The organism is Roseateles sp. GW821-FHT03B02, from assembly GCF_059421025.1.
Genome location: NZ_JBWKUV010000015.1, coordinates 1 through 54,411, shown reverse-complemented (window position 1 = coordinate 54,411; position 54,411 = coordinate 1). Strand labels below are relative to the sequence as shown.

49 protein-coding genes and 1 pseudogene are annotated in these 54,411 nt (G+C 71.7%); 24 read left to right on the top strand and 26 right to left on the bottom strand.

Annotation, left to right across the window (positions count from 1 at the left end; all coding sequences use genetic code 11):
• Positions 1–96: 96 nt before the first annotated feature.
• Positions 97–1,788 (top strand): ATP-binding protein, encoded by a 1,692-nt coding sequence (locus AC07VX_RS26105; RefSeq protein WP_493167686.1) that lies wholly within the window; start codon positions 97–99, stop codon positions 1,786–1,788.
• Between the two features lie 85 nt (positions 1,789–1,873).
• Positions 1,874–2,491, top strand: a complete 618-nt coding sequence (locus tag AC07VX_RS26100) for a hypothetical protein (RefSeq protein WP_493167687.1) — start codon at positions 1,874–1,876, stop codon at positions 2,489–2,491.
• A gap of 6 nt (positions 2,492–2,497) precedes the next feature.
• Here the strand turns inward: AC07VX_RS26100 and AC07VX_RS26095 are convergent, their stop codons facing one another.
• The 3 genes from AC07VX_RS26095 to AC07VX_RS26085 all read right to left on the bottom strand — a co-directional run bounded on the left by AC07VX_RS26095 (position 2,498) and on the right by AC07VX_RS26085 (position 5,722).
• Positions 2,498–3,964, bottom strand: a complete 1,467-nt coding sequence (locus tag AC07VX_RS26095; RefSeq protein WP_493167688.1) for a hypothetical protein — start codon at positions 3,962–3,964, stop codon at positions 2,498–2,500.
• A 3-nt stretch (positions 3,965–3,967) separates the two neighbouring features.
• Positions 3,968–5,200 (bottom strand): SPFH domain-containing protein, encoded by a 1,233-nt coding sequence (locus tag AC07VX_RS26090; RefSeq protein ID WP_493167689.1) that lies wholly within the window; start codon positions 5,198–5,200, stop codon positions 3,968–3,970.
• A 141-nt stretch (positions 5,201–5,341) separates the two neighbouring features.
• Complete coding sequence (locus tag AC07VX_RS26085) at positions 5,342–5,722, bottom strand: VOC family protein (protein ID WP_493167690.1); 381 nt, start codon at positions 5,720–5,722, stop codon at positions 5,342–5,344.
• 153 nt (positions 5,723–5,875) lie between these two features.
• On the opposite strand from AC07VX_RS26085, the gene AC07VX_RS26080 reads away from it, so the two are divergent.
• Together AC07VX_RS26080 and AC07VX_RS26075 are read left to right on the top strand one after the other, a co-directional pair.
• Positions 5,876–6,574: a response regulator transcription factor gene (locus AC07VX_RS26080; protein WP_493167691.1), complete on the top strand. Its 699-nt coding sequence runs from the start codon at positions 5,876–5,878 to the stop codon at positions 6,572–6,574.
• Positions 6,571–8,631, top strand: a complete 2,061-nt coding sequence (locus AC07VX_RS26075) for a sensor histidine kinase (protein WP_493167692.1) — start codon at positions 6,571–6,573, stop codon at positions 8,629–8,631. The genes AC07VX_RS26080 and AC07VX_RS26075 overlap by 4 nt, the downstream gene beginning before the upstream one ends.
• Here the strand turns inward: AC07VX_RS26075 and AC07VX_RS26070 are convergent.
• Positions 8,628–8,945 (bottom strand): hypothetical protein, encoded by a 318-nt coding sequence (locus tag AC07VX_RS26070; RefSeq protein ID WP_493167693.1) that lies wholly within the window; start codon positions 8,943–8,945, stop codon positions 8,628–8,630. The genes AC07VX_RS26075 and AC07VX_RS26070 overlap by 4 nt on opposite strands.
• A gap of 101 nt (positions 8,946–9,046) precedes the next feature.
• Here AC07VX_RS26070 and AC07VX_RS26065 point away from each other — a divergent pair, with 101 nt between their 5' ends.
• The 3 genes from AC07VX_RS26065 to AC07VX_RS26055 all read left to right on the top strand — a co-directional run bounded on the left by AC07VX_RS26065 (position 9,047) and on the right by AC07VX_RS26055 (position 12,326).
• Complete coding sequence (locus AC07VX_RS26065) at positions 9,047–9,409, top strand: YkgJ family cysteine cluster protein (protein WP_493167694.1); 363 nt, start codon at positions 9,047–9,049, stop codon at positions 9,407–9,409.
• Positions 9,406–10,554, top strand: coding sequence for an MBL fold metallo-hydrolase (locus AC07VX_RS26060; protein WP_493167695.1), 1,149 nt, complete (start codon positions 9,406–9,408; stop codon positions 10,552–10,554). Before AC07VX_RS26065 ends, AC07VX_RS26060 begins: the two co-directional genes overlap by 4 nt.
• A 230-nt stretch (positions 10,555–10,784) precedes the next feature.
• Entirely contained in the window at positions 10,785–12,326 is a 1,542-nt protein-coding gene (locus AC07VX_RS26055) for a methyl-accepting chemotaxis protein (RefSeq protein ID WP_493167696.1), read from the top strand.
• Between the two features lie 3 nt (positions 12,327–12,329).
• On the opposite strand, the gene AC07VX_RS26050 is transcribed toward AC07VX_RS26055, so the two are convergent.
• Positions 12,330–15,071 carry a winged helix-turn-helix domain-containing protein gene (locus AC07VX_RS26050; protein ID WP_493183975.1) on the bottom strand — a complete coding sequence of 914 codons (2,742 nt, stop codon included), beginning with the start codon at positions 15,069–15,071 and terminating at the stop codon, positions 12,330–12,332.
• A gap of 5 nt (positions 15,072–15,076) precedes the next feature.
• Positions 15,077–15,766 (bottom strand): hemerythrin domain-containing protein, encoded by a 690-nt coding sequence (locus AC07VX_RS26045; RefSeq protein WP_493167698.1) that lies wholly within the window; start codon positions 15,764–15,766, stop codon positions 15,077–15,079.
• A 189-nt stretch (positions 15,767–15,955) separates the two neighbouring features.
• Here AC07VX_RS26045 and AC07VX_RS26040 point away from each other — a divergent pair, with 189 nt between their 5' ends.
• Positions 15,956–16,741 carry a PEP-CTERM sorting domain-containing protein gene (locus tag AC07VX_RS26040; RefSeq protein ID WP_493167699.1) on the top strand — a complete coding sequence of 262 codons (786 nt, stop codon included), beginning with the start codon at positions 15,956–15,958 and terminating at the stop codon, positions 16,739–16,741.
• Between the two features lie 46 nt (positions 16,742–16,787).
• Here the strand turns inward: AC07VX_RS26040 and AC07VX_RS26035 are convergent, their stop codons facing one another.
• On the bottom strand, positions 16,788–17,594 hold the full coding sequence (locus AC07VX_RS26035; RefSeq protein ID WP_493167700.1) for a PEP-CTERM sorting domain-containing protein: 807 nt from the start codon (positions 17,592–17,594) through the stop codon (positions 16,788–16,790).
• Positions 17,595–17,733: 139 nt separating this feature from the next.
• Here AC07VX_RS26035 and AC07VX_RS26030 point away from each other — a divergent pair, with 139 nt between their 5' ends.
• Positions 17,734–20,469: a polysaccharide deacetylase family protein gene (locus tag AC07VX_RS26030; RefSeq protein WP_493167701.1), complete on the top strand. Its 2,736-nt coding sequence runs from the start codon at positions 17,734–17,736 to the stop codon at positions 20,467–20,469.
• A 31-nt stretch (positions 20,470–20,500) separates the two neighbouring features.
• Here AC07VX_RS26030 and AC07VX_RS26025 read toward each other — a convergent pair whose 3' ends face one another.
• Positions 20,501–20,908 carry a hypothetical protein gene (locus AC07VX_RS26025; RefSeq protein ID WP_493167702.1) on the bottom strand — a complete coding sequence of 136 codons (408 nt, stop codon included), beginning with the start codon at positions 20,906–20,908 and terminating at the stop codon, positions 20,501–20,503.
• A gap of 446 nt (positions 20,909–21,354) precedes the next feature.
• Here AC07VX_RS26025 and AC07VX_RS26020 point away from each other — a divergent pair, with 446 nt between their 5' ends.
• Genes AC07VX_RS26020 through AC07VX_RS26010 form a run of 3 tightly spaced genes read left to right on the top strand, consistent with a single transcriptional unit; the run spans position 21,355 to position 23,144 of the window.
• Positions 21,355–21,627: a hypothetical protein gene (locus tag AC07VX_RS26020; protein ID WP_493167703.1), complete on the top strand. Its 273-nt coding sequence runs from the start codon at positions 21,355–21,357 to the stop codon at positions 21,625–21,627.
• A 5-nt stretch (positions 21,628–21,632) separates the two neighbouring features.
• A complete protein-coding gene (locus AC07VX_RS26015) occupies positions 21,633–22,406 on the top strand; it encodes a trypsin-like peptidase domain-containing protein (protein WP_493167704.1) in 774 nt (257 codons plus the stop codon).
• Positions 22,407–22,424: 18 nt separating this feature from the next.
• Positions 22,425–23,144 (top strand): diguanylate cyclase domain-containing protein, encoded by a 720-nt coding sequence (locus AC07VX_RS26010; RefSeq protein WP_493167705.1) that lies wholly within the window; start codon positions 22,425–22,427, stop codon positions 23,142–23,144.
• 12 nt (positions 23,145–23,156) lie between these two features.
• Here AC07VX_RS26010 and AC07VX_RS26005 read toward each other — a convergent pair whose 3' ends face one another.
• Positions 23,157–23,798, bottom strand: coding sequence for a PEP-CTERM sorting domain-containing protein (locus AC07VX_RS26005; protein WP_493167706.1), 642 nt, complete (start codon positions 23,796–23,798; stop codon positions 23,157–23,159).
• Positions 23,799–24,030: 232 nt separating this feature from the next.
• On the opposite strand from AC07VX_RS26005, the gene AC07VX_RS26000 reads away from it, so the two are divergent.
• Positions 24,031–26,253: a helicase-related protein gene (locus AC07VX_RS26000; RefSeq protein WP_493167707.1), complete on the top strand. Its 2,223-nt coding sequence runs from the start codon at positions 24,031–24,033 to the stop codon at positions 26,251–26,253.
• Positions 26,254–26,259: 6 nt separating this feature from the next.
• On the opposite strand, the gene AC07VX_RS25995 is transcribed toward AC07VX_RS26000, so the two are convergent.
• Entirely contained in the window at positions 26,260–27,129 is an 870-nt protein-coding gene (locus tag AC07VX_RS25995; protein WP_493167708.1) for an SDR family oxidoreductase, read from the bottom strand.
• A gap of 104 nt (positions 27,130–27,233) precedes the next feature.
• On the opposite strand from AC07VX_RS25995, the gene AC07VX_RS25990 reads away from it, so the two are divergent.
• Positions 27,234–28,109 (top strand): LysR family transcriptional regulator, encoded by an 876-nt coding sequence (locus AC07VX_RS25990; protein ID WP_493167733.1) that lies wholly within the window; start codon positions 27,234–27,236, stop codon positions 28,107–28,109.
• Here the strand turns inward: AC07VX_RS25990 and AC07VX_RS25985 are convergent.
• The 3 genes from AC07VX_RS25985 to AC07VX_RS25975 form a co-directional block, all read right to left on the bottom strand.
• A complete protein-coding gene (locus tag AC07VX_RS25985; protein ID WP_493167734.1) occupies positions 28,106–29,941 on the bottom strand; it encodes an ABC transporter ATP-binding protein in 1,836 nt (611 codons plus the stop codon). The genes AC07VX_RS25990 and AC07VX_RS25985 overlap by 4 nt on opposite strands.
• A gap of 57 nt (positions 29,942–29,998) precedes the next feature.
• Complete coding sequence (locus AC07VX_RS25980) at positions 29,999–30,916, bottom strand: PEP-CTERM sorting domain-containing protein (protein WP_493167709.1); 918 nt, start codon at positions 30,914–30,916, stop codon at positions 29,999–30,001.
• A gap of 84 nt (positions 30,917–31,000) precedes the next feature.
• Complete coding sequence (locus AC07VX_RS25975) at positions 31,001–31,417, bottom strand: hypothetical protein (protein WP_493167710.1); 417 nt, start codon at positions 31,415–31,417, stop codon at positions 31,001–31,003.
• A 112-nt stretch (positions 31,418–31,529) separates the two neighbouring features.
• Between AC07VX_RS25975 and AC07VX_RS25970 the strand changes: the two genes are divergently transcribed.
• Genes AC07VX_RS25970 through AC07VX_RS25960 form a run of 3 tightly spaced genes read left to right on the top strand, consistent with a single transcriptional unit; the run spans position 31,530 to position 35,244 of the window.
• Positions 31,530–33,893, top strand: a complete 2,364-nt coding sequence (locus AC07VX_RS25970; RefSeq protein WP_493167711.1) for a PAS domain S-box protein — start codon at positions 31,530–31,532, stop codon at positions 33,891–33,893.
• 2 nt (positions 33,894–33,895) lie between these two features.
• The gene (locus tag AC07VX_RS25965) at positions 33,896–34,321 is read left to right on the top strand and encodes a response regulator (RefSeq protein WP_493167712.1); all 426 of its coding nucleotides are present in this window, start codon (positions 33,896–33,898) and stop codon (positions 34,319–34,321) included.
• 5 nt (positions 34,322–34,326) lie between these two features.
• Entirely contained in the window at positions 34,327–35,244 is a 918-nt protein-coding gene (locus AC07VX_RS25960) for a diguanylate cyclase (RefSeq protein WP_493167713.1), read from the top strand.
• 2 nt (positions 35,245–35,246) lie between these two features.
• Here AC07VX_RS25960 and AC07VX_RS25955 read toward each other — a convergent pair whose 3' ends face one another.
• From AC07VX_RS25955 to AC07VX_RS25940, 4 genes are all read right to left on the bottom strand, one after another.
• Complete coding sequence (locus tag AC07VX_RS25955) at positions 35,247–35,525, bottom strand: DUF2277 domain-containing protein (RefSeq protein ID WP_493167714.1); 279 nt, start codon at positions 35,523–35,525, stop codon at positions 35,247–35,249.
• A gap of 13 nt (positions 35,526–35,538) precedes the next feature.
• Positions 35,539–35,727 (bottom strand): oxidoreductase-like domain-containing protein, encoded by a 189-nt coding sequence (locus AC07VX_RS25950; RefSeq protein WP_493167715.1) that lies wholly within the window; start codon positions 35,725–35,727, stop codon positions 35,539–35,541.
• 509 nt (positions 35,728–36,236) lie between these two features.
• Positions 36,237–36,611, bottom strand: coding sequence for a hypothetical protein (locus AC07VX_RS25945; RefSeq protein ID WP_493167716.1), 375 nt, complete (start codon positions 36,609–36,611; stop codon positions 36,237–36,239).
• A gap of 51 nt (positions 36,612–36,662) precedes the next feature.
• Complete coding sequence (locus AC07VX_RS25940; protein ID WP_493167717.1) at positions 36,663–40,220, bottom strand: L-glutamate gamma-semialdehyde dehydrogenase; 3,558 nt, start codon at positions 40,218–40,220, stop codon at positions 36,663–36,665.
• Positions 40,221–40,307: 87 nt separating this feature from the next.
• Here AC07VX_RS25940 and AC07VX_RS25935 point away from each other — a divergent pair, with 87 nt between their 5' ends.
• The gene (locus tag AC07VX_RS25935; RefSeq protein WP_493167718.1) at positions 40,308–40,772 is read left to right on the top strand and encodes an Lrp/AsnC ligand binding domain-containing protein; all 465 of its coding nucleotides are present in this window, start codon (positions 40,308–40,310) and stop codon (positions 40,770–40,772) included.
• A gap of 131 nt (positions 40,773–40,903) precedes the next feature.
• Here the strand turns inward: AC07VX_RS25935 and AC07VX_RS25930 are convergent, their stop codons facing one another.
• A complete protein-coding gene (locus AC07VX_RS25930) occupies positions 40,904–41,599 on the bottom strand; it encodes a dienelactone hydrolase family protein (protein ID WP_493167719.1) in 696 nt (231 codons plus the stop codon).
• Positions 41,600–41,683: 84 nt separating this feature from the next.
• Here AC07VX_RS25930 and ribA point away from each other — a divergent pair, with 84 nt between their 5' ends.
• The 4 genes from ribA (at position 41,684) to AC07VX_RS25910 (ending at position 47,394) form a co-directional block, all read left to right on the top strand.
• The gene (ribA, locus tag AC07VX_RS25925) at positions 41,684–42,289 is read left to right on the top strand and encodes a GTP cyclohydrolase II (protein ID WP_493167720.1); all 606 of its coding nucleotides are present in this window, start codon (positions 41,684–41,686) and stop codon (positions 42,287–42,289) included.
• Positions 42,290–42,380: 91 nt separating this feature from the next.
• Entirely contained in the window at positions 42,381–44,108 is a 1,728-nt protein-coding gene (locus AC07VX_RS25920; RefSeq protein WP_493167721.1) for an ABC transporter permease, read from the top strand.
• On the top strand, positions 44,108–45,403 hold the full coding sequence (locus tag AC07VX_RS25915; RefSeq protein WP_493167722.1) for an ABC transporter ATP-binding protein: 1,296 nt from the start codon (positions 44,108–44,110) through the stop codon (positions 45,401–45,403). The genes AC07VX_RS25920 and AC07VX_RS25915 overlap by 1 nt, the downstream gene beginning before the upstream one ends.
• Before the next feature lie 74 nt (positions 45,404–45,477).
• Positions 45,478–47,394: an acetyl-CoA hydrolase/transferase C-terminal domain-containing protein gene (locus tag AC07VX_RS25910; protein WP_493167723.1), complete on the top strand. Its 1,917-nt coding sequence runs from the start codon at positions 45,478–45,480 to the stop codon at positions 47,392–47,394.
• Between the two features lie 3 nt (positions 47,395–47,397).
• On the opposite strand, the gene AC07VX_RS25905 is transcribed toward AC07VX_RS25910, so the two are convergent.
• Positions 47,398–47,679: a hypothetical protein gene (locus AC07VX_RS25905; RefSeq protein WP_493167724.1), complete on the bottom strand. Its 282-nt coding sequence runs from the start codon at positions 47,677–47,679 to the stop codon at positions 47,398–47,400.
• Between the two features lie 307 nt (positions 47,680–47,986).
• Here AC07VX_RS25905 and AC07VX_RS25900 point away from each other — a divergent pair, with 307 nt between their 5' ends.
• Positions 47,987–48,373, top strand: a complete 387-nt coding sequence (locus tag AC07VX_RS25900; protein ID WP_493167725.1) for a c-type cytochrome — start codon at positions 47,987–47,989, stop codon at positions 48,371–48,373.
• On the opposite strand, the gene AC07VX_RS25895 is transcribed toward AC07VX_RS25900, so the two are convergent.
• Positions 48,351–49,145 (bottom strand): helix-turn-helix domain-containing protein, encoded by a 795-nt coding sequence (locus AC07VX_RS25895; protein ID WP_493167726.1) that lies wholly within the window; start codon positions 49,143–49,145, stop codon positions 48,351–48,353. The two genes, AC07VX_RS25900 and AC07VX_RS25895, sit on opposite strands and share 23 nt — an antisense overlap.
• Before the next feature lie 111 nt (positions 49,146–49,256).
• Here AC07VX_RS25895 and AC07VX_RS25890 point away from each other — a divergent pair, with 111 nt between their 5' ends.
• Complete coding sequence (locus AC07VX_RS25890; RefSeq protein ID WP_493167727.1) at positions 49,257–49,562, top strand: DUF2834 domain-containing protein; 306 nt, start codon at positions 49,257–49,259, stop codon at positions 49,560–49,562.
• On the opposite strand, the gene AC07VX_RS25885 is transcribed toward AC07VX_RS25890, so the two are convergent.
• From AC07VX_RS25885 to AC07VX_RS25860, 6 genes and pseudogenes are all read right to left on the bottom strand, one after another.
• Positions 49,519–51,183, bottom strand: a complete 1,665-nt coding sequence (locus tag AC07VX_RS25885; RefSeq protein WP_493167728.1) for a long-chain-fatty-acid--CoA ligase — start codon at positions 51,181–51,183, stop codon at positions 49,519–49,521. The two genes, AC07VX_RS25890 and AC07VX_RS25885, sit on opposite strands and share 44 nt — an antisense overlap.
• Positions 51,184–51,336: 153 nt before the next feature.
• A complete protein-coding gene (locus tag AC07VX_RS25880; RefSeq protein WP_493167729.1) occupies positions 51,337–51,912 on the bottom strand; it encodes a PEP-CTERM sorting domain-containing protein in 576 nt (191 codons plus the stop codon).
• A 147-nt stretch (positions 51,913–52,059) separates the two neighbouring features.
• The gene (locus tag AC07VX_RS25875; RefSeq protein WP_493167730.1) at positions 52,060–52,923 is read right to left on the bottom strand and encodes a DMT family transporter; all 864 of its coding nucleotides are present in this window, start codon (positions 52,921–52,923) and stop codon (positions 52,060–52,062) included.
• A gap of 39 nt (positions 52,924–52,962) precedes the next feature.
• Positions 52,963–53,184, bottom strand: a complete 222-nt coding sequence (locus tag AC07VX_RS25870) for a cysteine-rich CWC family protein (RefSeq protein ID WP_493167731.1) — start codon at positions 53,182–53,184, stop codon at positions 52,963–52,965.
• A 13-nt stretch (positions 53,185–53,197) separates the two neighbouring features.
• Positions 53,198–53,920 carry a hypothetical protein gene (locus tag AC07VX_RS25865; protein WP_493183976.1) on the bottom strand — a complete coding sequence of 241 codons (723 nt, stop codon included), beginning with the start codon at positions 53,918–53,920 and terminating at the stop codon, positions 53,198–53,200.
• A 303-nt stretch (positions 53,921–54,223) separates the two neighbouring features.
• Positions 54,224–54,411 (bottom strand): annotated as a pseudogene (locus AC07VX_RS25860) (IS110 family transposase); the annotation flags it as partial.

Below are 54,411 nucleotides of genomic sequence, written 5' to 3'. Positions count from 1 at the left end.
CCTGAGGCAAGAGAGGATGCGATTCTGAACCGGCGCCGCCCTGTTTTGTGCACAGTCGGCCAGCGCCGGTATAACGCCAAGACTGTGGAGGATGACATGGACGACCTGGCCCACGTTGCGATGCTGTCGGTCCGGCTGGTGCCAGGGCTGCCCATCGTGCAGGCAAGCTCGGGCCGCGCCGAGGTGCTGGGCCATGCGCCGGCCGCGCTCGATGGCCAGCCGCTGGCGGCCCTGTGCGCCCCGCATGCGTCCGGCGGCCTCGACGCGGCAGCGCTGCAGGCGCACGTCCAGGCCATCGCTCCCGGCGGCTGCAGCCGGCTGCTGTGGCCGCTGATGCACCGCGACGGCCGCGTGCGCCAGCACGAGGTGCTGCTGACGCGCGGGGCCGCGGGCAGCGACCAGGTCACGCTGTGCCTCGTCGACCTCGGCGCCCTCGCCTTCGCCAAGGCCTTGAGCGCCGGCGAGAACGAGCTGCTGCAGATGGTGGCCGCCGGCCAGCCGCTCAAACTGGTGCTGGAGCGGCTGACGGCGCTGATCGAGGCGCAGTTCGACGGCCTGTACTGCAGCGTCATGCTGCTGGACGCCGACGGCCTGCACATGCACCCCGGCGCAGGGCCACGCATGCCCGCGAGCTATCTGCAGGGGCTGGACGGCCTGGCCATCGGCCCGGCTGTGGGCTCCTGCGGCACGGCCATGCACGACGACCGCACCGTCGTCGTCGTCGACATCGACACCGACCCGCTGTGGGCTCCGTTCAAGCATCTCGTGCCGCTGGGCTTCAAGGCCTGCTGGTCCGAGCCTATCCACGCGGCCGGCCAGGGCGTCATCGGCAGCTTCGCGATGTACTACCGCGAGCAGCGCCGCCCGGGCCACGACGAGCTGACCGCGCTGCGCGTGGCCAGCAACCTGGCCGGCATCGCCATCGACCAGGCCCGCCGCGAGGACGAGCGCCGCCGCGCCGCGCAGTGGCTGGAGGAGCAGGTGCAGGCGCGCACGCGGGAACTGCTGCAGGCCCAGGAGGAGCTCATCAGCAGCCGCAAGCTGGCCGCCCTCGGTCAGTTGCTGGCCGGCATCGCCCACGAGATGAACACGCCGCTGGGCAACGCGCTGCTGTCGGCCGACGTGATGCACGAGCGCAGCCGTGTGGTGGCCGACAAGCTCGCCAGCCACGCGCCGCTGCGCCGCCAGGAGCTGGCCGACTGGATGACCCAGGCCAGCCATGCGGCCCAGCTCGTCGAGCAGAACGTGCGCCGGGCGCTGCAGCTCATCACGCGCTTTCGCCAGCTGACCGAGGACGGCGGCCGCGCCGTGCGCATGCGCTTCGGCCTGCGCGACGCCGCGCTGCAGGCCTGGGCCGGCGTGCAGACCCGACTGTCCGTGCGCCACGTGCAGTTCATCTGCGACCTGCCCGAGGACCTGGCGCTGGACGGCTACCGCGACGTGCTGCGCCAGGTGCTGGAACAGCTGTTCGAGAACGCTTGCCTGCACGCCTTCGGCGGCAGCGCCGGGCAGGTGCGCATCGGCACGGCGCCGGCACCGGCGGGGCACCTGCTGATCGAGGTGCGCGACAACGGCAGCGGCATGCCGCAGGCCGACCTGGACCGCGCCTTCGAGCCCTTCTTCACCACCCGCTTCGGCCAGGGCGGCAGCGGGCTGGGCCTGTTCGTCGTGCACAGCCTCGTCGAGAACCTGCTGGGTGGCGCCATCCGGCTGGAAAGCCAGCCGGGCAAGGGCACGGTGGCGCGGCTGGACCTGCCACTGCCGCAGGCGCTGCCGCTGGCGGCCTGAGCACCGCCGGCAGCCCTGGTTTTCCCGCTGCCGCGGCCGCCGCAGGCCTCCTAGGCTGTTGGCCCACCAACCAGGGAGAACAACCATGAAGAAGAGGCTCAGCATCGCACTGATGGGCCTGGCGGCGGCCCTGCCCGCCGCGGCTGCCGACACCGCCGGCATCGACAAGCCCGCGGCCGCCGTGGGCACCAGCTGGCGCATGCGCGTCATCGACGGCATGACCAAGGCCGTCATCTCCGACACCAGCTACCGCATCAGCGCGGCCAACGACAGCGAGGTCGAGATCAGCGACGAGTCCGGGCAGGTCGCCGTCGTGCTGGACGCCGCCCATTACGCGCTCAAGCGCCATGGCGAGCGGGTCTTCGAGCCGCCGCTGCAACGGCTGCGCTTTCCGCTCGCCGCGGGCAACCGCTGGGACAGCGCCTACGCCTACAACAACCCGCAGTGCGGTCCGACCCAGTCGAGGCAGAGCTTCAAGGCGGTCGCCTGGGACGACCTCACGCTGCCGGCCGGCAGGTTCCGTGCGCTGCGCATCGAATCGGACGGCCAATGGCGCAACGGCTGCGGCACGGGCACGCAGACGCACAAGCAATGGATCGCGCCCGAGCTCGGCGTGCCGGTGCGCCAGGAATCCACCATCTACGCCCAGGGCCGCATCTACAGCTTCGAGGTCCATGAACTGCAGAGCCTGACCCGGCCCTGAGCCCGCTCAGCGCCGCATCGGCGAGCCGCCGCGCCAGGCTGGGTCGGCCCAGCGCTGGAACGCGCCCATCAGCGCGGGCTCGCCGGCCTGGCGCTCGGTGGCCAGGCTGACGAGCGACACGACCTCGAAGCTGCGGCGGTACTTGCCCTCGGCGCGGAACTCGCGGGCCAGCAGCATCTGCGCGCCGCCCGGCACCCAGCCGGCGAACTCCGCCACGCCCAGCCCCGGCTGGGCCGGCGCGGGCGGCATGACTTCCACGCGCCAGCCCTCGCGGTCCCGGATGAACAGCCACAGCTCGCGCCAGCCGTCCAGCGGCTGCACGGCCAGGGCCAGCGCGCGGCCCTCGCGGTTCAGCGAGGCCGAGGCCAGCGCGATCTGGCCGAAGCTGCAGCGGCGCGCGGCGAGCCGGGCGCCCTCCTTCAGCTCGACGCAGCGCTCGCCGTCGGCGCCCGGCTGCAGCGCGAGCGAGAGGTGGCCGAAATCCCGCGCTGCCGCGCCCGTGCCCAGCCAGCGGGCCGCGTTCACGCGCATCGCGGCGTCGGCATAGGCAGCCTGGTCGTCCTCGGTCAGCTCGCTGGGCGCGATGCCGGCGAACTCGGCCAGCGCGGGCGCCGCCTCGCCGCCCGCCCCCCGGCGCGCCTGCGCGAAGGCCAGGCTGGCGGCGACCGAGGCGCGGCGCATCAGCAGGCGGTTCTTCCAATGCACGGGCAGCATGGCCGCGTCCACCTGGGCCAGCACCTGCTGGCGCCACTGGTCGCGCGCCTCGGCCTCGCGCACCGGGGCGCGGGGGTTCAGGCAGTCGAAGCGGGTCAGGGCCAGCGCCGCGCGCACGCGCTGCTCGGGCGTGGCCGCGGTGGCCAGCATGCGGCGGAAGGCCTCGCCGTCGTAGCAGACCTGCACCCGGCCGTCCTCCGTCGTCTCGAACTGCTCGAACTTCAGGCCGTAGCGCGCGGCCACGTCCATCTGCGCCGCCAGCTGGCCTTCGCCGAGCCTGGCGTCGCGGGTCGATGCGCGGTCGGCGATGCGCTCGGCGAACTGGCCCATCGCCTCCAGCGCCTCGGCGCCGCCGGGGCCGGCCAGCTCGGCCGGCGTCGCCGCCTGCACATAGGCAGCAGCCAGCCCGAGGCCCAGGCCCTCGGTGCCCCACTGCTGGCGCGCCAGGCGCAGCTGGGCCAGCAGCTCGGCCGTGGCGGCATCGCCGCGCGGCATCAGCAGCACCTGGCTCTTGCGCAGCCAGCCGCCGCGCTCGCGGCGGTAGTCCCAGACCTGCCAGTGGTCGCCGCGCTCGGCACGGATCTCCAACGCCTCGCCCCGGCCCATCTGGGCCTGCAGCGAAGCGGTGTCGCGCGGCGCACCGCGCAGCGGCGAGTCCTGCGACACCAGGCCCGCGCGGGGGAAGTCCGCGGCGCTGGCGCTGGTCATCACGGCGGCGGCGAGCAAGGCGCCGGCGGCGACGAAGGCGATGCGGCGCATGGCTTACTCCTTCTCCGCTTCGGTGGCTTGCGCCCCGGGCTGGGGCGACACGCCGGCCAGCAACGCGTTGCCGATGAAGCCGCCCGAGCCGGGCGGCGCGATGATGACCTGCACCTTGTCCGAGAGCTTGTCGGCCATGGCCTTCTGCACCAGCAGCGGATGCCGGGTCAGCAGCGCGCCCTCGGTGGCCATCTGGCCCGCATTGGCCTTGCCCACCTGGGCGACGCGGTAGGCCTCGGCGTCGGCCAGCTTCTGGCGCGCGGCGGCCTCGGCATCGATCTCGATGCGGCGCGCCTTGGCCTGCCCTTCGGCCTGCTGGATGCGCGCGGCGCTGTCGGCCTGGGCTTCCAGCGCGCGCTGCTCGATGAGCTTCTGCTTGAAGGGCAGCACATGCTTCATGGCCTCTTCCTGGGCCTTGGCCGCGATGATCTGCTCGCGCCCGGCGGCCTCGGCGGCCGTCTCGCGGCGCACCTTGTCGGCGGCGGCCTGCAGCTCGGTCTCCTTGACCTTCTTGTCGGCAATCTCCAGCGTGTAGCGCATGCGCTCGCTGGCCAGGCTGTCCGACAGCATCTGGTCCATGCCGCGGCGGTAGTCGGGCGGCAGGTCCACCGAGCCGATCTGCACGCCCTTGAGCTGGATGCCGTCGGCCGCCAGCCTGGTGCGCAGCTCGGCTTCGAGCGCCGCGGCGATCTCGGCGCGCTGGCTGGAGAAGATCTCGCGCACCGTGCGGCGGGCGATCTGCTTGTAGACGACGGCCTGCACGGCCGGCGCGATAACGTCGGCCTCGATGTCGTCCGGCAGCTTGCGCGACAGCTCGGGCAGGCGCGTGGCATCGACGCTCCAGCGCACCGTCATGTCCAGGCCCAGCGACAGGCCCTCGATCGACTGCAGCGGGGACGGGCCCGAGGCCTTGGCGATGCCGCCGGGATGGAAGCTCTGGTCGCGCAGCGGGAAGAGGCGCACCTCGTGCAGCCCGGGCAGGCGCAGGAAGCTGCCGGCGCGGAACTCGCTCACGCCGCCGCTGAACTGGTTGGTGCGCAGCGCCGCCTGACCATGGGGCACGGCTTGAATCGGCGGGTGGGCCACGAGGGCATAGCCGGCCGCGGCCACGGCCGTGAGGATGAGCAGCGGGGGCAGGACGCGGCGCAGCGAGGCCGCGCCGTCCAGGCTGCCGCCCTCCCCGCGGCGCCAGGCGTTGCGGATGGAGGCAGCGAGGGTCTGGAGGCGTTGCAGCATGGTGGGTTCCTTGGCGTTGGTGCATCGGTGCTCGATGCATGGCAGCCATGGTTCCCAACCCTGCGGGAAGAGACGAGAGCGGCGCGGGGCGCATGTCTTCCGCCAGCGCGGAAGGAATCTTCCGCGGCGCCTTGCCGGGCCCTAGGCCAGATCCTCGTGGATGCAGAGGTAGTTGCCCTCGGTGTCCTTGAACCACGCCGCCTTCTCCGCGCCCAGCACGCAGACATGGTCGACCGTCTTCAGGCCCGGGTAGTCGTAGTCCTCGAAGACGACGCCAGCGCCCTTCAGCTCGGCGATGCTGGCGGCGATGTCGTCCACCTTGAAGCTGATGGCGGTGTGGTCGGCCTTGGTGCCGCCGGGCTTGGGGAAGAGGGCCAGCGTGCTGCCGCCCACCTGGTAGACGAACTTGCCGTCCGGCTTCAGGCCGCCAGGCACCAGGCCCAGGCAACCCTCGTAGAAGGCCCGGGCGCGGGCCAGGTCGCTGACGGGCAGCATCGTCGTGACGAGAGCGGTGTTCAGCATTTGCAGTCCTTTCGCTCGTGCCGGTGCCGCCGGGGGCGGGACCGGGCAACGAGCATAGGACCGGGCCTGCGGCGGCGCCAGCCTCATCCACGTCGCGAGGAAGCTTTCTTCCGGACGCCCGGACTCGCCGCGCTTTGTCGCCAGAATCCCGCCATGCCCCGCATCGCCGTCATCGAGGACGACCCCACCACCAGCGCCCAGCTCGCCGGCTGGATACGTGCCGCCCACCCCGAGCTGGTCGTCGACCAGCATTTCGACCGCGACGGCGCCGAGGCGGCGCTGCGGCGCGAGCGCTACGACCTGGTCGTGCTGGACATCGAGCTCGGCCGCGAGCGCAATGCCGGCGTGGCGCTGATCAACGAGATCAACAAGCAGGGCGCGGGCACGCCCGTCCTCGTCGTGTCGGCCATGCCGGCGGCCATCTACCGCAGCATCATGAAGGCGCTGGACGCCTGGGACTATCTGCAGAAGACGACCTTCGACGAGGCCGAGTTCGTCGAGACCTTTCTCGACATCCTGCGCACCGCCAGGCTGCGCGAGCCCAGGGCCGCGGCCAGGGCGGCCGACGACAGCCTGCTGCTGGACCCGCTCAAGCAGCGCTCGGCGATGTGGCGCGGCCAGCGCATCAACCTGCCGCTCACCGCCCAGCGCATCCTCGCCACGCTGCATGCGCGCGCGGGCGAGGTGGTCAGCTACGAGGAGCTGTTCGACGTGGTCAAGAGCGGCCGCAACCGCGACAACGTGCGCAAGCACGTGGCCACCATCCGCGACGCCTTCCGCGACGTGGATGCCAGCTTCGACGGCATCGAGAACATCCCGATGCGGGGCTTCCGCTGGACCGTGGGCGGATGAAGCTGGGCCGCGTCGCGCTGCCCGACATGCCGCGCCTGGGGCTGGCGGCTTTCCGCAGCCGCATCGTCTTCCACCTCGTCTTCGTCGCGCTGGCGGTGGCCACGCTGGCCCTGGCCGTCGCGCTGCTCAACGAGGAGCGTCAGCGCAACGCGCAGCGCTACGAACAGACCTTCGCCAAGTCGCTGGCCGAGATCGTGGCCCAGCTGCGCCATCCGTCGGGCCAGCTGGCGCTGATGAACCCGGAGCCTGCGCAGGTCGACGCCGGCTGGGTGGCGCCGCTCGTGCTGCCCTTCGGCGCCATCGACTTCGACGACGCGACCAAGGCCCGGCGCGCCGTCGAGATGGCCGGCTGTGCGCTGCAATACCCCGGCGGCGCCAGCCTATGCGCGGCGGTGGGCAGCAACGCCTACGCGGGCGGCTTCGTCTACCTCGTGGCCAGCATGGATGCACCGCCGCTGGTGAGCCGCGAACGTGGCGCGCTGGACCTGACTGACGTGCACCGCGTGCACATCGGCCTGCAGCAGGCCGGCACCGAGCAGCACTGGCTCGCCCCCGTCGAGATGCTGGACGCGCAGCGCGGCCAGCTGCCCGGTTTCACGGCGGACGGGGCCGGCAACACCGCCACGCTGCGCGCCAAGGCCCGCCCGCAGCGCGACTTCCGCGGCTGGGTCTGGCGCGAGGGACCTTGCCTGGGCACCGCCGACCCCTGCGCGCGCCGCACCACCCTCTCCATCCGGCTTCCCGTGGAGACCTTCCGCGAGGCGCTGTTCCGCCCCGGGGGCCCGCAATGGCCGCCGGCCGACCTGGCCCGCACGGGCCTGCGCCTGAGCCTGCTGGGCCCGGGCGGCACGGCGCTGTTCGACAGCGCCAGCGCAGGCGCCCAGCCGCCGCTGACGCTGCCGCGCCTGGCCGCCGCGCTGGCGCCGGGCGAAACGCTGCAGATCCGGCGCGGCGCCGCCGTCGTCGCGCTGCTGCAGGGCGCGGAGGAGGCCGGCGCACCGCCCTCGCCCTGGCTGACCGCGCTGATCCAGCACCTGCCCGCACCAACCATGGCGCGCACGCTGCAGGGCCGCGACAGCGTGACGACGCCGGCCGGCCGCTTCGACGTCACGCTGACCGGCGACCTGCAGGGGCTGGACCGCACGCTCAGCGCCAGCGCCGCCCGCCTGGCCTGGCCCGTGGCCGCGATGCTGGGATCCATAGCGCTGGCCTGGCTCATCATCGAGGTGGGCCTGATCCGCCGCGTGGCGGTGCTGACCAAGCGCGCCGCGGCGCTGTCGCACCAGCTGCAGTCGCCCGAGCGCTTCGAGCTGGGCCAGCTGGACGTGGCCGACCTGCGCGGGCGAGACGAGCTGGGCATCCTGGCCGGCAGCCTGTCCGACCTGCTGCAGCACGCCCGCGACAGCCTGCGCCGCGAGCAGCTGCGCGCCGAGCGCGAGCACGACCAGTGGCATGCGGTGGGCCACGAGATCATGTCGCCGCTGCAGTCGCTGATGCTGCTGCACGGCGCGGACACCGACCCCAGCCGGCGCTATGTGCAACGCATGCAGCAGGCCGTCAAGGTGCTGTACGGCCAGGCCTCGCCGAGCGAGGCACTGGCCGCCGCGACGCTGGCCGTGGGCCGGCTGGACCTGGACGCCTTCCTGCGCGGCGTGGCCGAGAACGCGGCCTATGCCGGCATTGCCGACGTGCGCTACACGCCGGCGCCCGAGCCCGTCTGGGTGCAGGCCGACGAGTACCCGCTGGAAGACGCCATCACCCATGTGCTGACGAATGCCGACCGCTACCGCCCCGCCGGCACGCCGGTCACGCTGACGCTGCGCGTCGAGGCCGGGCTGGCCAGCATCGACATCCACAACCAGGGTCCGCAGATCGCCGCCGACCAGCTCGCGCGCATCTTCGACTACGGCGTCAGCGATGCCGAGCCGGTGGACGGCCAGCGGCGCGGCCAGGGACTGTTCGTGGCCAAGACCTATCTGGCCAAGATGGGCGGCAGCATCGCGGCGCGCAACGCCGACGACGGCGTGGTGTTCGAGATCGGGCTGCGGCGGGGCTAGCCCTTGCGCACGCGGCCGAGCAGGTCGCGCGCCGCCAGTTCCGAGACGAGCGACGCCTCCAGCGGCGCCCGGCACAGCCCGGCGTGGGCGTATTGCAGGTTCTCGTAGACCTCGGCGGCAGCGGGGAAGTGGTCGAGCAGGCCCGACAGCGCCTCGTGGCCCTGGTGGGCGTGCAACTCGGCACCCAACTTCTCAGCGAGCAGGCGGTACTGGTGCGGGTCCACCGCGACGTGCTCGACGGACTCCAGCAGCTGCGCCAGTCGCACCAGCGACAGCAGTTCGGCGGGGACGGCGAGACGGACGACGGAAGACACGGCGGGCTCCTGGCAGGCAATGACATGCAGATGCCGCCGGGCCGGATGGATTCAAGGGGGCGCAATCGTGATGATCCGCACGCAGCGCCGAGAATCGCCCCATGAGCGCCGACCTCGATTGCCAGCGCTGCGGCGCCTGCTGCGCCGTGTTCCGCGTGTCCTTCTACTGGGCCGAGGCCGACGACGCCCCGGGCGGCAGCGTGCCGGCGGCGCTGACGCGGCCGGTCGGCCCGCTGCACCGCTGCATGGCCGGCACCGAGGCCCGGCCGGTGCGCTGCGTCGCGCTGCAGGGCGAGGTGGGCCGGGCCGTGGCCTGCGGCATCTACGAGCAGCGTTCCAGCACCTGCCGCAGCGTGCAGCCCGGCGACGCCCAATGCCTGAAGGCGCGCGCGGCCCACGGGCTTGAAACCGGTCCCGTCGGCACCATGTCGGCGAGTCCTGCTGCTTCCCCGCCTCCACGATGAAATCTCTCGGCAAGCGCGCCGCCGGCGAACGCCTCGAACGCATGCGGGCATCAAAGCGCTGGCGCGTCACCGACAGGGGCGAGGGCTTCCACAACGTCCACCCCATCCAGCCCGGGCTGCGCGACAGCAGCGAGCGCCCCACGCTGACCGAATTCCTGTGCTCCGAGGGCCGCCGCACGCCGGCCGGCCCGCTGCCCTCGCACAACCCGCTGAACGCCTGGCTGAAGCCCGCCGGCAGCGGCCTGCGCGCCACTTGGCTGGGCCACTCCACCGTGCTGATCGAGATCGACGGCCTGCGCGTGCTGACCGACCCCGTCTGGGGCCAGCGCGCATCCCCCTCGCAGTGGGCCGGGCCGAAGCGCTTCCAGCCCGTGCCGCTGGGCCTGAAGGCCCTGCCGCCGCTGGACGCCGTGGTCATCTCGCACGACCACTACGACCACCTGGACCACGGCACCATCCGCGAACTGGTGAAGCTGCAGACCGTGCCCTTCATCACCCCGCTGGGCGTGGGCGCCCATCTGCAGGCCTGGGGCGTGCCGCCGGAGCGCATCGTGGAGCTGGACTGGTGGGAGCACTGGCAGCACCCGGCGGCCGAGCTGCGCGTCCACGCCACGCCCTCCCAGCATTTCTCGGGCCGTTCGCTGACCGACCGCAACGCGACGCTGTGGTCGTCCCTCGTCATCGAGACGCCCCGGCACCGCGCCTTCTTCAGCGGCGACACGGGCCTGACGAGCGAGTACGCGGCCATCCGCGAGCGCTTCGGCGGCTTCGACCTCGTCATGCTGGAGGTGGGCGCCTTCCACCCGTCCTGGGGCGACATCCACCTCGGCCCCGAGAACGCGCTGAAGGCCCTGCAGCACCTGGGCGGCGGCGCCTTCCTGCCGGTGCACTGGGGCACGTTCAGCCTGGCCCTGCACGACTGGGACCAGCCGGCCGAAACGCTGCTGGAGCTGGGACCGCAGCAGGGCGCCCAGCTGCTGATGCCACGCCTGGGCGAGGCCCTGGAGCCCGATCACGGCGAGGCCGCCAGACCGTGGTGGCGCGCGGCGCAAGGGCCGGGCCACAAGACCGCCACGCCGCCCAAGCCCGCAGCACCGGCCACCCCCGACAAGCCGCCCCAGGCCATGCCCTGGCCGCTCGACTGAGTGCGCAGCAAGTTGAAAACGATGTCATTTATGTCACACGCGCCATCAGAAAACACGGCGCAACCACTTGTAAGCGCCCCACGGCGCTGACAGCATCGCGCCCCTGGAAACGGCAGGCCGGATCAGGACCGGCCGCCGTTGCCCACGGCCTCGGGCCGTGGCAGCACAAGAACATTCACGTTTTGTTGGGGCGCGTCATGGGGAGTCAGGTATCGACTCGGGGGAAGCTGTTGGCCGTTTTCGGGGCCCTCGCCTTGCTGGTGCTGATCGTGTCGGGGCTGGCCCTGCACGCGCTGGGCGAATCGAATCGGCGCTTCGAGGACTATCTTCAGGGCGTCAATGCCCGGGCGATGGCCGCCAACGCGGTGCGCACGGCGGTGGACCGCCGCGCCGTCGCCATCCGCAACCTGCTGCTGGTGAGTGACCCGGCCGACGTGGCCGCCGAGCGCGACAAGGTGGCGCGCGCCCACCAGGACGTGGGCGAGCGCCTGACCCGGTTGCGTGAGATGGCCCAGGCCGCCGACGTCGACGCGGCCGCGCGCCAGCGCATCGACGCCATCGTGCGCATCGAGGGCGTCTACGGCCCGATCGCCACGCAGATCTTCCAGCTCGCCAGCGACGGCGACCGCGACGCCGCGCTGGCCCGGCTCATCAAGGACTGCCGGCCCAGCCTGGCGGCGCTGGTGTCGGCATCCGACGACTACATGGCCTTCACGCGTGAACACGAGGCCGCCCAGATCGCCGCGGCCGCGGCGTCCTACGGCAGCCAGCGCGCCTGGCTGATCGCGGCCTGCGCGCTGAGCCTGCTGTTCGCCGTGACGGCCGGCCTGTTCATCACGCGCCAGCTGACGCGAGCCCTGGGCGCCGAACCCGCCGCGCTGAGTGCGGCAGCCCGGCAGGTCGCGGCGGGCGACCTGCGCGCCGTGCCCGGCACCGAGGCCGCGCCCGCCGGCAGCGTCATGGCCAGCCTGGGCGCCATGCAGGCCGAACTGGCCGGCCTCGTGGCCCAGGTGCGCGACGCGTCGGACTCCATCGCCACCGGCTCGGCCCAGATCGCCACCGGCAACGCCGACCTGTCGCAGCGCACCGAGGAGCAGGCCGCCAACCTGCAGCAGACGGCCTCCTCCATGGAGCAGATGACGGCCACCGTGCAGCAGAACGCCGACACGGCCGTGCAGGCGCGCCAGCTCGCCACCTCGGCCAGCGACGCGGCCTCGCGCGGCGGCGAGGTGGTGGACCGCGTCGTCGCGACGATGGACGAGATCTCGGCCAGTTCGCGCCGCATCACCGACATCGTCGGCGTCATCGACGGCATCGCCTTCCAGACCAACATCCTGGCGCTGAACGCTGCCGTGGAAGCAGCACGGGCGGGCGAACAGGGCCGCGGCTTTGCCGTCGTCGCCGGCGAGGTGCGCACGCTAGCCCAGCGCAGCGCCGAGGCGGCGCGCGAGATCAAGGGCCTGATCTCGACCAGCACCGAACGCGTCGAGGCGGGCACCGCCCTCGTCGGCTCGGCCGGCGAGGCCATGCGCGACATCGTGACCCAGGTGAAGCGCGTGACCGACCTGATCGGCGAGATCAGCTCGGCCACGCTGGAGCAGACCAGCGGCATCGGCCAGGTCGGCACGGCCGTGGCCCAGCTCGACCGGATGACGCAGCAGAACGCCGCCCTCGTCGAGGAGAGCGCGGCCGCGGCCGACGCGCTGCGCCGCCAGGCCGAGCGGCTGAGCGGCACGGTGCAGGTCTTCCGGCTGGGCGATTCCGGCGGCTGAACCCTAGCCGTTGGCCCGGTGCCAGGCCGCCGCCTGGCCGCGCGAGGCCAGGCCGAGCTTGTCGAGGATGTTGGCGACGTGGCGCTTGACGGTGTGCGGGCTCAGTTCGAGCTGGCGCGCGATGAGCTTGTTGCTGTCGCCCTCGGCAATGCGCTGCAGCACCTCCTGCTCGCGCTCGCTCAGGCGCTGGCCGCCCGGCTGCGCCGCCGCCCGCGCGGCCTCGGCCGGTGCCTGCGCGTCGACGCGCAGGATGCGGCTCAAGGCCAGCCAGCGCTGCAGCACGACGCGGTCGTGCCCGGCCAGCGCGTCCTGCCAGTCGGCGCCCGCCAGCTCGGCCAGCACAGCCGGGCCGGACAGCAGCACGCCGCCGAGCTCGTCGCGGCCCTGGGCGCCCAGCAGCGGCGCCAGCGCCTGGGCGGCACGCAGCGCGTCACCAGCCTGCAGCTCGGCCTGGGCCAGCAGCAGGCGCGCCGTGGCGTGCACGCCGAAGCTGTCGACCTCGTGCGCGACGGCTGCTGCCGGGCGCAGGGCTTCGAGCGCCGCCGCCAGCCGGCCGGCGCGCAGCGCGAACTGGGCGCCCAGCGTGGCCCGGGCATGGGCCATGTAAGGCCACTCGGCCTCGGTGGGCGTGCGCAGCAGCTCGCCCTGGTAGCGCCCGGCCAGCGTCCAATCGTCCAGCGCCACGGCCATGCGGGCCAACATGTAGAGGTAGACGCCCCGCCAGGTGGCGCGGCGCTGCGGGTCGCCGTCAACGTCGGCCAGCAGGTCCTCGCCGACGCGGCGGAAGGCCTCCGTCTCGCCGCGCAGCGCATGCCAGACGCAGCGGAAGCCCAGGATGGGGATGCGCAGGTTGCGCGGCTGGCCGAGCCAGCGGTTGTCGCCGTCCACGTCGGCGAAGCGGCTGCCTGCCGCGTCCAGCTCGCCGCGCCACATCAGCAGCCAGGCGTCGAGGATGTTGGCGACGGCGCGCAGCGGCGCATGGCCGTCGCCGGCCACCGCGCGGGCCATGGACACGTACTGCGCCAGCGCCGCGTTCATGCCCGCGCGCCCGATCAGCATGAAATGCGGCGCGCAGCTGAACCACAGCGCCGGCGGCGCACCGGCCGAGAGTTCATCGACCAGCCGGCGCACGCAGGCGGCCGGCGCATCGGCCGGGCCGAGCGCGCCGCCGGACCAGTAGCTCGCCACCTGCACCTGGGCACGCAGCGCCAGCGAGGCCGGCAGCGGGCCCAGCGCATCGAGCTGGGCGCGGCCCTCGGCAACGCGGCCGGTGGCGGTCAGCGCCAGCGCGTCGAAGGCCCGCGCCTGGGCCAGCGGGCCAGCCTCGACCTCGCGCTCGAAGCCCGCCACGGCCTGCTGCATGGCCTGCTGCATGGTGCGCCATTCGAAGCTCGGCCAGGCGACCAGTCCGCGCACCAGCGCCAGCCGCGGCGACGTGGCCTGGCGATCGGCCGGGAACTGTTCCACCAGGCGCAGGGCCTGCGCGCCACCGCCCTGGGGCAGCAGGGCCGGCGCGGCGTCGACGAGCTGGCGCTCCGCCGTGGCCCAGTCCCCGGCCTTGAGCAGGTGGTCGATGCGGCGCAGCGGGTCGGCCTCGCTGGCGGCCGCGCGGCGCTGCAGCTCGGGCCAGGCCTCGGGCTGCTCGCGGCGCATGCGGTCCTGCAGGAAGTCGCGGAACAGGTCGTGCAGGCGTAGCGTCAGCTCGTCGCCCACGTCCAGCACCGTGGCGAACAGGCCGCGGCGCTCGATGTCCTCCAGCCACTGCAGGGCCTGCGCGTCCTGGGCGACGGCGGCGCAGCGGCTGGCGCGCAATTCGCGCAGCACCGAGACCCGCAGCAGGAACTGCTGCAGGCCCGGCGGCAGCGTCGCGAAAGCCTCCTCGGCCAGGTAGGCGAAGACCAGGCGCTGGGCCTCCCCGGTACCCCCTGCCGCACGCCGCGCCGACAGGCACAGCCGCAGGCCCGCCGGCCAGCCCTCGGTGCGGGCGAGCAGGTCCTCGCTGTCCAGCACCTCGGGCGTGCCGACCAGCGTGCGCAGCATGTGCACCTCGCTGCGCGAGAAGGCCAGCGCCGGCTGGCGGAACTCGGCCAGCTCGCCGCGCACGCGCAGCCGCGCCAGCGCCAGCGGCGGGTCCACGCGGGTGGCCAGCGCCAGGGTCCAGTGGCGGGGCAGCTGCCCCGCCAGCATGTCGAGCAGCTCGAAGACGCGGCGGTCCTGTACGCGGTGCAGGTCGTCCAGCACGAGCACGCCCAGCGCCACGTCGGCCGCCGCGAGGGCGTTCAGCAGCTCGTCGACGGCGCGGCGCAGGCTGCCGGGCTGGGTGGCGATGGCGGCCAGCGCCTCGGGGTCGATGCGCCAGGGCAGGTCGAAGGGGTCGAGGGCGGCCATCAGGCAGCCGAGCAGCCGTGGCACGTCGTCGTCCTCGTCGAGCGACAGCCAGGCCACCGCGGTGGCAGGCGGCAGGCGGCCGAGGGCACGTGCGAGCACGACGGTCTTGCCCCAACCGGCCGGCGCGGACAGCAGCACCACGCCCCCGGCGCCCAGCGCATCGGCCACGTCGGCCTCGATGCGCTCGCGGTCGACCAGTCCGACGCGCAGCAGCGGGCGGCGGATCTTGGTGACCGGGAAGCTGGGGCGGGCGGGCGCGTCGGCGGCAGCGGCCATGGTGGCGCGGATTATGGTGGGGCGGCGCCCGCGCCAGCTCCCGGTCGGGCCGGCCTGCGGCCCCGCGGATTCGGTGTGCATGGCGCTCAGCCTCCCGTGCCGGCAACGGCCCGCAGCAGCGCGGCCGAGCGGGCGGCCCCGAGGCGCTCGCGCGCCTGGGCAAGCAGGGCGTCGACATCGGCCGACGGCGCCAGCCGCCGCACCAGCGCGAGCAGCCCCGCCAGCTCGCGCGGCGCCAGCGCCACCATCATCCAGCCGACGAGGGCGCGCAGCAGGCCGGGGTCCGAGGCCGCCAGCAGGCCCTGGTGGATGGCGGCGATCTCGGCGTCGCCGTAGAGCGACCACAGCAGCGGGTTGAGCACCTCCTCCTCGCGCTGCATGTGCTGCAGCTGCTCGGCCACCAGCATGCCGAAGCGCTGGTAGAGCCAGTGCAGCTGGCGGCCGCGCGCCTCGGCGGGCGTGCGGCGCAGCAGGGCCACGTCCTCCTGCAGATCGGCCAGGGCCTCGCGCAGCTGCGCGTGCTCGTCGCCCACGGCCTGGGCGGCGCCGGGCTGGCGGGCCTCGATGGCGACGTGGAAGAAATGGTTCTCCAGCCGCATGTGCTCCAGCAGCAGGGCCAGCAGGGCGTCGGCGCCGTCGAGCGCGGCGGCCAGCGCGGCTTCGTCGGCGGGGTCGGCGCGGCCCAGCGCCAGCAGGGTGTCGAACAGCGCGGCGCGCAGGCCCTTGTGGATGAAGCGGTAGGGGTCGTGGCGCGACGGGCGGGGCACCGGGGTCATCGGAGGGAGAGGGTAGAAAGGCTGCGCGCAGTGTGACCGCGCGCGCGCGGCCGGGCCATCGGCCAAAGGAGCCATTGCGCGGGGCGCGCCGGCGGTGGCGTGAATGTGGTCATGGGCCGTGTAGGCGATGCGCGCCGGCCGGCGAATCGCGACAGTGCAGACCCCGACGACCCCCCTTCAGGAGCGCCCATGACCCCCACCCGACTGCCGGCCGCCACGGCCTTGATGCTGACCCTCGCCGCGCTGGTCCCCTCGGCCGCGCGCGCCGCCGACCCGGCCGCCTACAACGACTGGGGCAGCTACACCAAGGCCGGCATCAGCGGCAGCGGCGGCTACTTCACGCCCAGCGCCGTGGCCCGCGAGGCGAACGTCAACTACTCGGCCTACGCCGAGGCCTCGCTGGCGGACGGCAAGCTGCACGCCTCCGTCATCACGACGGACGACCCCACGCTGCCGGGCTACTGCACGGTGCTGACCTGCAGCTGGGGGTCCAGCGCCTACGCCAAGATCTGGGAAAAGATCACCGTCACCAATGCGACCTACAAGCCGGGCGACATGATCAGCTGGTCGCTCTCCATGGACGGCACCAAGACGCGCGGCCGCTGGGCCTGGGGCGACGGCGCCTATGCCCAGGCCTACTACTACTTCGGCTCCGACCCCTACGGCTGGAGCCGGCCGCACGACCTGGCGCTGGGCGCCCAGAACAGCGTCAGCAACACGGCGCTGATGCCGACGGACGGCAGCCCGCTGACGCTGTACTACTTTGCCGAGCTGTGGGTGTCGGCCAGCGACGGCTCGGTGGCCGACTACTCGAACACGATGGCCTTCCACTGGACCTTGCCCGAGGGCGCCACGGCGACGTCGATGTCGGGCCGGTTCATGACGGCCGCCGTGCCCGAGCCCGCCAGCGGCGCGCTGCTGCTGGCCGGCGGCGGGCTGGTGGCCTGGGTGGCGCGGCGGCGCGCGCCGCGCTGATCCCCACCGCCAGCGGCAGCGGTGGCGAGCCCACTGCCCGCGCTTGTCAGCAGGCCCTGCGCGCGGCCCCCGCCCGGCGCGCCAGGCCCAGGCCGCCCAGGCCCAGCAGCAGCAGCAACGCAGAAGCCGGCTCGGGCACGGCGGCGGGCGTGACGGCGCCGTCGTACAGGGCCAGCGACGCGATGCGGCCGCTGGCGAACTCCTGCTGGGCGCCGGCAGCGAGGTTGTCGGCAAAGAAGGTGAGCAGGTGGTCGGGGTTGTTGGTGTTGGCCAGCGTGAAGACGTCGCTCAGCACCGAGAACTCCAGATGGCCATCCAGGTAGGCCACCACGCGCTGGCGGCCCGCCTCGGGGGCGACGCTGACCAGCACGTCGTGAAAGCCAGGCGTCGTGAAGACGGTGCCGCCGTCGGCGATGGGGTTCACCTGCACGGCCTGCAGGTTCTGCCCGGGCGACACGTACAAGCCGTTGTCCGACTGGCGGCCCTCGGTGTCGACGATGCGGCGCCAGCCGCCGCCGAAGGGCGCCGTCGTCGCGAACTCGAAGCTCAGCGCGACCGAGTAGCTGGCGTTGTCGGCCAGCAGGCCGCGGGTGTCCAGCATCAGGCCGGCTTGCTGGGCCGAGACCTCGCCGTTGCCGCTCCAGCGGTAGACGGTCCGGCTCGCGCCATGCACGACGGCCGTCTCGAAGCCGTTGGCGGCCAGCGGGTCGATGGCCAGCAGCGCGGGCGCGCCGGCCTGGTCGGCGGCGAGGCTGTTGCTGAACTGGTAGCTGGCCACCAGGGAGGCGGCGGAGGCAGCGGTGGCGGCGCAGGCGAACAGGCCGGCGGCCAGCGCTCGGGTGAAGCGCGTCATGGGCGGGTTGCGGGAGTGGCAGGCGGGCGCAGTCTGGGCAGGCGGCGGCAGGGCGTCAATGCGCAAGTTTGGGGGGCGCGGCTGTGGTCCACTCCCGGCCACGTTCTGCTGCCGGCGCGGTTGCGCGCCCTGTCCTGCCGTGTCCCTGCCCCTTCGCGCCTGCCTGCTTCCCCTTGCCCTCGCACTGTCGCTCGCCGGCTGCCAGCGCGCGACCGACGTGCCCGCCGCCCTGCCCGCGGCGTCGGCCGTGCAGGACACCAGCGCCACCGGGCGCCTGCGTGAGGAGGGCGACGCCCTGCTGGCCCTGCACCGCCAGATCATCGTGCTGATGGACGGCGAGGCCGCGCTGCCGGCCGCCCAGCGCCGCGAGGTGCAGGCCCTGGGCCAGCAGCTCTTCCACGAACTGCTGCAGCGCCAGCAGCGCCTGGCCGACGCGGCGCTCAAGCCCGAGTCGCTGCAGGCCACCGCCGCGCTGCTGACGCGCATCGAGAGCGAGCCGGGCTGGTTCGACGCCGACCGCCTGGCCTTCAAGGAGCTGCTGGGCCAGCTCGCCACCGGGCTGAGGACGGCGCAGACCCTGGACGGCATCAAGCTGGCCCGCCGCGCCCAGGAGGACCTGGACACGCTGGCCGAGGTGGAGAAGGCCTACGAACAGGAGCTCAAGGAGGTCTTCGGCGGCTTTGCCAGGCGCGGCCTCGAGCTCAAGCGCGAGAAGTGGGCCGACTACATCGCCAAGCTCAAGGCCCTGCACACGCGCGAGTCCGTCTTGAAGCAGCATGGCGCCCGGCTGCCCGCTGCGGCCGACCTGGCGCCGGAGCCACCCGCGTCTGTGGCGTCGGGCGCCCTGCGCGGCGCGGCGCCCAGGGACCGCGAGGTCTTCGGCGATCGGTTGCCGCCCAAGACCGTGCTGCTGAGCTTCGACGACGGCCCGCATGCGCGCTACACCGACGAGATTCTCGAGATCCTGAAGCGCTACCAGGTGCCGGCCGTGTTCTTCCAGCTGGGCCAGAACCTCGGCAAGGTGGACGCCGCCGGCCAGGTGCAGCCGGGCAACGGCAGCGCGGTGGCCAAGCGTGTGCTGGCCGCCGGCCACCAGCTGGCCAACCACAGCTTCACGCACGGGCTGATGAGCAAGTTCGAGCTGGTGAAGGTCAAGGAAGAGGCATCCAACACGGAGGCGCTGCTGGATGCGGCGGGCCGCAACGGCGACGCGCTGTTCCGCTTTCCCTACGGCGCGCGCAACGACGCAGCGCTCTCCACCATCGAGGCGCTGAAGCTGCGCTCGATGATGTGGAACGTCGACTCGCTGGACTGGAGCGATCCCATTCCCAAGAGCATCGCGGCGCGCGTGATGGCCGAGCTGGACAGGCAGCAGCGCGGCATCGTGCTCTTTCACGACATCCACGCCCGCACCGTGCAGGCGCTGCCGCTGGTGCTGGACCAGCTCGCCGCCGAGGGCTGGCGGTTTGCGAGCTTCAAGGGCGGGCAGTTCGTCGTCTCGTCCGACCGCCCCGCGCCGCCGCCGCCCACCGCCGGCGAGCTCTACCGCGACAGCCACGCACTGGTCATCGGCATCAACGGCTACACGGCCTGGCCCAGGCTCTCGCACGCGGTGCGCGACGCGCAGGCCATGCGCGAGTCGCTCGTCACGCGCTTCGGCTTCAAGGCCGACAACGTGACGCTGCTGCTGGATGCCGACGCCACGCGGGCCAACATCCTGAAGGCGCTCAACGAGCGCTTCGGCGACGCCAGGCGCGTGAAGCGCGACGACCGCGTGTTCGTGTTCTTCGCCGGCCACGGCAGCACGCGCCGGCTGCCCAGCGGCCGCGAGGTGGGCTACATCGTGCCGGTGGACGCGGGCCTCACCGACCTGCAGGCCGACGCCATCGCCATGCCCCAGCTGCAGGAGGTGGCCGAGGCCATAACGGCCAAGCACGCCCTCTTCGTCATCGACGCCTGCTACTCGGGCCTGGGCCTGACCCGCGGCGGCTCGGCGGCGGCGGACAGCAACTTCGCCCGCACCAACGCGCGCCGCGTGGGCCGCCAGATGATGACGGCCGGCGGCGCCGACCAGCAGGTGGCCGACGACGGCCCCGGCGGCCATTCCGTCTTCACCTGGACGCTGCTGCAGGCGCTGGGCGGCAAGGCCGACCTGAACGGCGACGGCCTCATCACCGCCACCGAGCTGGCGGCCTACGTGGCGCCCGCGGTTTCGGCCATTGCCCACCAGACGCCCGCCTTCGGCAGCCTGCCGGGCAGCGAGGGCGGCGAGTTCGTCTTCGAGCTGCCAGCCGCGCAGGAGCCCGCACTCAGCGGCGCCGTGGCCCAGCTGGACGACAAGGCCAGCCAGTTCGCCGCCAGGCTCGACGAGGCCAGCAGCGCCGGCCGCCAGGCCTCGCCCGCGGCCAGCGGCGTGCAGGTCACCATCAAGGGGCTCGACGGCAAGGACCAGGCCCTGGCCGCGACGACCGCGCGCGTGGACCCCGGCGCCCGCGTGGCCGCCCAGCGCGCCAACGACCGCGGCCTGCAGCTCTACCGCGAGCGCCGCTACGACGACGCCGAGGCGGCGTTCAATGAGGCGCTGCAGCTGCAGCCGAAGTTCGCGCTGGCCGCCAACAACCTGGGCTTCGTGCTGTACCGCCGCGGCAGGTTCGCCGATGCGGCCGGCTGGTTCGAGAAGGCCGTCGAGATGGACGCCAGCCGGTCCCTCGCCTGGCTCAACCTCGGCGACGCACGCCTGCAGGCCGGCGACGACGGCAAGGCGATGGCGGCCTACAAGATCTTCGTGGAGCTGGCGCCCCGGCACGCAAGGGCGGCGGAGGTGCAGGCCTGGGTGGCGAACCCGTCGCCCGGGACAAGGCCGAAGCCTTTGTGAGCCGCTGCGGCAGAGCCGCCGCCAAGGCGCGCTAGCCGGAACGCCGGCGCAGGTGCGGCCAGGAGCGCACCACGGCCAGCAGGATCACGAAGGCCGGAACGGTGATCTCCAGCGTCATGGCGAGCCCGACACCGAAGTCGGTCAGCGTCGGGACGAGGTCCCTGAGGTAGACATCGCGGGTGCGGCCGTCGGGCTGCCTCAACAGGCACACCACCGTCGAGGCATGCCTGACGCCCACCAGCCTGAAGTCCGCATAGGCCATCTGATGGGCCGTCGCGTAGGCGCTGCAAGCCGGCACGATGACGGCGCGCTCCGCCGCCGACCACAGGCCCCATGCACAGGGCAGGGCCAGCGCACAGCACAGCACGGTGTTGAGCACGCCGCGCCGGCCTTTCCAGATCGGCAGGGCTTCGGTCGGATGACTTGAGGGCTGGGCCATGGGTTCGACGACGCCGGCTTGCCGGACGGCTGTGCGGGCCGATTCTGCGTGCGGGCGGTTCTCGCCAGGAACGTGTTTGCCCCTACGTGGGGCCAACGGAGGGGGCGGGGACGGACCGCGGCGGCGCCCTAGAATCACCGTTTCCGTCGCGTATCTGCTCAACGGCGCGACATCGGTGGCTGGACGCCGGCGCATTCCTCCCTCGCGCCCCCGCCTTGCCGGCTCCCGCCGGCAGGCAGCGGTCGTCAGCCTCCCTCAAGCGGCGAGCCCCAACCCGGACCCTCTCGAACAGCTTGTCGAGGCGGCCCACCCCACCTTGCCCCGGCTCGTCCGCCCTCCCGCCCTGCTGTGCGGCCCGCGGAAACCACCGAGACATCGACCCCGTCCAGGGCACGCATCTTGCACACACTGAGATGCCTGCCATCCCTGACCGTTTGGAGATCTCGATGAAGCGTTCCGCCTCCCCGTCCACCCGCTCAACCCAGCCCCCGGCCGCCCCGTCGCGCCGCGACACCCTGCGCGACGAACTGCTCGCCACCGTCACCCTGCTCAAGCAGCGGCGCGCGGCGGAAATCGACGCGGGCTTCATCGAAGACTACGTGGCTCTGCACTGGATGGAGTGGCACGGCGGCTCGCTGCGCCTGACGACGACGGGCGAGAACGTCTGCAAGCACCTGGCCTCGCTGCTCGCCCGCGCCACGCCGCAGCCCTCGTACTGAACGCCGTGACGGCGGCGCCTCCTCCTGCAGCCGGCGCGCCCGCGGCGCCCGCCATCGACCCCCTGCTGCTGGCCACCGTGCGCGTGGCCACCTTTGCCGGCGCCAAGGGGCTGACCAGCGCCAGCGGCTTCTTCTTCCGCCGCGAGGAGCGGCTCTACCTCGTCAGCAGCCGGCACGTCTTCTTCGACGAGCCCAGCGGCCACCACCCCGACCGCATCGAGATCGAGCTGCACCCGGACGCCGACAACCTCGCCGAGTCCATCGGCCTGTCCGTGCTGCTCTACCGCGACGGCCTGGCCAACTGGCGCCAGGGCCAGGACGACGGCGGCGAGATCGACGTGGCGGTGCTGGAGATCGAGCCCGCCGCACTGCCGCCGGCCGCCGCGCTGGCCGCCTTCACGCCCGGGCACCTGCCCGGCGAGGGCGACGTGATCGGCATCGGCGAGCCGGTGCTGATCGCAGGCTTCCCGCTGGGCTTTCACGACGGGCTGCACCACCTCCCGGTCGTGCGCCAGGGCGTGGTGGCCTCGCCCTACGGCTGGCGCTTCCAGGGCGCAGGCTGGTTCCTCACCGATGCGCGCACCCACCGCGGCATCAGCGGCGCGCCGGTGGTGGTGCGGGCACCGGGCCGGGGTGCCCTGCCCTGGCTGCTGGTGGGCATCCACTCGTCGCGCCTGGACATGGGCGACCGCGACCGGGTCGCGGACGAATCGCTGGGCCTGAACGCGGCCTGGTACCCGGACATCGTCATGACGCTGACCGAGCCCGCCGCGGACTGAGAGGATGAGGCAGGCCGCATGGACACGCTTCCCAGCATCGACGCCAACGAGCAGCGCCTCATCGCGCTGCGGCGCGAGATCGCCGCGGCCGAGGCAACGTTGCTGGCTCTGCACGCCGCCATCCAGGAGGCACGCAGCGAGACGGGTCTGGCCGCGGCGCAGGATGCCCGTGAGGAGAACGAGCGCCTGCTTGAACAGAACCAGCGTGTGACCCAGGAGTCCGAGACCGCCCACGCGGCGCTGGAGGTGGCCGTCAAGGCGGCGCAGACAGATGCGCTGACAGGCGTCGGCAACCGTGAGGTCCTGTGGGATCGCCTGGCCCACGACCTGGCGCTGGCGCGCCGGCACGGCAGCCGGCTGGCGATCTATTTCCTCGATGTGAACGGGTTCAAGCGGGTGAACGACGAGTTCGGGCATGCCGTGGGCGACCTGCTGCTCCAGCACGTGGCGCGCGCGCTGAAGGCCACCGTGCGCGCCAGCGATACGGTCTGCCGCATCGGTGGTGACGAGTTCGTCGTGCTGGCCTCGGCCATCCGCCGCGACGACGCTGAGCAGGTGGCCGCCAAGATCGGCCTGGCCCTGGCCGCGCCCTGCGTGCTGGCCGGCCATGCCATGGCCGTTTCGGCCAGCATCGGCTTCAGCCTCTTCCCGGACGACGGCGAGTCACCGGGCGTGCTGGTACATCAGGCCGACGGGGCGATGTACCGCGCCAAGCGCGCCCTTGCCAATCCGCGCTGAGGCCCCGGCGCTTCAGCGGCGGCGACGGCTCGCAGCCAGGCCGATCAGCGCCGAGCCGACCAGCAGCAGGCTGGCCGGCTCGGGCAGCTGCGTGCCCACCGGCACGTCGTTGACGATGAAGCGCAGCGTGGCCGGAGCGCCGAACACTTCGCCATAGGACATCGTGAAGTTGTAGACGCCGGCGTTCGGCGCATTGACCGTGAACGGCGTGTTGACGGGCGCCGTGGGGCCGGGTGCATCGACCTCGAACCCGGCGATGCCGTCGATGTCGAGCTGCAGCCCGTCATCGTGGGGCACCACGAAGGTGTTGGCACCCGCATTGAGGTACAGCGAGCCGGTGAACAGGAAGTAGGTGTTGTCCAGTGTGCCGTTGGCGCTGAAGCCCGCCGACGTGTTGTTGAACACCGTGGTCTTCAGGAAGCCGGCGATGGTGTAGGGGTTGGCCGCACTGCCGTCAGCAAAGAAGTCGATCGCCGCCGTCGTGAACTCGGCATCGGCCGCACCCAGCGTGGCGGCCTGGGCGATGGTCGCGTTCGAGCCTGCTGCGGGCTGGTTGATCCAGACCTTTCCAGTTACCGGTGCAGCCTCGGCTGACAAGGCCGCAACGCCAAGCAGCGCGACGGCTGCGAACTTGGAAAGATTCAGGGCGTTCATCGTGACCTCGTGTGGGAGAGTTGGCCGGTCAGGGCAGACTGCAGAGGACCCAGCAGCATCCATGCCATGGCTCCGATTTCCTTCGGAATCAAGCACTTGCCGCGGCGACAAATGAGCGGTCGCGCGGAAACGTCAAATTCGCCGTCACCCCAAATACTAGGGAGGCAGCGGCAATGGCACCAGGCGGCCGGGGCTCCGCTGCGCAGGCCGGCCACTGTGTTCCACTTCCGCCGTGAAGTCCCCGACCCCTGAAGCCAAGCCGCCCGTGCCGGCTTTCCCCCTGCCCCAGCCCCGCCACGCCGCGCGGCTGCCCGCCCATCTCGCGCCCGAAGACTGGGCCCGCATCCGCCAGGCCGCCCATGCCCTGCCCCAGGTGCTGGTGCCGGCCGACCTGGACGACGGCAGCGACGAATCGCTGGACCACCTCGGCTGCATCCAGATCTCCAAGGCCGCCGGCGGTGGCCGGCCCAGCCGCTGGATCCTGCCGGTCCACATCCCAGTCGCGCTGGCCCAGCTGGATGCAACGCCGCTGGCCAACACGCTGCGCGCGCAGATGCAGCAGCGCCTGCACCAGCTCGAAAGCCTGGGCCTGCGCCGCGAGGGCCTCGTCTTCACGCGGCTGTGCGTGCACCCCATCACCCTCGCGCATGAGAGCTGGCGCATCGACCTGTCGCACCGCGTGCCGGTGCCCGAGGCGCCCGTCTGGGCCTTCTTCCGCGACGGCGACACGGCCGCGCTGCGGCATGCGCTGGGCCAGGCGCCCGAGTATTCCTACACCGCCGAGCTGGCCCTGCACCTGAACCATCTGGTCGCGCGCAGCGAGGCCATGGGCGACTCCGCCCAGCTCGCCTCGCTGCTGCCGCGCCTGCAGGCCGAGTGCGGCGTGCCCATGCCGTATGAAGACCTGAAGGCCGCACTGACCCGTGCCCAGGACCGCTGGGAGCAGCAGGTGGAGGAGCAGAGCACGCTGGCCAGCCTGGGCCGCGAGCTGGCCTTCCAGGGCTACCCGGACAGCTTCGACGCCGCCCGCAAGCTGGGTCGCAAGGTCACGCTGTACCTGGGCCCGCCCAACAGCGGCAAGACGTACTCGGCCTTCGAGCGGCTGGCGCAGGCGCTGGACGGCGCCTACCTCGCCCCGCTGCGACTGCTGGCGCTGGAAGGCCGCGACCGCCTCGTGGGCCGCGGCGTGCCCTGCTCGCTGCTGACCGGCGAGGAGAACGTGCCGGCGGCCGATGCGCGCGTCGTGAGCAGCACCATCGAGATGGTCAACACGCGCGACACCATCGACGTGGCCGTCATCGACGAGGCGCAGATGATCTTCGACGACTCGCGCGGCTGGGCCTGGACCCAGGCCATCGTCGGCGTGCCGGCGCGCGAGGTCATCATCATCGCCTCGAGCTACGCGGCGCCGGCCATCGAGCGGCTTCTGCAGCTGTGCGGCGAGAAGCCCGAGCGCCGCATGTTCGAGCGCAAGCAGCAGGTGCAGCTGATGCCGGCACCCGTGCCGATGACGCATCTGCAGGCGGGCGACGCCGTGGTGGCCTTCAGCCGCCGCGACGTGCTGATGCTGCGCGACCAGATCGCCCAGGGCGGCCACAAGGTCAGCGTCATCTACGGCGCGCTGCCGCCCGAGGTGAGGCGCCGCGAGGCCGAGCGCTTCGCGGTCGGCGCGAGCGACGTGCTCGTGGCGACCGACGCCATCGGCATGGGCCTGAACCTGCCCATCCGCCGCGTGCTGTTCTCCACGCTGGAGAAGTTCGACGGCGTGGGCGACCGCGTGCTGTCGGTCAGCGAGGTGCACCAGATCGCCGGCCGTGCGGGCCGCTACGGCATGCACGACGAGGGCTTCGTCAGCGTGCTCAAGGAGGCCGAGGCTGACGCGATGAAGACGCTGCGCGAGCTGCTGCCCAAGGAGCCGCGCGCGCCGCGCGATTTCAAGGCGCCGGTGGCGCCGAACTGGCGCCATGTGCAGACGATTTCCCAGCGGCTGGGTGTGACCAGCCTGCACCAGGTCCTGACGGTCTTCATGCAGCAGCTGCGCCTGGACGACGCCCACTTCGAGGTGGCCGAGCTCGAACAGATGCTGGGCCTGGCCGAGATGCTGGACCGCAACGCCGGTTCGCTGCCGCTGCAGGAGCGCTTCCGCTACGCACAGGCCCCGGTGGACGACCGCCTGCCCCAGGTCGTCGAGCAGTTCCAGGCCTGGGCCGCCAGCCACGCCCGCACCGGCAAGGCCGGCACGCCGTGGTTCCTAGACGACGTCGACGAGCACAGCCGCCTGGACCGCATGGAGCAGGCGCTGCGCCAATGCACGCTGTGGCTGTGGCTGGACCTGCGCTTCCCCGAAGTGTTCGGGCATGTCGAGGCCGTCGTCGACCTGCGCTCGCGGTTGAACGACGGCATCGAGCGGCATTTGAAGGGCAAGAAGCCTTTGTGGCAGCGGCGCGGGCGCTAGGTCGGATCAGCCCGCCTTGACGCGCTCCGCCACGAAGGCGGCGTAGGTGCGCAGCGGCCGGCCCAGCCGCTGTGCCAGTTTCGCGGCGGCGCCCGGGGCGGCGAGCTGGCCCAGCTGCTGGATGCCGCTCATCATCAATCGCAGGTCGTAGGCCATCCAGCCCGGCAGCTGCTGCTGCAGCAGCTGCGCTTCAAACGCCTGCACGTCGTCGCCGCCGTAGTGGATGTCGCGGCCCAGCGCCCGCGCCCAGACGGCCGCGGCCGCCGGACCGTCGATGACTTCGGGGCCCACCACCTCCAGCGTCTCGCGCGGCAGCGGCTGGGGGGCGCGGTCGCGCCGCAGCAGCTCGGCGACGGCGAGGTCGGCGATGTCGCGCACGTCAACCATCGCGCAGCCCTTGGCGCCGATGGGCATGGGGAAGACGTCATAGCCCTCGATGACCGGCTGGATGCCGATGTCGTTCTGCATGAAGTAGGCCGGGCGCAGGATGGTGGCAGGCAGGTCCAGCGTCTCGATCATGCGTTCCACCGTGTGCTTGCCCGTGAAGTGGGGCACGTCGGTGTAGAGGTCGGCGTTGATGACGGACAGGTAGACGAAGCGCTGGATGCCGGCCTCGCGGGCGACGTTCAGCGCCTGCAGCGACTGCGTCACCTCGTCGGGCGCCAGCGCGTTCAGCAGGAACAGCGTGCGCACGCCGGCCATGGCCTGTCGCAGCGAGGCGACGTCGGTGAGGTCGCCGACGACGCTGCGCACGCCCGCAGGCAGCGCATGCCCGGCGTTGCGGACGAGGGCCGTGACGGCGGCACCTTCACGGGCCAGGCCCTGGACGACGAGGGAACCGACGGTGCCGGTGGCGCCGATGACAAGGATGCTCATGGGGAAACTCCTTCAGGGAGGGTTGCGGTGAGCGAAAGATAGGTCGTTGCACTTGTTAAACACAGTCGCCAAAATCAAGACCTACTGTCTTGCTTTTGAAACACATGGACCTGGATGCGCTGGCCGACTTCAACCTGGTGGCCACCCACGGCGGCTTCGGGCGTGCCAGCCGCGCCAGCCGGCGCTCCAAGGCGACGCTGTCCCGCCGCGTGGCGGACCTGGAGGAGCAGCTGGGCGTGCGCCTCATCGAACGCGGCGCCAAGGGGCTGGAACTGACCGAGGCCGGCAAGCGGCTGCAGAGCCGCACCGAGGGGCCGCTGCACGAGGTGGCCGAGGCCATCGCCGCCGCGCGTGAAGGCACGGACAAGGTGGCCGGGCAACTGCGCATCGCGGCGCCCATCCTGTTCGCGCAGCTGGCGATGGGGCGGCTCTCGGCCGAGTTCCGGGCGCTCTACCCGGACGTCACCGTCGAGGTGGTGGCCGAGGACCGGCTGGTGAGCCTGGTGGACGAGCAGTTCGACATCGCCATCCGCCCCAACCCGCGGCCGGACACGGCCCTCGTGGGGCGCTGCTTTGCCCGCGACCGGCAGGTGGTCGTGGCGGCGCCGTCCGTCGCGATGCCGCCACCCGGGCCGGCGGCGGTTCGCATGCCGGCCATCGTCAACGCGTTCCGGGACGGCGACACCTGGGCCCTCGACGGCGGCCTGACGATAGAGCCGGTGCCCGTGCTGCGGCTGTCGTCGATGCTGATGCTGCGCGATGCTGCCCTGGCCGGCGCTGGCATCGCGCTGTTGCCTCAGTCCATCGTGTGGCAGCAGCTCAAGGGTGGTTCGCTCGTCCAGTGGGGCGCGCTGAGCGGCAAGACCGTGGAGCTGTGGGTGCTGCACACCTCGCGGCGCCTGGCCAGCCCCAAGGTCCGGGCCTTCGTGGACTTCATGGGTTCACGCTACCCCGACGGCACGCTGGTTCTGGAAGGCTAGTCTTCCAGGCCCAGGAAGCCGCCGCTCTGGTGCGCCCAGAGCCTCGCGTAGATGCCGTTCATCGCCAGCAGCTCGGCATGCGTGCCCTGCTCGACGATGCGGCCGGCGTCCATGACGATGAGGCGGTCCAGCGCCGCGATGGTGGACAGGCGGTGCGCGATGGCGACCACGGTCTTGCCCTCCATCAGCGTGTAGAGCGACTGCTGGATGGCCGCCTCGACCTCGCTGTCGAGCGCGCTGGTGGCTTCGTCCAGCAGCAGGATGGGCGCGTCCTTCAGCATCACGCGGGCGATGGCGATGCGCTGGCGCTGGCCGCCGCTGAGCTTGACGCCGCGCTCGCCGACGAAAGCCTCGAAGCCGGTTCGCCCCTTGGGGTCGGACAGCGTGGCGATGAACTCGTCGGCGTGCGCGCGCACGGCGGCGCGCTGCATGTCCTCGGCACTGGCGTCGGGGCGGCCATAGAGGATGTTGTCGGCCACCGAGCGGTGCAGCAGCGAGGTGTCCTGCGTGACCATGCCGATGTGGCAGCGCAGGCTGTCCTGCGTCACGCCGGCGATGTCCTGGCCGTCGATGGTGATGCGGCCGCCGTGCTCCGGCAGGTCGTACAGGCGCAGCAACAGGTTCACCAGCGTGCTCTTGCCCGCGCCGCTGCGCCCGACGAGGCCGATCTTCTCGCCGGGCTTGATGACCAGGTCCAACCCGTCGACGACGACCCTGCCGTTGGGGTAGGCGAAGCGCAGGTTCTCGAAGTGCACCTCGCCGCGCGGCACGGTCAGCGTGGTGGCATCGTTCGCGTCGGTGATGGTCTGCGGCTTGGACAGCGTGGCCAGGCCGTCCTGCACGGTGCCGATGTGCTCGAACAGTGACGCCATCTCCCACATGACCCAGTGCGAGATGCCGTTCAGGCGCATCGCCATCGCGGTGGCTGCGGCCACGGCGCCGACACCGATGGCCGACACGCCCCACAGCCACAGCGCCAGCAGCGCGGTGCTGCCCACCAGCAGGGCCGACAGCAGTGTGTTGACGATCTCGAAGCCGGTGACGAGGCGCATCTGGCCGTAGGCCGTCAGCATGAAGTCCTGCATCGCCGACTTGGCGTAGGCGGCCTCGCGCCGGCCGTGGGCGAACAGCTTGACGGTGGCGATGTTGGTGTAGGCGTCGGTAATGCGGCCCGTCATCAGGCTGCGCGCATCGGCCTGGGCCTGGGCGATCCTGCCCAGCCGCGGCACGAAGTAGCGCAGCGCCACCAGGTACAGCGCCAGCCAGCCGGCGAAGGGCGCCATCAGCCAGGCGTCGAAGCTGGCGACGATGCCCACCAGCGTGCCGAAATAGACCGCCACGTAGACGAGGATGTCGACGACGATGAGCCAGGTGTCGCGCACCGCCAGCGCCGTCTGCATGACCTTGGTGGCGATGCGGCCGGCGAACTCGTCGCCGAAGAAGGCCAGGCTCTGGCCCAGCATGCGGCGGTGGAAGATCCAGCGCAGCCGCATCGGGAAGTTGCCGAACACGCCCTGGTACTTCAGCAGCGCCTGCACCGACGCGAGCAAGACGCTGGCGCCCAGCACGCCCAGCAGCAGCGTCACGACGGGCTGGGGCTGGCTCCACAGCGCGGCCGGCTTGATGCCGGCCAGCCAGTCCACCAGCGAGGCCATCAGGCTGAACAGCAGCGCCTCGGCCGCCGCAATCCCGGCCGTGAACAGCGTGACCGCGAACAGATGCGGCCGCACGCCGTCGGCGCAGCGCCACAGGAAGGCGAAGAAGCGCGTCGGCGGGGCGGCGCCGGTGGTCTCGGGATAGGGGTCGACGAGGCGCTCGAAGCGCGAGATCAGCGGTTGGAACAGGGACATGCGGCGAGTGTCGCCCGACAACGCTGCCAGCTCATGTCATCAGCGCCGCCGCCGCCAAGCCGCCAGGCCCAGCACGCCGCAGGCCAGCAGCAGCCAGCTCGACGGCTCGGGCACGCTGACGACGGCCGCGCCGCGGGCGATGGCCGACTGCGTGTTAGCCAGGATCCCGGCCTGTACGGCGCTGCCCAGGGCCGGATCCAGCTGGGTGGTGAAGGTGTGCGTGGCGTCGATGAAGCCGCCCCGGTTGACTGGCGCCTGCAGGCCGGCCACGACGAGCAGTTCCTGCCCGGGCGAGAAGGTCAGCGAGCCCGCAGAGCAGGCCGTGGTGCTGAGGCTGTAGGTCTGCTCGCCGCCGGGCAGGGCGGCGGAGATGAGGCCGACGCCCAGCACGCCGGGCGTGTCGCAGCCGGCGTAGAACAGGCCGTAGAAAAGGCTCTGCGGGTCGCTGCCGTAGCCGGACAGGATGCCCACGTCCCAGATGCCGACATAGGCCGTCAGGTTGGCACCGCCGGGCAGGCTGACGTCGGTCGCGTTGGTGGAGGAATCGACAATGTGCACGCTGCCGGCGATGGAGAACGGCGTGGGGGCCGTGCCGCCGATCAGGTAGGACTGGAAGCCGAACACGTTGATGTTCATGCGCACATCGCCACTGGCCTGCGTGGCCGCGCGGATGACCGGCAGGTCGAAGCCGCCGAAGCTGACGTCCGAGCGCGCCGAGTCGCCGCCGCCGACATCCAGCAGATTGGTGCCGGCCACGCCGATGCCGCCGCCGAAGCGGTAGTCCGCCAGCGCCTGGCCCGGCCCGCCGCCGTCGCAGAGCTCGCCAGCGCCGACGCTGCTGCAGCTGCGCAGGGTGGCCAGCGAGGCCGAGCCCACCGTCTGGGCCTGGACGGCGGGGCCTGCCCCCAGCACGGCGAGCAGGAGTGTGCGGGCGAGCAGATGGGCGCTGGGCGTCATGGCAGTCCTCTGAGACAGGAGGGCCTTGACTCTAGGCGCCGGGCACCGCGGCCCGCTTCCCCAGAACTACGGAGGGTGCGCGGCTCAGCGGCTGGCCGCTGAGGCCGGCGGCACCGGCACCACGACGCCGGGCGACAGCGAGATCTCGTCCACCGGCGTGACGCCGGTGACGAAGTAGCGCGTCTCGCCGAAGCAGGAGCCCGGCAGGCCGACCTTTTCCTCGTAGTGCAGGTTCACGCGCCGGCCCATGACCTTGTTGATGGCCTGGGCCGTCGCCTCGTCGTGCACGGTGAAATAGAACTTCTCGACCGTGCTGGAGCCGGGCAGCGACACCAGCGCCTGCTCGCCCTCCCAGGTCTTGCAGACCCACCCCTTGCGCGAGAACTTCTGCACCCAGCCGGCGCGCTCGCCGTCGGAGTAGCTCCAGTGCCAGGCGAAAGCGAACCAGGCCGCAACCAGCAGCAGGAGTGCGACGAAGGACAGGGCGATCTTCAGGCGCATGGCGGTGTGGGTAGAGACGGGGCGCGGCGATTGTGCGTCAGCTTGATGGCATCGCCAGGGCGGCCGCAATCGAGCACACTCGTTGCTGTCCCGTCTTCCGAAACCGGCGCGCATGCAAGCAGCCCCGCCCCGCCCCGACGAAGCCCGCGTACTGGCCGCGCTGCAGGCGCTGCAGGTGCTCGATACGGCCTCCGAGCCCCTCTTCGAGGCGCTGGCCCAGGCTGCCTCGCTGGTCTGCGGCACCCCCATCGCGCTGATCAGCCTGGTGGATGCGCAGCGCCAGTGGTTCAAGGCCAACGTCGGCCTGGACGGCGTGCAGGAGACGCCGCGCGAGCTGGCCTTCTGCGCCCACGCCGTGCTGGGCAACGAGGTGATGGTGGTGCCCGACGCGCACGCCGACACCCGCTTCGCCGACAGCCCGCTGGTCACCGGGGACCCGCGGATCCGCTTCTACGCGGGCGCGCCGGTGCAGCTGAGCAGCGGCGACACCATCGGCACGCTGTGCGTCATCGACCGCCAGCCCCGCGTGCTGAGCGCCGCGCAGCTGCAAACCCTGCGCTGCCTGGCCACGGCGGTGGCCGGTGCGCTGGAGGGGCGCGTGGCCAAGCAGCGGGCCGAGGCGGCCATCCGCGAGGCGGCCTGGGCCGCGCTGGTGATGGAGCACAGCGCCGACGCCATCGTCAGCCTGGACGCCCAGCTCATCGTGCGCCGCTGGAACCCGGCCGCGCAGCGGCTGTTCGGCTACACGGCGGCCGAGATCATCGGTCAGCCGGCGAGCCTGCTGGCGCCACCCGATCAGGTGGCCAGCCAGCAGCAGGCCCGCAGCCGCGTCATGGCCGGCCAGGCCTACACCTACGACGCGCTGCGCCGGCACAAGGACGGCACCGAGCTGCCGGTCTCCATCACGCTGGTGCCCGAGTTCGATGCCCAGGGCCAGGTGCCCACCGCCACGCTGTTCGTGCGCGACAACCGCCCCCACCAGCACGCGCTGGCCGCCAGCCGCACCGCCGAGCAGCAGATGCGCCGGCAGTACGAGCAGACACCGCTGATGCTGCACGTCATCGATGCGTCCAACCGGCTGCTGATGGTCAGCGACCGCTGGCTGGACGCCCTGGGCTACCGGCGCGAGGAAGTCATCGGCCGGCCGTCGCTGGACTTCCTGACCCCGGCTTCGCGCGAGAAGGCCTTGCGCGAGGGCCTGCCCGTCGTGCGCGAGAGGGGTCGCGTCGAGGACATCGAACTGCAGTTCGTCACCCGCGACGGCCGGGTGCGCGACGTGCTGCTCAGCGCCAGCGCCGACGCCGGCCCCGACCCCTCGGCGCAGCTCATCGTCGCCGGCCTGCAGGACGTGACCGAGCGCAAGCAGCAGGAAGCCGCACGCCGCGAGAGCGAGGACCTGCTGGAGCGCACCGGCCAGGTGGCCGGCGTGGGCGGCTGGGCGCTGGACGTGGACAGCGGCCGCATCCGCTGGACCGACGAGATCCGCCGCATCCACGGCGTGCCGCACGACTACCAGCCGCAGCTGGACACGGCCATCAACTTCTACGCCCCCGAAGCCCGGCCGCTCATCCAGGCGGCCGTCGAGGCCGGCCTGTCCCACGGCAAGCCCTGGGACCTGGAGCTGCCGGTCGTGCGTGCCGACGGGCGCCGCATCTGGGTGCGCGCCGTCGGTGCGGTCGAGTTTGCCGAGGGGCGGCCGGTGCGCCTCGTCGGCGCGCTGCAGGACGTCACCGCGCGCCGCGTGCTGGACCAGCAGCTGGCGGCCCAGCGCCTGGCCCTGGCCCGCTCCAACGAGGACCTGGAGCGCTTCGCCTACGTCGCCTCGCACGACCTGCAGGAGCCGCTGCGCATGGTGACGAGCTACGGCCAGCTGCTGGCCCGCCGCCATGCCGACGGGCTCTCGCCCGAGGGCCGCGAGTTCCTGCACTACATGGTGGACGGCGGCCAGCGCGCCCAGGCGCTGATCCGCGACCTGCTGGCCCTGGCACGGCTGGACAGCCAGGGCCGCCCGCCCGAGCCGGTGGCGCTGGAGCTGGTGCTGGCCGATGTGCTGAAGCCGCTGCGCCTGAAGCTGCAGGAGACGGGCGCCCAGGTCACGCACGATGCGCTGCCGGTCGTCACGGCCGACCCGGCCCAGATGCGCCAGCTGCTGGGCAACCTGGTCGGCAACGCGCTCAAGTTCACCGGCCCCAAGGCGCCCCGGGTGCACGTCGGCGCGCGGCACGAACCGGGCCAGTGGCAGATCAGCGTGCAAGACAATGGCATCGGCATCGACGCCAAGTATTTCGAACGCGTGTTCGTCATGTTCCAGCGCCTGCACCTGCGCTCCGAACACGAGGGCACCGGCATCGGCCTGGCCCTGTGCAAGAAGATCGTCGAACGCCACGGCGGGCGCATCGGCGTGCAATCCACCCCCGGCGCGGGCGCGACCTTCTGGTTCACCCTGCCCGACACGCCCCCAGGCGCGGAGGCCTGACCATGGACATCCTGCTCGTCGAAGACAACCCGGCCGACATGCGGCTGATCCGCGAGGCGCTGCACGAGGACGGGATGCCCGCGGCGCTGCACTGGTCGGCCTCAGGCGAGTCGGCGCTGGACTATCTGCACGGCCGCGGCGACCACGCCGACCGCGCCCTGCCCGACCTGGTGCTGCTGGACCTGAACCTGCCCGGCCTCAACGGCCACGAGGTGCTGGCCGAGATCAAGGCGGATGCCCGGCTGCGCAGGATTCCGGTGGTGGTGCTCAGCTCGTCCACCGCCCGAGGCGACGTGCTCTCGGCCTACGACGCGCATGCCAACGCGTACGTCGTGAAGCCCGACGACTACGAGCGCTTCCTCAGCCTCGTGGGCTCGCTGCGCAGCTACTGGCGCGACACCGTGCTGCTGCCCTCGCAGGCGGCCTGACCGGCATGACGCAGGCCCCCTTGACGCCGGCCGGCTACCTGCTGCTGGTCGAAGACAACCCCGGCGACGCCCGCCTGACCCAGACCCTGCTGGGCGACCTGCCCACCGCCGACCTGCCGCCGCTGCACTGGGTGCAGACCGCCGCCGCGGCCGTAGCGCTGCTGCAGCAGGAGCCCGGCTGCGCCGCCGTGCTGCTGGACCTGGGCCTGCCCGACAGTGCCGGCCTGCAGGCCTTGCACGCCATTGCCCAGGTCAACCCGCACCTGCCCGTCATCGTGCTCACCAGCGACGAAAGCTCGCCGATGGGGCTGGATGCCGTGGGCTCGGGCGCGCAGGACTTTCTCGTCAAGGGCAGCTTCGACGCCGCCCAGCTGCGCCGCAGCATTGCCTTCGCCACGCAGCGCAAGCGCAGCGAACTGGCGCTGGTGGAGCGCTCGCTGCGCGACGAGCTCACCGGCCTGCCGCGACGCAGCCTGCTGCTGGACAGGCTGCAGGGCGCCTGCCGGCACGCCCGGCGCACCGGCGAGACCTCGGCCCTGCTGTTCATCGACCTGGACGGGTTCAAGCAGGTCAACGACCGGCACGGCCACGAAGCCGGCGACACCGTGCTGCGCGTCACCGCCCAGCGCCTGGTGGCAGGCGTGCGGGGCAACGACTCGGTGGCCCGGCTCGGCGGCGACGAGTTCGTCGTGCTGCTGACGAGCGCCCACAGCGTGGACGCCGCCGAACTCGTGGCCCACAAGCTGCTGGCCGCGCTGCAGCAGCCCATCCCCTACCAGGACCGGCTGCTGCAGGTGTCCGCCAGCATCGGCGTGACCCGGGTGGACGCCGGCGCGGAGTCGCCGGAGACCTTGCTGCGCCGCGCCGACGGGGCGATGTACGAAGCCAAGCGGCGCGGCAAGGCGCGCGTGCAGCGCTTCTGACCTCAGTCGCCGCGGGGGCCGAAGCGCTGCGCCGAACGGACGCGGGCCTTGGCCGCCTCCACGGCGCGGTCGCGCGGCTCCGCCGTCGTCACCAGCGATGCGATCAGCGTGCGTGCCTCGGCGGCGACGGCCGCCACGGCCTGGTCGAAGGCCGCCTCGTTGGCCCTGGACGGCACGTTGAAGCCGCTGAGCTTGCGCACGAACTGAAGCGCCGCGTCGCGGATCTCGACCTCCGTGGCCGGGGGTTCAAAGTTGAAGAGGGTGCGGATGTTGCGGCACATGGCATGGGCCTTTTCAGCCGGCCTCGGGATGCCGCTCCCGCCAGGCACGCAAGGCTTGGCGGTACTCATCCTTGGCCAGATCGTGGAGGTCGAAGATGCAGGGGTCGCAGCCGTTGCCGCAGCAGGCATCCAGGTCCGGCTGCGGGGGCGGCTCGGGCCTGGGGTCCGGATCGGGCAAGGGAGGCGGGGTCGTCGGCATCATCGTCACGGATTGTGGGCTGAGCGGAATCGGCCTGCGCCATCAGGACCGAGATCCGCGACCCGCAGGCCGCCTGCTTCGACCTCCCGACGCAGAAGACCATGTGCGGCGGCAGGCGCATCGCCGTCGGCGCTGCGGCCTGTCTGTTCGCCAGCGTGAACGGGGGCGGTGCGGGGCGGGTGGCGCGGGGCGGCGTCACGGCTTCGATGCCGACACCGCACCGGGCTCAAGTCCTTTGCCGACGACCGGGCTGAACTTCAGGCGCTACCGCCAGGCGACCGACGGGACCGCCAGCCTCAGCGAGGCCGCCACGGCCTTTCCCGACGAATTTTTCTAGGAAGTAGAAAATTTCACTGATCCGTCATGAAAACCCGGCCCGACCGGGTTATGCTGCACCGCAACATCGCATCGCTGCGATACCGCTTGTCTCCTCCACCGCCCCTGGGTGGATTTGGCCCTCTCCCGGTGGCTTGCCACCAGCAGAGGGCCTTTTTCTGTCCGGTACGCAGGCCTCAGGACCGCGGCAGACGGCGGCGGCTTTCGAGATGGCGAACGCGCGCCTGCAGCTCGGCCAGCTCACGCTCGCCCTGGGCATCCTTGATGGCCTCGATACGGTCGCGGATCTCGCGCAGCTGCTGCAGCGGCCCTGACGCTTGACGGACCTCGGCCGGCAGGCGCTCGGCCATCTCGATCAACAGATCGGTGATGACGCCGAGCTGATGGCCGTAGCTCGCCACGCCGAAGGCCTGCGCCTCGATGCGGGCATTGCCCGCCTCGGGCTTGATGCCGGCGAAGAACCAGTCGAGCCGGGGCTCGATGTCCTGCGCCACGTCGCCGCTGAAGGGCAGGCGCAGCTGCGGCGCCCAGAGCCAGAACCAAGGAAACATGAGACTTCTCCCCTGCACGCCAGGACTGTGGGCGTGTGGCGGGATGGTGTCTCAGTGCACGCCCGCCAGCAAGGCAGCGTTGCCGCCCGCCGCGGCGGTGTTGACCGTCAGCGTCTGCTCGGCCGTGAAGCGGTACAGCTGGCGCACGTGGCCCGCCGCGGTGACCAGCGGCAGGATGGCGCCGGAGCGCTGCGCGAGAGCCTGGGCCAGCGCATGCGCCACGGCCGCGTCCGACGAGGCCAGGGCCACGCCGGCCAGATGCGGCGCGGCCAGCAGGCCGGGCAGCGTCGCATCGGGCAGCAGCGTCAAGGCCTGCGTCGGCAGGCCGGCGCGCAGCAAGGCCTGGCGGGCGCGTTCGTCGCCGCCCAGCCAGATGGCGCTATTGCCGGCCAGCAGCGCGCTGACTGCGGCAGCCAGGCCCGCCTCGGCCCGGCCCAGCACGGCGAAAACGCCGCGGGCATGGTGGCGCAAGGTGTTGCTCTCGCCTGTGGGGCCAGGCAGGGCCAGGTCGGCGAGCTGAGTCTGCGCGGCACTGAAGAGGCCGCGCAGCGCCAACGCCGTGGGAGCGTCCAGCGTGTCGGCGGCGCGGCGCAGCGTGGCGATGCGCTCGGCCAGCGGCGTGTCGCGCCAGCCGGCGTCGGCGGCGACGGCCAGCGCACCGGCATGGCCCTCCAGCGCCAGCACCGGCGTCGGCGCATCGAGCCGCGGCTCGGCAACGAAGCGGCGCAGATAGTCGGGGCCGCCGGCCTTGGGACCGGTGCCCGACAGGCCCTCGCCGCCGAAGGGCTGCACGCCCACCACGGCGCCGATGATGTTGCGGTTGACGTAGACGTTGCCAATGCGCGCCGCGTCGGCCAGGCGCTGGGCACGGCTGTCGATGCGCGTCTGGATGCCCAGCGTCAGGCCATAGCCCAGCGCATTGATCTCGGCGATGACCTCGTCCACCGAATCCTCGAAGCGCACGACGTGCAGCACGGGGCCGAAGATCTCCTCGCCCAGATGGGCGATGCGCGGCAGCTCGAAGGCGACGGGGCGGATCTGGCGCGGCATGGGCTCGGCCACGGGCGCCTCGGCCAGCAGCTTGGCGTCGCGCTTCAGGCGCTCGACGTGCCTGCTGATGCTGGCGTGGGCCTCGTCGTCGATGACGGGTCCGACGTCGGTGGCCAGGTGCGCCGGCTGGCCGACATGCAACTGCGACAGCGCGCCCTTGAGCATCTCGATGACGCCGTCGGCGATGCTGGACTGCACGCACAGCAGGCGCAGCGCCGAGCAGCGCTGGCCGGCGGAGCGGAAGGCGCTCTGCACGACGGCGTCGATGACCTGCTCGGGCAGGGCCGTCGAATCGACGACCATGGCGTTCAGGCCGCCCGTCTCGGCGATCAGCGGGATCGGCGAGTCAGGCTTGGCGGCCAGAGCCTTGTTGATGATCTGCGCCACGGCCGTGGAGCCGGTGAAGCAGACGCCCGCGGTGTGGGCGTGGGCCACCAGCCCGGCGCCGACGGTCTCGCCCGCGCCGTGCAGCAGGGCCAACGCATCGGCCGGCACGCCGGCGTTGTGCAGCAGCTCGACCATCCTCAGCGCGACGTAGGGCGTCTGCTCGGCCGGCTTCGCGGCGACGGTGTTGCCCGCGACGAGCGCCGCGACCACCTGGCCGGCAAAGATGGCCAGCGGGAAGTTCCACGGGCTGATGCAGACGAAGACGCCACGGCCCTGCATCAGCGTGGCGTCGCCCTCGGCCTGGTCAGCGTAATAACGCAGGAAGTCCACGGCCTCGCGCACCTCGGCCACGCAGTCGGCCTGGGTCTTGAAGGCTTCCTTGACGAGCAGGGCGCAGAACTCGGCCAGGCGGGCGTCGAGGTCGTCGGCGGCGCGGCGCAGGATGGCGGCCCGGCGGGTGACGGGTGTGCCGTTCCAGACCATGAAGCCGACGTGCAGGCGCTGCATGGCCATGTCGACCTCGGCAGCGCTGGCTTCGGGCACGGCCTGGACGGCGACGGTCTCCAGCGCGGCCTGCAGCGGCGCGCGCTGGGCGGGGGCGGTCAGGTCGGCACCGGTGGAATTGGCGCGGCCACGGCCCTCGGCGTCGAGGTAGAGGTCGGGCGGCAGCGGCAGGGCGCTGTTCGAACGCACATCGGCCAGCGGCGAACCGAGCAGCTCGGGCACCTGCACGCTCGGGTCGGCCAGCTGGTGCACGAAGGAGGAGTTGGCGCCGTTCTCCAGCAGCCGGCGCACGAGGTAGGCCAGCAGGTCGCGGTGCTCGCCGACCGGCGCGTAGACGCGGCAGGGGATGGAGCCGTCCTTCAGCACCTCGCGGTAGACGCCCTCGCCCATGCCGTGCAGGCGCTGCATCTCGAAGGCCGCGCCCGCCGCGCGGGCCATCTGCACGATGGCCGCGATGGTGCCAGCGTTGTGGCTGGCGAACTGCGGGTAGATGACGTCGGCGTGCTGGATCAGCGCGCGGGCGCAGGCCAGGTAGGACACGTCGGTGTGCTGCTTGTGCGTGAACACCGGGTACTCGGCCAGTCCCAGCTCCTGGGCGCGCTTGATCTCGCCGTCCCAGTAGGCGCCCTTGACCAGCCGCACCATGAAGCGCAGGCCATGCCTGCGGGCTATGGATCCCACCTCGTCGACGACGGCCAACGCCCGGCTCTGGTAGGCCTGCACCGCGAGGCCAAAGCCGCGCCACTGCGGGTAGACGACGGCGATCTTGGCGGCCAGCGTGTCCAGCACGTCCAGCGACAGCTCCAGGCGGTCGACCTCTTCGGCATCGATGGTCAGGTTGATGTTGGCCTCGGCGGCCAGCTCGATGAGCTGCCACACGCGCGGCAGCAGCTCGGCGAAGACGCGTTCGCGCTGCAGCACCTCGTAGCGGCTGAACAGCGCACTGAGCTTGATGGAGATGCCATCGGAGCCTTCTGGCGACTCGGCGCGGCGGCCGGCGGCGATGGCCTTGATCGCGCCCACATAGGCCGCCTGGTAGCGGCGCGCGTCATCTTCGGTGCGGGCACCCTCGCCCAGCATGTCGTAGCTGAAGCGCAGCTGCTTCTGCGCCTTGCGGGCGTCGTCCGCCTCGCTCATGGCCTCGCCGATGTTGCGGCCCAGCACGAACTGCCGGCCCAGCAGCTGGATGGCGCGCACCGTGGCCGCCACGACCGTCTGCGCGCCCAGGCGCTTGAACAGGCCGCCCTCGTCCTCGGCGCCGGGCAGGAAGCGCTTGGACATGGAGATGGCCGAGGCCGACAGCGCGGCCAGCATCTTGTGCGGACTGCCTTCGCTGGCACCGTCGAAGTCGGCGCGGCCCAGCTGGTCGGCCGTCAGCGCGATGGCGGTGGGGGCGTCGGGCACGCGCAGCAGCGCCTCGGCCAGGCGCATCAGGGCCAGGCCCTCGGCGCTGGTGATGGGGTACTCGCGCAGCAGCGATTCCATGGCCCAGAACGGCGCCGGGTTGCGGCGCACCTGCTCGACCCAGGGGCCGGCCATGGCGATAACGCCGGGCCAGTCCAAGGCACCGCCGACACGCTCTGCCAGGGCCTGCACGACGCCGGCTTCGGCCCGGTAGGGGTCGGGCAAGCGAGGCTGTTCGGGCGGGGCGGCGAAGGGCGTAGACATGGCTGGCTCCTGGTGAGGTTTCGCACTCTATCGAGGTCCCTGTTGGATTAAATTCCAAGGATTCGCCAAGCAGCCGACGAAAATCCAATGACCGACACCCTCGACAAGATCGACGAGCGCATCCTGCGCGTCCTGCAGGCCGACGGGCGCATTTCCAACCTCAAGCTGGCCGAGACCGTACACCTGTCGCCCACGGCCGTGCTGGAGCGCGTGAAGCGGCTGACGCGCGACGGCTACATCCTGGGCTACGAGGCGCGGCTGAACCCCGCCAAGCTGGGCGCGGCCATGCTCGTCTTCATCGAGGTGCACCTGGACCGCACGGTGCAGGACGTGATGGACACCTTCAAGGCCGCCGTGCAGGCGCGGCCGGAGATCCTGGAATGCCATCTCGTGGCGGGCGGCTTCGACTACCTGCTCAAGACCCGCGTGCGCGACATGGGCGCCTACCGGGAGTTCATCGGCAGCGTCATCTGGAGCCTGCCGGGCGTGCGGGAGACGCGCACCTACGCGGTGATGGAGGAGGTCAAGTCGACCAATGCTCTGCCGATCTGAGGCGGGGCCTGTGGTCAGGATCCACCCATGACCGCAAGCCCGCTGCGCAGAGGCCTCGCCGCACTGCTGCTGCTCGCCGGGCTGGCCTTGACGAGCAGCGTGGCGCGCCTGCGCCAGGCTCCCCGCCTGCGTCACCCCAGCTGCTGACCGAAGAAGCGCATCGCCCGGTCCCAGGCCTGCTCGGCCCAGGCCGCGTCGTACTGCGTCCCGGCAATGCGCCCCGGCCCCTGGGCCGTCTCATTGGCAAAGGCGTGATGGGCCAGGTAGCGGTGGCCCTCGTAGGCCACGCCGGCCTGGACGAACTTCGCCTCCAGCGCGTCCACGCCGGCGATAGCGAAGAACTCGTCCTGCGTGGCCCAGTGGGCCTGCAGCGGGATGCCTATCCTGCTCGCGTCCACGTACTCGACCGGCGGCATGCCGTACCAGACGACGGCCGCGTCGGCCTCGGGCACCAGCGTCGACGCCAGCACGGTCAGGGCGCCGCCCATGCAGTAGCCCGTGATGCCGACCTTGCCGCTGCCGGGCTTCAGGCCCTTGAGGTATTGCACGGCGCCGCGCACGTCCTGCGCGGCGGCCTGGCCGAAGTCCAGGCCCGTCATCAGGTGGTGGGCCTCCTCGGCCTCGACCGTGCTCCTGCCGCGGTAGAGATCGGGCACCAGGGCCGTGAAGCCGGCCGACGCGAAGCGCCGCGCGACGCCGCGGATCTGCTCGTTCAGGCCCCACCATTCCTGGATGACGACGACGGCGCCGACGGGATTTGCGGCCTCGGCCAGATAGCCGGACACGCTGGCGCCATCGGGACGCAGGAAGCTGACGGTATGGGGCATGCTGCTCTCCTGTGACGAAACCGGCAGCCTATCCTGCCCCCGGCGCCACGGGTTTTCCCGCGCAGGGGGACAATGGGGCTTCCCATGAAGATCGAACGCATCGTTTCCACCCGCCTGCCCACGCCTTATGGCGAGTTCGCCATCCACGGTTTCCGCGAGAGCGACTCGGGCCAGGAGCATGTCGTGCTCAGCATGGGCGACCTCGCCCACGGCGAGCCGCCGCTGGTGCGCGTGCACTCCGAGTGCATGACGGGCGAGGTGTTCGGCTCGCTGCGCTGCGACTGCCGGCCACAGCTGCAGGGCGCCATGGAGCGCATCGCCAAGGAAGGCCGCGGCGCCATCGTCTACATGCGCGGCCACGAGGGCCGGGGCATCGGCCTGGTGCAGAAGCTGCGCGCCTATGCCGAGCAGGACGCCGGTGCCGACACCATCGAGGCCAACGCCCAGCTGGGCCTGCCCATCGACGCGCGCCGCTACGACGCCGCCGCCTGCATGCTGCGCGCGCTGGGCGTGAAGCGCATCCGGCTGCTCACCAACAACCCGCTGAAGATGGCGGCGCTGGCCGAGTTCGGCATCGAGGTCGTCGAGCGCGAGGCCTCGCTGACCGCGCCGGGGCCAGACAACGAGAAGTACCTGCGCACCAAGGCCGAGTCCATGGGCCACCACGACCTGGGCCATCTGTTCGAGTAGCGTTCGCGCAAGCCGTCCGCAAGGCTGTGGACAGCCCCTTCACCGTACGGTGACATTCGCCGCCTAGGCTGCCGGGTCCTGCTTCAGCTCCATGTCCGACCGCCGCTTCTTCCCCCGCCCCGCCGTCGAGGCCACGTTCAATCGCTGGGATTGGACGCTGCTGCCCCTCGTCCTCGCGGTGCTCATCCTGCTGGCGCTGGCCGCCTCGCAGATGGCCCGGCCCTTCCACGTCGGCGAGCAGTTGCCGCTGAGCCTGGACGTCGCCTGGCTGCCCTACTACCTGCTGCGCACCACGCTGCGCATGTTCATCGCCCTGGCCGCGTCGGTGGTGTTCGCCTGCGTGTTCGCGGTGCTGGCGGCCAAGGTGCGTGCCGCCGAGAAGGTGCTGGTGCCGCTGCTGGACATCCTGCAGTCCATTCCCATCCTGGGCTTCCAGGCGATCGCCGTCGCGCCCTTCATCGCGCTCTTCTCGGGCAACCTCTTCGGCGTGGAGCTGGCCGCGCTGTTCGCCATCTTCACCAGCCAGGCCTGGAACATGGCCTTCAGCCTCTACCAGTCGCTGCGCACGGTGCCTGACGAGCTGCAGGAGGCGGCGCGCATCTTCCAGCTGTCGGGCTGGCAGCGCTTCTGGCGGCTGGAGCTGCCGTTCGCCATGCCCGGCCTGCTGTGGAACATGATGATGAGCATGAGCGGCGGCTGGTTCTTCGTCGTCGCATCGGAAGCCATCTCGGTGGCGGGGCAGGACATCAAGCTGCCCGGCGTGGGCTCCTACATCGCCGTGGCCATCGAGGCGCGCGACCTGGGCGCCATCGGCTGGGCCATCCTGGGCATGCTGATCGGCATCCTGCTTTACGACCAGCTCTTCTTCCGTCCGCTGCTGGCCTGGGCCGACAAGTTCCGCTTCGAGGCCACCGGCAGCGAGCAGGCGCCGCAGTCCTGGCTGCTGACCTGGCTGCGCCGCACCGAGCTGCTGCAGCGGCTGGGCGCCTGGCCGGGCCGCTGGATCACGGCCAGCTTCGCGCCGCTGAGGAAGAGCTACGACGGCCGCTCCATCCGCGCCCGGCCGCAAGCCCCCAACCCGCTGTGGACGCGCGCCTGGGACGCGCTGCTGGCCGCGGCCGTGCTGTTCGCCGTCTGGCGGCTGGTGAGCTTCATCCACACCGAGGTGGGCTGGGGCGAGGCGGCCCATGTGTTCAAGCTGGGCCTGTACACGCTGGCCCGCGTGCTGGTGCTGATCGCCGTGGCCTCGCTGGTGTGGGTGCCCATCGGCGTGTGGATAGGCCTGAACCCGCGCATCGCCGGCCGCGTGCAGGCGGTGGCGCAGTTCCTCGCGGCCTTCCCGTCCAACCTCGTGTTCCCGGTGGCGGTGCTGCTGATCGTGAAGTGGCAGCTCGACCCCGACATCTGGCTGTCGCCCCTGATCATCCTGGGCACGCAGTGGTATCTGCTGTTCAACGTCGTGGCGGGCGCCTCCACCATCCCGACCGAGCTGCGCCTGGCCGCGCAGAACCTCGGCCTGCGCGGCTGGCTGGCCTGGCGGCGCTACCTGCTGCCGGCCATCTTCCCCAGCTTCGTCACCGGAGCCATCACCGCCAGCGGCGGGTCGTGGAACGCCAGCATCGTGGCCGAGTACGTCACCTGGGGCGACACCCGGCTGCAGGCCCAGGGCCTGGGCAGCTACATCCAGCAGATGACCACCGCCGGCGACTTCCCGCGCATCGCCCTCGGGATAGGCGTCATGTGCGTCTTCGTCATGGCGATGAACCACTGGGTGTGGCGGCGTCTGTACCGCATCGCCGAGGAAAGGATGCACTTCTGATGACCAGCCTCATCGAACTGAAAGGCGTCGCCAAGGGCTTCAAGTCCGCAGACGGCAGCCTGCGCACGGTGCTCGAAGGCGTGGACTTCGCGCTCGCCAAGGGCGAGATCGTCGCGCTGCTGGGCCAGAGCGGCTCGGGCAAGAGCACGCTGCTGCGCATCATGGCCGGGCTGATTCCGGCGGACGCCGGCGACGTGCACTACCGCGGCCAGCCGCTGTTCGGCCCGGCCCAGGGCATCGCCATGGTGTTCCAGAGCTTCGCGCTGTTCCCGTGGCTGACCGTGCAGCAGAACGTCGAGCTGGGCCTGGAGGCCGCCGGCATGCCGGCGGCCGAGCGCGCCCAGCGGGCCGAAGCGGCCATCGAGCTGATCGGCCTGGCCGGCTTCGAGGGCGCACTGCCGCGCGAGCTGTCAGGCGGCATGCGCCAGCGCGTGGGCATCGCGCGGGCGCTCGTGATGCAGCCGGCCGTGCTGCTGATGGACGAGGCCTTCTCGGCGCTGGACGTGCTGACCGGCGAGCGCCTGCGCAACGAGATCCTGGAACTGTGGGACGGCGGCCAGATGCCCACCCAGGCCATGCTGGTGGTATCGCACAACATCGAGGAGGCCGTCATGATGGCCGACCGCGTGCTCGTCTTCGCGAGCAACCCGGGCCGCGTGCGCGCCGAACTGCCCATCACGCTGCCGCGCCCGCGCCGCGCCGACAGCGCCGAAGTGCGGCTGCTCATCGACGAGGTCTATCGCCTGATGACCAGTGCCACGACGCTGCCCGGCGCCGTCGAGGCCGTGCCCAAGCCCCACCTCAGCGACCGCCTGCCCGAGGCCGAGGTGGGCCGCATGGAAAGCCTGCTGGAGCTGCTGGCCGACGAGCCCTTCAAGGGGCGCGCCGACCTGCCGCAGCTGGTGGAGGAGAGCGAGCTCACCGACGAGGCCGTGCTGCCGCTGGCCGATGCGTTGCACCGCCTGGGCCTGGCCCAGCTCAGCGGCGGCGACCTGTTGATGACGCCGCTGGGCCACAAGTACGTGGAGGGCACGCACGAGTTCCGCCGCGAGATCTTCGGCCAGCAGCTGCTGGCCCATGTGCCGCTGGCGGCCTTCATCCGCCACAGCCTGGAGCAGGAGGCCGACGGCGAGCTGAAGGAGGAGCCCTTCCTCAAGCTGCTGTGCGCCCACATGGACGCGGCCGAGGCCGAACGCGTGCTGGGCGTGGCCATCGAATGGGCGCGCTATGGCGAGGTCTTCGAGTACGACTTCCACACCGGCCTGATCCATCTGCCGGAAGCAGACGAGGACTGACGCGCGCGTCGTTTGCCCCAGCGCAAGCCGCTCCCGGCACGGGCACTGCACACTGCCGGCCGAGGAGACATGACATGAGCTTATCCAGCCTCGACACCGTCGATGCGGCCGTCGATGCGGTGCTGGCCCGCGTGCCCGGTCGCATCGTGCTCGCCCTGCCGCTGGGCATCGGCAAGCCCAACCCCTTCGTCAACCGGCTGTACCAGCGCGTCAAGGCCGACCCCGGGCGGCAGCTGACGCTGGTCACCGCACTCAGCCTGGAGGTGCCCTCAGGCCACAGCGAGCTGGAGCAGGCCTTCCTCGGCCCGCTCGTCGAGCGGGTGTTCCAGGGCTATCCCGACCTGGACTACGTCAAGGACCTGCGCGGCGGCCGCCTGCCGCCCAACATCGAGGTGCGCGAGTTCTTCCTGAAGACCGGCGACTACCTCGACAACCCGCTGGCCCAGCAGCACTACATCAGCACCAACTACACCTTCGCCGCGCGCGACATGCTGGGCCAGGGCGTCAACGTGCTGGCCCAGGCCGTGGCCTCCGAAGGCGAGGACGGGCCCGGCTGGCGGCTCAGCCTGTCGAGCAACCCGGACGTGACCCACGAGCTGAAGGAGCGCGCCGCCGCCGCAGGCCACGCCATCCTCAGCGTCGGCTGCATCAACCGCGCGCTGCCCTTCATGCAGGGCGACGCCGTCGTCGCGCCCGACTTCTTCGACCTGCTCGTGAACGACCCAGCCTGCAGCCACACGCTGTTTGCGCCGCCCAATGCCAAGGTCAGCACCACCGATCACGCCATCGGCCTGCATGCCAGCAGCCTCGTGAGGGACGGCGGCACGCTGCAGATCGGCATCGGCTCGCTGGGCGACGCCATCGCCCATGCGCTGATCCTGCGCCAGTCCCGCAACGACGACTACCGCCGTCTGCTCGACGCCCTGGGCCCCGAGGGCGCCACGGGCCCGGAGCGCACGCCCTTCGAGCAGGGCCTCTACGGCTGCTCGGAGATGTTCGTCAACGGCTTCCTCAAGCTCATCGACGCGGGCATCGTGAAGCGCAAGGTCTTCACCGACCTGGCCACGCAGGAGGCCGTCAACCGCGGCGAGCTGGATGCCGCAGACTTGCCCGGCGGCGTCGTCATGACCGGCGGCTTCTTCGTCGGCCCCACGGACTTCTATGCCGCCCTGCACCGGCTCACGCCCGCGGAGCGCGCCGCCATCCGCATGGACCGCATCGACCGCATCAACCAGCTCGACAGCGCCGACCTGGGCGATGCCGCGCTGCGTCGCGCCCAGCGCCGCGAGGCCCGCTTCATCAACACGACGATGAAGGTGACGCTGCTCGGCGCAGCGGCCTCGGACGGGCTGGAAACGGGCCAGGTGGTGTCGGGCGTGGGCGGCCAGTACAACTTCGTCGCCATGGGCCATGCCCTGCCCGGCGCGCGTTCCATTCTCGTGCTGCGCGCCTGCCACGAGACGCGCGACGGCCCGGTCAGCAACATCGTCTGGCAGTACGGCCACTGCACCATCCCGCGCCATCTGCGCGACATCGTCATCACCGAGTACGGCGTGGCCGACTTGCGCGGGCAGACCGACGCCGAAGTCGTCAAGCGCCTGCTGCGCGTCGCCGACTCGCGCTTCCAGCCCGAGCTCATGCAGGCTGCCAAGCACCACGGCAAGCTCGAGGCCGACTGGCAGCTGCCGGCCGCCTGGACGCGCAACACGCCGCAGCAGTTGGACGCCGCCCTGCACCCCCTCACCGAGGCCGGCCTGCTGCCGGGCTTTCCCTTCGGCACCGACCTGACCGAGGACGAGATCCGCATCGTCACCGCGCTGCGGCGCTTGAAGAAGAGCCTGCACCACCCGGTCGCGCTGGTGACGGCGACCCTGCGCAGCGCCTGGCAGGGCAAGACCGTGCCGCCGGCCTACCTGGAGCGCCTGGGCCTGGACGAGGCGCGCGGCTTCAAGGCCCTGCTGCTGAAGCGGCTGTTTGCCGGCAACCTGTAGGTTTCAATGGCTGAGCAGATGGCCGATGCCGGCCTGCGCGTAGACGGCGCGGACGTTCTCCGTCACCGGCTGCCGGACATCGGGGGGCATGCAGCGCACCAGCCCGCCCTGGGCCATGATCCGGCGCAGCTCGACGGCACGCGCCGCGGCCTCGGCGCGGCTGCGCGCTGGGTCGGCAAAAGCGTCCAGCAGCGGGAAGGCATCGGCCCACCAGGGCGCTGGGTACCAGGTTTCGTCGCCGGCCTGCAGCCAGTACCGGGGGATGAATGTGATGCCTTGTGTCATGAGCGCTGCCTCCCTCCCGCCAACTGCGCGGGGTGACAGGATTCTGTCGAGCCCCTGCCGCTGCGGGTGGTGAACAAGACCAGCGCACATCCCCCTGAATCGGGCGTTCCCACCAGCCGGCTGCGCGGGCAACGCGCTTGCGCGGCGGCCGGCACTGCTCCAGCCAGGAGCACTCGCGTGGCCCCGGCGGCGAAGGCCTGCTCCAGGCTGGCAATTCCGCCGCCGGGATTGATGGTCGTCAAGGTTGGCGCAGGAGGCCGTCACTAGCCTGCGGCCGAACTCGACTTTCATCCACGGAGGGATACCCATGACCACTCGGATCGTTTCACTGCTGGCCCTGTCCATGGCCGCACTGCCCGCCTGGAGCGCGCCGGCCGGCGATGACGCCGCCATGCTCCGGCTGGCCGGCGGCAGCGGCTGCATGACCTGCCACCACATCGACCCCGGCGCCAAGGGCCCCGACGGGCTCGCACCGATCGGCCCCGCCTGGCGCGACGTGGCCGCCAGGTACCGCAGCACGGCGGGCGCGCTGGACCAGCTGACGCACACCGTGATGACGGGCTCCAACCCCTACAGCAGCCACTGGAAGGGCAAGGCCAGCGGCCTGGCCATGCCGCCCAACGAGGTCGCGATCAAGGAGGCCGACGCCCGCCTGCTGGTCGGCTGGATCCTCAGGCTGGACGCGCCGAAGTAGTGCCCGGCCCGGCGGCGCCGGCCAGGGCCTGCCGCGTGGTCTCGTCGGTCGGAAACAGATGCTCGACCTTCAGCGAGGCGAGCGTGATGTCCAGCGGCGTACCGAAGCTGGTGATGGTGGAGAAGAAGCTCAGCACCTGCCCGTCCGCCGCGCGCAGGCGGAAGGCGAGCACGGGCAGGTTGCCGGCGGCCTCGATCGGGCCCCAGGGCTGCAGCGTGGGGCGCAGCTCGTCCAGCAGCGCGCGCAGGCGCGGCAGGTGCTCGGCCTCGCGGCTGGCACGGGCCCACATCTCGTTGCACAGCCAGGCCTCGTCCACGCACAGCACGCGCAGGCCGCCAGGCGCGAACACGGCGCGCAGCAGGTTGAACGGGCCGCTCTCCAGGTGATCGGCGGGCAGGCCCAGCAGCGCCAACAGCCGCGCCAGGCCCTCGTTGGCCATGACGACGTTGTACTCGCCGTCCAGCACCAGGGCCGGCGCCGCGCCGTTGGCGTGGATGAGCTGCGCCAGCGCCGCACGCACGGGCCCCATCTCGGGCGCGTCCAGCGCGCGCTCGGCGTGAGCAGGCGCATAGCCGGCGGCCAGCAGCGCCTGGTTGCGCTCCTCCAGCGTCGCGCCCAGCGAATCGAGCAGGGCGATCAGCGTTTCGCGGCCGGCGCGGGCGCGGCCGGTCTCGATGCAGCTGAGGTGACGCTGAGACACGCCGGCGCGCAGCGAGAGTTCGAGCTGGCTGACGCGACGTGACTTGCGCAGGGCGGCGAGGGTGGCGGTCATGCGGCCATTCTGCGGCGAGGCCATCGTCGCGGCCATGACCTCGGAGGTCATTGCCGCGGCACGCGCGGCTGCCGAGCATGGTGGCATGTTCAACCCCGCTGGAGATCCGCCATGCGAACCGTCCTGATCCTCGTCCTCGCCGCCTTCGGCGCCTTCTCGTCCTGGGTGATGTGGGAGGTGGGCTACCTCGGCATCTGGCAGGCCGGCATGAGCAGCCCGGGCGCCTGGCAGGTGCTCGTGGACCTGGTGCTGATGTCCTGCATCGCGCTGGGCTTCATCTGGCACGACGCGCGGCTCACGGGCCGCACGGTCTGGCCGTTCGCACTGCTGACCGTCGCGGTCGGCTCCTTCGGGCCGCTGCTCTACCTGCTGCTCAGCCCCTGGCCTTCTCGCGCTCCTGCAGCGCGCGCCACATGACCTTGCCCGCGCCGCTCTTGGGCAGGCTGTCGACGAACTCGATGCGGGCCGGCACCTTGTAGGCGGCCATGTTGGCGCGACACCAGTCGCGCAGCTCGGCCTCGGTCAATGCCTCGTGCCCGGCGCGCCGCACGACGACGGCCTTCACCGTCTCGCCGCGGTAGGCGTCGGGCGCCGAGATGATGCAGGCTTCGGCGATGCCGGCGTGGGCGTGCATCAGGTTCTCCACCTCGCTGGGCCAGACCTTGAAGCCGCTGGCGTTGATCATGCGCTTGAGCCGGTCGGTCATGAAGAAGTAGCCGTCGGCGTCGACGTAACCGATGTCGCCGGTGCGGAAGAAGCGCCGGCCCTCGAACTCGATGAAGGCCGCCGCGGTGGCGTCGGGCCGGCCCCAGTAGCCGTCGAAGACCATGGGGCCGCAGACGATGATCTCGCCGCTCTCGCCGACCGGCAGCTCGCGCTGCGTGTCGGGGTCGATGACGCGGGCGTCGCAGCTGAGGTAGGGCACGCCCAGGCATTGCTGCTTGGGGGCGTCGTAGGGGTTGCTGTGGCTGGGCGCGGCCGTCTCTGTCAGGCCGTAGCCTTCCATGTAGCGCAAGCCCCAGCGCTGCCACAGCCGCTCGGCCACGGCCTGCGGCATGGACGCGCCGCCGCCGCCGATGGAGACCATGCTGCTCAGGTCGAAGCGGTCCACCTCGGGGCTGGCCAGCAGGTCGATGACCATGGTGGGGATGTTGGTCCAGCGCGTGACGCGATGGGTGGCGATGAGGCGGGCCGCGTACTCGCGCTGCCAGCGCGGCATCAGCACCAGCGCCGCTCCGCAGGCCAGCGTGCCGTGCATGACGACGACCATGCCGGTGATGTGGAACATGGGCACGACGCCCAGCACCACGTCCTCGTGGTTGGCGCTGGCCCACAGGCCGCCGGCGAAGATGTTGTGCTGCAGGCTGCGGTGCCTGTGCATGCAGCCCTTGGGGTGGCCCGTGGTGCCGCTGGTGTAGGGCAGCAGGGCGAGGTCGTCGGCGCCCACGTCCACGTTGGGCGGTTCGTCGGTGCAGCCCATGGCGTCTGCCCAGGACGCGGCGCCGGCGGGCAGGGCGAGGTCGGCATTGAGCCAGTCGGCCCAGCCAACGGGCAGGCCCGCGCCGTCCGTCTGCCCGCCGGGCAGCACCTCGGCCAGGCGGGTGACGAGCATGTCCTTGGCCGCCATGCCGGCGGCCAGCCATTCGGCGCTGAGGTCGACGCTCGTCACGGCGAAGACGGCACCGCTGTCATCGATGAGGTGCCTGATCTCGGCCGCGCGGCACATCGGGTTGACCGGCACGACGACGGCGCCCAGGCTCAGGACGGCGTAGTGGGCGACGACGAGCTGGGGGCAGTTCTGCAGGTCCACCAGCACCCGGTCGCCCTTGACGATGCCTCGCTGCGCCAGCCAGGCGGCCAGCCGCCGCACCTGGGCCGCCAGCTCGGCATAAGTCGTCGTGTGGCCGAGGAAGACGAGGGCCGCGCGATGCGGGAACCGGCGCGCGTTGACGAGCAGGTTGTCGGGCAGGGCGGTGGCCGGCGGCTCGATGGCGTGGGGGACGCGGGCGGGCCAGAAGGCGTGGTGGGGTCGGGACATGGTGGCTCCTCGCTGCCGTCGTGCGGGCGGGGCGAGCCCGCGCGCTGGCATCAGCGGGCACTCATCTTCCCGCAGTTGGAGTCACAGTGTTGCGCCGCTGCAGGCGCTGTCGATCACCGATGCGACAGCTCGGGACGGCGCCAGCGCTCCGCTTCAGGCCTGGCGGCGGCGCGCCACGGCAGCAAGGCCGAGGGCCGACAGGACCAGCAGCACCGAGCCCGGCTCGGGCAGGCGCTGGGCGGACGCGTCGGCGGTGACGACGACATTGTCCAGCCGGATGAAGCTGGGATCATTGCGTGCCTTGAATGACAGCACGGTCGCGGCCGAACTGGCGTTCAGGGCGCTGAAGGTGAAATGGGCCCAGTTGTATGGCGTGTTCGAGAACGAGAAAACGCTGACGCCGTCGAAGAGGGCTTCGAACGTCGCGTTCGTCGTGGCCGTGTTGTAGACGTCGAAGGAGAGCGTGTAGGAGCCCCCCACCGCCGTGGCCAGGGTCTGGCTGATGACGGCCGGAGAACCCGTGGCGCCGCTGCGCCAGAGGTAGGTGTGATTGGAGGTGACCGTGTTGGCAATCACATCGGACAAGCTGAGGTTGCCCGACTTGGTCCAGCCGGTGAAATTGCCCGTCTCGAAATCGCCGTTGACCACCAGATTAGCCCGTGCACCGGTGGCGATGGACATGAGCAAGGCAGCGGCGCAGGTCAGTCGGGTGAGTCGGGCAAATTGCATGGCTGGCTTCTTGAAGTGTGGTTTGCACAGCCTAAAGCAAAGTTCGAGCCAGACTTTCGAGTTATCCGCTTCCTTTCTAGGGGGGAATGCGTCTTGCCGCGCACCCGGCGGTCCGGCGAAAGCTCGCCAGTGTCAAGTTTTCCGACATCAGGCGGAGCCGCGTTTCACGACTAGGTAGACGCCAAGCAAGGTGACGGCCATGCCGGCAATGGCCTGTGCACCCAGGGTCTCGCCAAACAGCAGCCATGCCATCACGGCCGTGACCGAGGGCACGAGATACATGGTGCTGCTGACCGCCGTGACACGGCCGTGGCGCAGCATGTAGAACATCAGGCTGATGCCGCCCGCCGTCAGCACCAGGATGCTCCAGGCCATGGCGATGACGACGTCGCGGTTCCAGACGATGCGCATGGGCTCCAGCCACCAGGCCAGGGGCAGGGTGGCGGCCAGCGAGGCGGCGAACTGCACGACCTGGCCGGTGCGCAGGTCGAAGTGGGGCACGAAGCGCTTCTGGTAGAGCGTACCGCCGGTGATGGCGAACAGGGCCATGAGGCTGACGAGCAGGGGCGTGCCGTAGCTGCTGCCGAGGTTGAGCTTGTGCCAGATGACGAGCACCACGCCGGCCAGGCCCAGGGCCACCCCGGCCCATTGCCGCGGCGACACGCGCTCGCCGATGAGGGGCGCGGCGGCGGCCACCAGCACCGGCTGCAGGTTGACGATGAGGGCGGCCGTGCCGGCCGGCAGGCCCTGGCGGATGGCCACCCAGACGCCGCCGAGGTAGAGGGCCTGGATGCCCAGGCCCGACAGGGCCAGGTGCAGCATCGCGCGCGGCGCCGGCCACGGCGCCCGCGCGGCCAGGGCCAGCGTCAGCATCAGCACGACGACGCCGGCGTAGCGCCAGCTCAGGAAGGTCAGCGGGTCGGCGTAGGGCGCGGCGAGCTTGGCGGCGATGTAGCCGGTGGCCCAGATGAAGATGAAGAGGGGCGGGGCGATGCGGTCGAGCAGGGGCATGCGGCCATCATGCAGCAAGCATCCGACAGGGAGCTTTCGTCAGCGGGTGCCAGCCGCCGGCTGGCGCGCGTCGGCCTCTATGAGCTCGTGCAGGCAGGGCTGGCACAGGCAGCCGCGGTAACGCTCGGCGAGCTGGGCGCGCAGCCTCTCGGTGAGGCGGATGCCGAAGCAGGCGCAGTGGCCGGCCTGGACGCCGCATTCGAAGCCGCCACCGCAACGCGGGCAGGTCGCAGGGGTCGGGGGCGGGAGGGCGGTGGCCATGGCGTGCACAGGTTCAGAACGCGGATTGTGGGTCCTCCGGCGGCGCCAGCGGGGTGGCACGGGCCAGGGCCATCCAGGTGGCGAAGTCGGGCTTGTGGGCGCGCTTCGGCGCGGGGCGGGCCAGTTCGAGGTGGCTGTCGTGGCCGATCAGCACGCCGTAGTCGGCCGGGATCTCGTCGGGCTCGGCGATGCCGGCCTTGATGACGAACCAGCACTGGCCGCACAGGGCCTGGTAGGCCGCAGACTTGGCCGGCCGGCGCAGTTCACCCAGCAGGTCGGCGCGGCTGACCTTGATCTCGTGGATGGCCGGTTCGAGGTAGTCCTCCACGGTGCTGTGGCGGATGGAGTAGACGTCGGGCATGGCGTTGACCCAGAGGGTCTTGCCGTCCTCGCCGGGCAGCCCGGCGCGCAGCGTGAGGCCGCGCCAGGCGATGCGCCCGGCGCGCTGCATCTCGGTGGCGACGCGCTCGACCAGGCTCTCGTGCGCATCCCGCGAGGCGCGATTGCGCTTCAGCGAGGCGGCGATCAGGCCGACGCCGGCGTCGGTCACGCGCAGGCGCTCGCGGCCGTCGGACTCCTGCAGCCGCTCGACCCAGCCGGCCGCCAGCAGCTCGACCTCGACCAGGTCCTGGCAGGGCCAGCCGGCGCTGCGCCAGAGCTGGCGCAGGCGTTGCAGGTGCAGGCGGCTGGGGGCAGGCATGGCGAGGCTGGCGGGCACGACGAGATTGGGCCGCACGGGCCTGTCGCCGCATGTCAGCAAGCCCGCATCTTCGCGCCGCGGCCGGGCATGAAATCTATGGTCACCCCCGCTTTTGCAAGGGCTGACAGCAGGCTGAGGTGAAGGTGGCTTGCGTAAATCTATCCGGCGTCTGGATGGGGATCGATGATCCCCGCGCCCCGATGAGAGCCGCGCCTGGCAGTCCTTGAAAAAGCCTCGGCTTCGAGAGCCGATTTCATTGTCGGGATGCCTGCCAGGCCGAATGGGCCGTTCACGTCATCACTGCTACAGCGGTCGCAAAACCGGTTGGTCAAGTGTTGATCAGGTCGCTGCCGGCTCTGGCCGCAGCTTGCCCGGGTCGTAGACCGTGTGGCCGCGAGCCAAGGCCCAGGCCATGCGCGCGAGCTTGTTGGCCAGCGCGCAGGCCACGATGTTCGAGTGCCGGCGCGTGAGCAGCGAGCGCACCCAGTCGGCCAGCGGGCTGGGGTACTTGTCCAGACGCTGCATGA

What these genes read in the sequence shown, in the direction of transcription:
- AC07VX_RS26075 (WP_493167692.1), top strand. Translation starts at nt 6,571, where the DNA reads ATGAAGCTGGGCCGCGTCGCGCTGCCCGACATGCCGCGCCTGGGGCTG.
- AC07VX_RS26025 (WP_493167702.1), bottom strand. Translation starts at nt 20,908, where the DNA reads ATGGCCCAGCCCTCAAGTCATCCGACCGAAGCCCTGCCGATCTGGAAA.
- AC07VX_RS26095 (WP_493167688.1), bottom strand. Translation starts at nt 3,964, where the DNA reads ATGCGCCGCATCGCCTTCGTCGCCGCCGGCGCCTTGCTCGCCGCCGCC.
- AC07VX_RS25980 (WP_493167709.1), bottom strand. Translation starts at nt 30,916, where the DNA reads ATGACGCCCAGCGCCCATCTGCTCGCCCGCACACTCCTGCTCGCCGTG.
- AC07VX_RS25975 (WP_493167710.1), bottom strand. Translation starts at nt 31,417, where the DNA reads ATGCGCCTGAAGATCGCCCTGTCCTTCGTCGCACTCCTGCTGCTGGTT.
- AC07VX_RS26060 (WP_493167695.1), top strand. Translation starts at nt 9,406, where the DNA reads ATGAAATCTCTCGGCAAGCGCGCCGCCGGCGAACGCCTCGAACGCATG.
- AC07VX_RS25915 (WP_493167722.1), top strand. Translation starts at nt 44,108, where the DNA reads ATGACCAGCCTCATCGAACTGAAAGGCGTCGCCAAGGGCTTCAAGTCC.
- AC07VX_RS26065 (WP_493167694.1), top strand. Translation starts at nt 9,047, where the DNA reads ATGAGCGCCGACCTCGATTGCCAGCGCTGCGGCGCCTGCTGCGCCGTG.
- AC07VX_RS25895 (WP_493167726.1), bottom strand. Translation starts at nt 49,145, where the DNA reads ATGACCGCCACCCTCGCCGCCCTGCGCAAGTCACGTCGCGTCAGCCAG.
- AC07VX_RS26040 (WP_493167699.1), top strand. Translation starts at nt 15,956, where the DNA reads ATGACCCCCACCCGACTGCCGGCCGCCACGGCCTTGATGCTGACCCTC.
- AC07VX_RS25870 (WP_493167731.1), bottom strand. Translation starts at nt 53,184, where the DNA reads ATGGCCACCGCCCTCCCGCCCCCGACCCCTGCGACCTGCCCGCGTTGC.
- AC07VX_RS25990 (WP_493167733.1), top strand. Translation starts at nt 27,234, where the DNA reads ATGGACCTGGATGCGCTGGCCGACTTCAACCTGGTGGCCACCCACGGC.
- AC07VX_RS26020 (WP_493167703.1), top strand. Translation starts at nt 21,355, where the DNA reads ATGAAGCGTTCCGCCTCCCCGTCCACCCGCTCAACCCAGCCCCCGGCC.
- AC07VX_RS25955 (WP_493167714.1), bottom strand. Translation starts at nt 35,525, where the DNA reads ATGTGCCGCAACATCCGCACCCTCTTCAACTTTGAACCCCCGGCCACG.
- AC07VX_RS25905 (WP_493167724.1), bottom strand. Translation starts at nt 47,679, where the DNA reads ATGACACAAGGCATCACATTCATCCCCCGGTACTGGCTGCAGGCCGGC.
- AC07VX_RS26005 (WP_493167706.1), bottom strand. Translation starts at nt 23,798, where the DNA reads ATGAACGCCCTGAATCTTTCCAAGTTCGCAGCCGTCGCGCTGCTTGGC.
- ribA (WP_493167720.1), top strand. Translation starts at nt 41,684, where the DNA reads ATGAAGATCGAACGCATCGTTTCCACCCGCCTGCCCACGCCTTATGGC.
- AC07VX_RS25940 (WP_493167717.1), bottom strand. Translation starts at nt 40,220, where the DNA reads ATGTCTACGCCCTTCGCCGCCCCGCCCGAACAGCCTCGCTTGCCCGAC.
- AC07VX_RS25875 (WP_493167730.1), bottom strand. Translation starts at nt 52,923, where the DNA reads ATGCCCCTGCTCGACCGCATCGCCCCGCCCCTCTTCATCTTCATCTGG.
- AC07VX_RS25930 (WP_493167719.1), bottom strand. Translation starts at nt 41,599, where the DNA reads ATGCCCCATACCGTCAGCTTCCTGCGTCCCGATGGCGCCAGCGTGTCC.
- AC07VX_RS25965 (WP_493167712.1), top strand. Translation starts at nt 33,896, where the DNA reads ATGGACATCCTGCTCGTCGAAGACAACCCGGCCGACATGCGGCTGATC.
- AC07VX_RS25920 (WP_493167721.1), top strand. Translation starts at nt 42,381, where the DNA reads ATGTCCGACCGCCGCTTCTTCCCCCGCCCCGCCGTCGAGGCCACGTTC.
- AC07VX_RS25945 (WP_493167716.1), bottom strand. Translation starts at nt 36,611, where the DNA reads ATGTTTCCTTGGTTCTGGCTCTGGGCGCCGCAGCTGCGCCTGCCCTTC.
- AC07VX_RS25880 (WP_493167729.1), bottom strand. Translation starts at nt 51,912, where the DNA reads ATGCAATTTGCCCGACTCACCCGACTGACCTGCGCCGCTGCCTTGCTC.
- AC07VX_RS26090 (WP_493167689.1), bottom strand. Translation starts at nt 5,200, where the DNA reads ATGCTGCAACGCCTCCAGACCCTCGCTGCCTCCATCCGCAACGCCTGG.
- AC07VX_RS26085 (WP_493167690.1), bottom strand. Translation starts at nt 5,722, where the DNA reads ATGCTGAACACCGCTCTCGTCACGACGATGCTGCCCGTCAGCGACCTG.
- AC07VX_RS26105 (WP_493167686.1), top strand. Translation starts at nt 97, where the DNA reads ATGGACGACCTGGCCCACGTTGCGATGCTGTCGGTCCGGCTGGTGCCA.
- AC07VX_RS26100 (WP_493167687.1), top strand. Translation starts at nt 1,874, where the DNA reads ATGAAGAAGAGGCTCAGCATCGCACTGATGGGCCTGGCGGCGGCCCTG.
- AC07VX_RS25890 (WP_493167727.1), top strand. Translation starts at nt 49,257, where the DNA reads ATGCGAACCGTCCTGATCCTCGTCCTCGCCGCCTTCGGCGCCTTCTCG.
- AC07VX_RS25960 (WP_493167713.1), top strand. Translation starts at nt 34,327, where the DNA reads ATGACGCAGGCCCCCTTGACGCCGGCCGGCTACCTGCTGCTGGTCGAA.
- AC07VX_RS26010 (WP_493167705.1), top strand. Translation starts at nt 22,425, where the DNA reads ATGGACACGCTTCCCAGCATCGACGCCAACGAGCAGCGCCTCATCGCG.
- AC07VX_RS26050 (WP_493183975.1), bottom strand. Translation starts at nt 15,071, where the DNA reads ATGCACACCGAATCCGCGGGGCCGCAGGCCGGCCCGACCGGGAGCTGG.
- AC07VX_RS26035 (WP_493167700.1), bottom strand. Translation starts at nt 17,594, where the DNA reads ATGACGCGCTTCACCCGAGCGCTGGCCGCCGGCCTGTTCGCCTGCGCC.
- AC07VX_RS25900 (WP_493167725.1), top strand. Translation starts at nt 47,987, where the DNA reads ATGACCACTCGGATCGTTTCACTGCTGGCCCTGTCCATGGCCGCACTG.
- AC07VX_RS26080 (WP_493167691.1), top strand. Translation starts at nt 5,876, where the DNA reads ATGCCCCGCATCGCCGTCATCGAGGACGACCCCACCACCAGCGCCCAG.
- AC07VX_RS25995 (WP_493167708.1), bottom strand. Translation starts at nt 27,129, where the DNA reads ATGAGCATCCTTGTCATCGGCGCCACCGGCACCGTCGGTTCCCTCGTC.
- AC07VX_RS25885 (WP_493167728.1), bottom strand. Translation starts at nt 51,183, where the DNA reads ATGTCCCGACCCCACCACGCCTTCTGGCCCGCCCGCGTCCCCCACGCC.
- AC07VX_RS25950 (WP_493167715.1), bottom strand. Translation starts at nt 35,727, where the DNA reads ATGATGCCGACGACCCCGCCTCCCTTGCCCGATCCGGACCCCAGGCCC.
- AC07VX_RS25910 (WP_493167723.1), top strand. Translation starts at nt 45,478, where the DNA reads ATGAGCTTATCCAGCCTCGACACCGTCGATGCGGCCGTCGATGCGGTG.
- AC07VX_RS25970 (WP_493167711.1), top strand. Translation starts at nt 31,530, where the DNA reads ATGCAAGCAGCCCCGCCCCGCCCCGACGAAGCCCGCGTACTGGCCGCG.
- AC07VX_RS25935 (WP_493167718.1), top strand. Translation starts at nt 40,308, where the DNA reads ATGACCGACACCCTCGACAAGATCGACGAGCGCATCCTGCGCGTCCTG.
- AC07VX_RS26045 (WP_493167698.1), bottom strand. Translation starts at nt 15,766, where the DNA reads ATGACCCCGGTGCCCCGCCCGTCGCGCCACGACCCCTACCGCTTCATC.